General features: G+C 64.7%; 52 protein-coding genes (2 of these 52 running past the window's edge). 21 read left to right on the top strand and 31 right to left on the bottom strand.

From position 1 onward, the window contains the following. From GYA95_RS07475 to GYA95_RS07445, 7 genes are all read right to left on the bottom strand, one after another. Nucleotides 1-472: the 5' portion of a T6SS effector BTH_I2691 family protein gene (locus GYA95_RS07475; protein ID WP_015270009.1), read on the bottom strand. 2,753 nt of this gene lie to the left of the window's left edge; the window shows 472 of its 3,225 coding nt (coding positions 1-472); it begins with the start codon at nt 470-472; its stop codon lies beyond the left edge, outside the window. After that, nucleotides 469-1,392, bottom strand: coding sequence for a hypothetical protein (locus GYA95_RS07470; protein WP_015270008.1), 924 nt, complete (start codon nt 1,390-1,392; stop codon nt 469-471). Before GYA95_RS07470 ends, GYA95_RS07475 begins: the two co-directional genes overlap by 4 nt. Continuing rightward, nucleotides 1,392-3,470, bottom strand: a complete 2,079-nt coding sequence (locus GYA95_RS07465; protein ID WP_015270007.1) for a type VI secretion system Vgr family protein — start codon at nt 3,468-3,470, stop codon at nt 1,392-1,394. Before GYA95_RS07465 ends, GYA95_RS07470 begins: the two co-directional genes overlap by 1 nt. 14 nt (nt 3,471-3,484) lie before the next feature. After that, the gene (gene icmH / locus GYA95_RS07460) at nt 3,485-4,357 is read right to left on the bottom strand and encodes a type IVB secretion system protein IcmH/DotU (protein ID WP_015270006.1); all 873 of its coding nucleotides are present in this window, start codon (nt 4,355-4,357) and stop codon (nt 3,485-3,487) included. A gap of 232 nt (nt 4,358-4,589) precedes the next feature. Beyond that, complete coding sequence (locus GYA95_RS07455; protein ID WP_015270005.1) at nt 4,590-5,561, bottom strand: 5-oxoprolinase subunit C family protein; 972 nt, start codon at nt 5,559-5,561, stop codon at nt 4,590-4,592. Further along, entirely contained in the window at nt 5,558-6,445 is an 888-nt protein-coding gene (locus GYA95_RS07450) for a 5-oxoprolinase subunit B family protein (protein ID WP_013972123.1), read from the bottom strand. The genes GYA95_RS07455 and GYA95_RS07450 overlap by 4 nt, the downstream gene beginning before the upstream one ends. 90 nt (nt 6,446-6,535) lie before the next feature. Continuing rightward, complete coding sequence (locus GYA95_RS07445) at nt 6,536-7,294, bottom strand: 5-oxoprolinase subunit PxpA (protein ID WP_013972122.1); 759 nt, start codon at nt 7,292-7,294, stop codon at nt 6,536-6,538. 119 nt (nt 7,295-7,413) lie between these two features. On the opposite strand from GYA95_RS07445, the gene GYA95_RS07440 reads away from it, so the two are divergent. Next, nucleotides 7,414-8,331 carry a LysR family transcriptional regulator gene (locus tag GYA95_RS07440; protein ID WP_015270004.1) on the top strand — a complete coding sequence of 306 codons (918 nt, stop codon included), beginning with the start codon at nt 7,414-7,416 and terminating at the stop codon, nt 8,329-8,331. A 243-nt stretch (nt 8,332-8,574) separates the two neighbouring features. Then, nucleotides 8,575-10,428 (top strand): ABC transporter ATP-binding protein, encoded by a 1,854-nt coding sequence (locus GYA95_RS07435; protein ID WP_015270003.1) that lies wholly within the window; start codon nt 8,575-8,577, stop codon nt 10,426-10,428. A 228-nt stretch (nt 10,429-10,656) separates the two neighbouring features. Here GYA95_RS07435 and GYA95_RS07430 read toward each other — a convergent pair whose 3' ends face one another. After that, nucleotides 10,657-11,484, bottom strand: coding sequence for an IclR family transcriptional regulator (locus GYA95_RS07430; RefSeq protein ID WP_015270002.1), 828 nt, complete (start codon nt 11,482-11,484; stop codon nt 10,657-10,659). 249 nt (nt 11,485-11,733) lie between these two features. Here GYA95_RS07430 and GYA95_RS07425 point away from each other — a divergent pair, with 249 nt between their 5' ends. Genes GYA95_RS07425 through GYA95_RS07395 form a run of 7 tightly spaced genes read left to right on the top strand, consistent with a single transcriptional unit; the run spans nt 11,734 to nt 18,248 of the window. Further along, a complete protein-coding gene (locus GYA95_RS07425; protein WP_015270001.1) occupies nt 11,734-12,753 on the top strand; it encodes an ABC transporter ATP-binding protein in 1,020 nt (339 codons plus the stop codon). Further along, nucleotides 12,750-13,619, top strand: coding sequence for an ABC transporter permease (locus GYA95_RS07420; protein WP_015270000.1), 870 nt, complete (start codon nt 12,750-12,752; stop codon nt 13,617-13,619). The genes GYA95_RS07425 and GYA95_RS07420 overlap by 4 nt, the downstream gene beginning before the upstream one ends. 4 nt (nt 13,620-13,623) lie before the next feature. Then, complete coding sequence (locus GYA95_RS07415; protein WP_161551363.1) at nt 13,624-14,418, top strand: ABC transporter permease; 795 nt, start codon at nt 13,624-13,626, stop codon at nt 14,416-14,418. A 14-nt stretch (nt 14,419-14,432) separates the two neighbouring features. Continuing rightward, nucleotides 14,433-14,723 carry a (2Fe-2S)-binding protein gene (locus GYA95_RS07410; RefSeq protein WP_013972115.1) on the top strand — a complete coding sequence of 97 codons (291 nt, stop codon included), beginning with the start codon at nt 14,433-14,435 and terminating at the stop codon, nt 14,721-14,723. Next, nucleotides 14,720-16,078, top strand: a complete 1,359-nt coding sequence (locus GYA95_RS07405; protein WP_015269998.1) for an FAD/NAD(P)-dependent oxidoreductase — start codon at nt 14,720-14,722, stop codon at nt 16,076-16,078. The genes GYA95_RS07410 and GYA95_RS07405 overlap by 4 nt, the downstream gene beginning before the upstream one ends. Next, the gene (locus GYA95_RS07400) at nt 16,075-17,208 is read left to right on the top strand and encodes an NAD(P)/FAD-dependent oxidoreductase (protein ID WP_015269997.1); all 1,134 of its coding nucleotides are present in this window, start codon (nt 16,075-16,077) and stop codon (nt 17,206-17,208) included. Before GYA95_RS07405 ends, GYA95_RS07400 begins: the two co-directional genes overlap by 4 nt. After that, complete coding sequence (locus GYA95_RS07395; RefSeq protein WP_015269996.1) at nt 17,205-18,248, top strand: ABC transporter substrate-binding protein; 1,044 nt, start codon at nt 17,205-17,207, stop codon at nt 18,246-18,248. Before GYA95_RS07400 ends, GYA95_RS07395 begins: the two co-directional genes overlap by 4 nt. Nucleotides 18,249-18,487: 239 nt before the next feature. Here the strand turns inward: GYA95_RS07395 and GYA95_RS07390 are convergent, their stop codons facing one another. Continuing rightward, a complete protein-coding gene (locus GYA95_RS07390) occupies nt 18,488-19,258 on the bottom strand; it encodes an IclR family transcriptional regulator (protein WP_015269995.1) in 771 nt (256 codons plus the stop codon). 154 nt (nt 19,259-19,412) lie between these two features. Here GYA95_RS07390 and GYA95_RS07385 point away from each other — a divergent pair, with 154 nt between their 5' ends. The 5 genes from GYA95_RS07385 (at nt 19,413) to GYA95_RS07365 (ending at nt 25,501) form a co-directional block, all read left to right on the top strand. Beyond that, the gene (locus GYA95_RS07385) at nt 19,413-20,222 is read left to right on the top strand and encodes a shikimate dehydrogenase family protein (protein ID WP_015269994.1); all 810 of its coding nucleotides are present in this window, start codon (nt 19,413-19,415) and stop codon (nt 20,220-20,222) included. A gap of 4 nt (nt 20,223-20,226) precedes the next feature. Continuing rightward, a complete protein-coding gene (locus GYA95_RS07380; protein WP_015269993.1) occupies nt 20,227-21,960 on the top strand; it encodes an FAD-dependent oxidoreductase in 1,734 nt (577 codons plus the stop codon). Continuing rightward, nucleotides 21,945-22,265 carry an NIPSNAP family protein gene (locus GYA95_RS07375; RefSeq protein ID WP_013972108.1) on the top strand — a complete coding sequence of 107 codons (321 nt, stop codon included), beginning with the start codon at nt 21,945-21,947 and terminating at the stop codon, nt 22,263-22,265. Before GYA95_RS07380 ends, GYA95_RS07375 begins: the two co-directional genes overlap by 16 nt. Nucleotides 22,266-22,304: 39 nt before the next feature. Next, nucleotides 22,305-23,984, top strand: a complete 1,680-nt coding sequence (locus GYA95_RS07370; RefSeq protein WP_015269992.1) for an FAD-dependent oxidoreductase — start codon at nt 22,305-22,307, stop codon at nt 23,982-23,984. A 191-nt stretch (nt 23,985-24,175) separates the two neighbouring features. Continuing rightward, the gene (locus GYA95_RS07365; RefSeq protein WP_015269991.1) at nt 24,176-25,501 is read left to right on the top strand and encodes an MFS transporter; all 1,326 of its coding nucleotides are present in this window, start codon (nt 24,176-24,178) and stop codon (nt 25,499-25,501) included. Between the two features lie 358 nt (nt 25,502-25,859). Here GYA95_RS07365 and GYA95_RS07360 read toward each other — a convergent pair whose 3' ends face one another. From GYA95_RS07360 to GYA95_RS07350, 3 genes are all read right to left on the bottom strand, one after another. Continuing rightward, the gene (locus GYA95_RS07360; RefSeq protein WP_015269990.1) at nt 25,860-26,675 is read right to left on the bottom strand and encodes a sugar phosphate isomerase/epimerase family protein; all 816 of its coding nucleotides are present in this window, start codon (nt 26,673-26,675) and stop codon (nt 25,860-25,862) included. A 17-nt stretch (nt 26,676-26,692) separates the two neighbouring features. Continuing rightward, a complete protein-coding gene (locus tag GYA95_RS07355) occupies nt 26,693-27,745 on the bottom strand; it encodes a Gfo/Idh/MocA family protein (RefSeq protein WP_015269989.1) in 1,053 nt (350 codons plus the stop codon). A gap of 140 nt (nt 27,746-27,885) precedes the next feature. Then, the gene (locus GYA95_RS07350; RefSeq protein WP_015269988.1) at nt 27,886-28,662 is read right to left on the bottom strand and encodes an IclR family transcriptional regulator; all 777 of its coding nucleotides are present in this window, start codon (nt 28,660-28,662) and stop codon (nt 27,886-27,888) included. A 194-nt stretch (nt 28,663-28,856) separates the two neighbouring features. On the opposite strand from GYA95_RS07350, the gene GYA95_RS07345 reads away from it, so the two are divergent. Beyond that, the gene (locus GYA95_RS07345) at nt 28,857-30,569 is read left to right on the top strand and encodes an FAD-dependent oxidoreductase (RefSeq protein ID WP_015269987.1); all 1,713 of its coding nucleotides are present in this window, start codon (nt 28,857-28,859) and stop codon (nt 30,567-30,569) included. Nucleotides 30,570-30,763: 194 nt separating this feature from the next. Here the strand turns inward: GYA95_RS07345 and GYA95_RS07340 are convergent, their stop codons facing one another. From GYA95_RS07340 to GYA95_RS07320, 5 genes are all read right to left on the bottom strand, one after another. Continuing rightward, nucleotides 30,764-31,027, bottom strand: a complete 264-nt coding sequence (locus tag GYA95_RS07340; RefSeq protein WP_015269986.1) for a DUF3077 domain-containing protein — start codon at nt 31,025-31,027, stop codon at nt 30,764-30,766. 520 nt (nt 31,028-31,547) lie between these two features. Further along, the gene (locus tag GYA95_RS07335; RefSeq protein WP_161551362.1) at nt 31,548-34,433 is read right to left on the bottom strand and encodes an HD domain-containing phosphohydrolase; all 2,886 of its coding nucleotides are present in this window, start codon (nt 34,431-34,433) and stop codon (nt 31,548-31,550) included. Between the two features lie 269 nt (nt 34,434-34,702). Next, entirely contained in the window at nt 34,703-36,196 is a 1,494-nt protein-coding gene (locus GYA95_RS07330; RefSeq protein ID WP_015269984.1) for an aldehyde dehydrogenase, read from the bottom strand. 178 nt (nt 36,197-36,374) lie between these two features. After that, the gene (locus GYA95_RS07325; protein WP_015269983.1) at nt 36,375-37,757 is read right to left on the bottom strand and encodes an aspartate aminotransferase family protein; all 1,383 of its coding nucleotides are present in this window, start codon (nt 37,755-37,757) and stop codon (nt 36,375-36,377) included. Nucleotides 37,758-37,799: 42 nt separating this feature from the next. After that, nucleotides 37,800-38,642 (bottom strand): helix-turn-helix domain-containing protein, encoded by an 843-nt coding sequence (locus tag GYA95_RS07320; RefSeq protein WP_013972098.1) that lies wholly within the window; start codon nt 38,640-38,642, stop codon nt 37,800-37,802. Between the two features lie 281 nt (nt 38,643-38,923). Between GYA95_RS07320 and GYA95_RS07315 the strand changes: the two genes are divergently transcribed. Both GYA95_RS07315 and GYA95_RS07310 read left to right on the top strand, forming a co-directional pair. Then, nucleotides 38,924-40,303 (top strand): APC family permease, encoded by a 1,380-nt coding sequence (locus GYA95_RS07315; RefSeq protein ID WP_054571868.1) that lies wholly within the window; start codon nt 38,924-38,926, stop codon nt 40,301-40,303. 159 nt (nt 40,304-40,462) lie between these two features. Continuing rightward, on the top strand, nt 40,463-41,836 hold the full coding sequence (locus GYA95_RS07310; RefSeq protein ID WP_043935543.1) for an 8-oxoguanine deaminase: 1,374 nt from the start codon (nt 40,463-40,465) through the stop codon (nt 41,834-41,836). Between the two features lie 60 nt (nt 41,837-41,896). Here the strand turns inward: GYA95_RS07310 and GYA95_RS07305 are convergent, their stop codons facing one another. Continuing rightward, nucleotides 41,897-42,388, bottom strand: coding sequence for a GNAT family N-acetyltransferase (locus tag GYA95_RS07305; protein WP_015269979.1), 492 nt, complete (start codon nt 42,386-42,388; stop codon nt 41,897-41,899). A 286-nt stretch (nt 42,389-42,674) separates the two neighbouring features. Between GYA95_RS07305 and GYA95_RS07300 the strand changes: the two genes are divergently transcribed. Continuing rightward, a complete protein-coding gene (locus GYA95_RS07300) occupies nt 42,675-43,043 on the top strand; it encodes a hypothetical protein (RefSeq protein ID WP_015269978.1) in 369 nt (122 codons plus the stop codon). A 157-nt stretch (nt 43,044-43,200) separates the two neighbouring features. On the opposite strand, the gene GYA95_RS07295 is transcribed toward GYA95_RS07300, so the two are convergent. Beyond that, entirely contained in the window at nt 43,201-43,347 is a 147-nt protein-coding gene (locus GYA95_RS07295; protein ID WP_015269977.1) for a DUF2986 domain-containing protein, read from the bottom strand. A gap of 153 nt (nt 43,348-43,500) precedes the next feature. Between GYA95_RS07295 and GYA95_RS07290 the strand changes: the two genes are divergently transcribed. Continuing rightward, on the top strand, nt 43,501-45,279 hold the full coding sequence (locus GYA95_RS07290) for a phosphoethanolamine transferase CptA (protein ID WP_080604859.1): 1,779 nt from the start codon (nt 43,501-43,503) through the stop codon (nt 45,277-45,279). Between the two features lie 138 nt (nt 45,280-45,417). On the opposite strand, the gene GYA95_RS07285 is transcribed toward GYA95_RS07290, so the two are convergent. From GYA95_RS07285 to GYA95_RS07270, 4 genes are read right to left on the bottom strand one after another with little or no spacing between them, the layout of a single operon-like run. Next, nucleotides 45,418-45,951, bottom strand: a complete 534-nt coding sequence (locus GYA95_RS07285; protein WP_015269975.1) for a PqiC family protein — start codon at nt 45,949-45,951, stop codon at nt 45,418-45,420. Between the two features lie 11 nt (nt 45,952-45,962). Next, nucleotides 45,963-47,603 carry a PqiB family protein gene (locus GYA95_RS07280; RefSeq protein ID WP_015269974.1) on the bottom strand — a complete coding sequence of 547 codons (1,641 nt, stop codon included), beginning with the start codon at nt 47,601-47,603 and terminating at the stop codon, nt 45,963-45,965. Continuing rightward, nucleotides 47,587-48,231: a paraquat-inducible protein A gene (locus GYA95_RS07275; protein WP_015269973.1), complete on the bottom strand. Its 645-nt coding sequence runs from the start codon at nt 48,229-48,231 to the stop codon at nt 47,587-47,589. The genes GYA95_RS07280 and GYA95_RS07275 overlap by 17 nt, the downstream gene beginning before the upstream one ends. After that, nucleotides 48,228-48,824, bottom strand: a complete 597-nt coding sequence (locus tag GYA95_RS07270; protein ID WP_015269972.1) for a paraquat-inducible protein A — start codon at nt 48,822-48,824, stop codon at nt 48,228-48,230. The genes GYA95_RS07275 and GYA95_RS07270 overlap by 4 nt, the downstream gene beginning before the upstream one ends. Before the next feature lie 150 nt (nt 48,825-48,974). On the opposite strand from GYA95_RS07270, the gene GYA95_RS07265 reads away from it, so the two are divergent. Further along, nucleotides 48,975-49,448: a YMGG-like glycine zipper-containing protein gene (locus GYA95_RS07265; protein ID WP_003259312.1), complete on the top strand. Its 474-nt coding sequence runs from the start codon at nt 48,975-48,977 to the stop codon at nt 49,446-49,448. A 38-nt stretch (nt 49,449-49,486) separates the two neighbouring features. Here the strand turns inward: GYA95_RS07265 and GYA95_RS07260 are convergent, their stop codons facing one another. After that, the gene (locus GYA95_RS07260; protein WP_013972086.1) at nt 49,487-50,392 is read right to left on the bottom strand and encodes a LysR family transcriptional regulator; all 906 of its coding nucleotides are present in this window, start codon (nt 50,390-50,392) and stop codon (nt 49,487-49,489) included. A 148-nt stretch (nt 50,393-50,540) separates the two neighbouring features. Then, a complete protein-coding gene (locus GYA95_RS07255) occupies nt 50,541-50,726 on the bottom strand; it encodes a hypothetical protein (protein ID WP_015269971.1) in 186 nt (61 codons plus the stop codon). A 205-nt stretch (nt 50,727-50,931) separates the two neighbouring features. On the opposite strand from GYA95_RS07255, the gene GYA95_RS07250 reads away from it, so the two are divergent. Next, nucleotides 50,932-51,318: a VOC family protein gene (locus GYA95_RS07250; protein WP_013972085.1), complete on the top strand. Its 387-nt coding sequence runs from the start codon at nt 50,932-50,934 to the stop codon at nt 51,316-51,318. Nucleotides 51,319-51,325: 7 nt separating this feature from the next. On the opposite strand, the gene GYA95_RS07245 is transcribed toward GYA95_RS07250, so the two are convergent. The 6 genes in view from GYA95_RS07245 to GYA95_RS07220 are tightly spaced (at most 15 nt apart) and all read right to left on the bottom strand, a layout consistent with a single transcriptional unit that may run on beyond the window. Continuing rightward, nucleotides 51,326-52,693: a sensor histidine kinase gene (locus tag GYA95_RS07245; protein ID WP_015269970.1), complete on the bottom strand. Its 1,368-nt coding sequence runs from the start codon at nt 52,691-52,693 to the stop codon at nt 51,326-51,328. After that, nucleotides 52,690-53,352 (bottom strand): response regulator, encoded by a 663-nt coding sequence (locus tag GYA95_RS07240; RefSeq protein ID WP_015269969.1) that lies wholly within the window; start codon nt 53,350-53,352, stop codon nt 52,690-52,692. Before GYA95_RS07240 ends, GYA95_RS07245 begins: the two co-directional genes overlap by 4 nt. A gap of 2 nt (nt 53,353-53,354) precedes the next feature. Continuing rightward, nucleotides 53,355-53,996: a tetratricopeptide repeat protein gene (locus GYA95_RS07235; protein WP_015269968.1), complete on the bottom strand. Its 642-nt coding sequence runs from the start codon at nt 53,994-53,996 to the stop codon at nt 53,355-53,357. Then, complete coding sequence (locus tag GYA95_RS07230) at nt 53,993-54,799, bottom strand: SDR family oxidoreductase (protein WP_013972081.1); 807 nt, start codon at nt 54,797-54,799, stop codon at nt 53,993-53,995. Before GYA95_RS07230 ends, GYA95_RS07235 begins: the two co-directional genes overlap by 4 nt. Continuing rightward, nucleotides 54,786-55,466: a TenA family transcriptional regulator gene (locus tag GYA95_RS07225; RefSeq protein WP_015269967.1), complete on the bottom strand. Its 681-nt coding sequence runs from the start codon at nt 55,464-55,466 to the stop codon at nt 54,786-54,788. Before GYA95_RS07225 ends, GYA95_RS07230 begins: the two co-directional genes overlap by 14 nt. A 15-nt stretch (nt 55,467-55,481) precedes the next feature. After that, nucleotides 55,482-56,665: the 3' portion of an AMP-binding protein gene (locus GYA95_RS07220; protein ID WP_102083887.1), read on the bottom strand. It continues 277 nt past the right edge of the window; the window shows 1,184 of its 1,461 coding nt (coding positions 278-1,461); its start codon lies beyond the right edge, outside the window; it ends in the stop codon at nt 55,482-55,484.

Genomic DNA, 56,665 nt, shown 5'->3' with positions numbered 1-56,665 from the left:
GATGCGCAGGCGACGCGCCGCTCTTGTAGGCGTTCAGCACGCTCACCGGCCAAGGATCGCTGGAGAAGGCCAGCCAGGCGCTGGCGTACCTGCTGGTATCGATGTTGAGAAAGGCCGAAGGAATGTCGTGATCTGCGTTCACGCATTTTTCGGGCAGCGGGGAAGGCGGGCCATCTGGCGGCTCGTAAGGGTTGAAGCGGCGCAGATGACCTTGCTCGCTGACGGCATAGGCATGCCAGACCTGCTGGTCGAGCAGCACATACAGGAAGCCCCTGCGCAAGGTGCGCAAGCCGATCTTTGTCGAGATATGCCGGTTATCCGCCACGGTGGAGACACACTCGGGGCGGGTATCGGGCACCAGGGCGCGGCGCAGCGGCAGGATCGGCAGGCCCTGGCGCTCGCAGAACATGCACTGGTCGTGCGGCAGCCCGGCTTCGGCGATCGCGAGGGCAATACGTTGGCTGATGGTCATGAGCGATTCTCGGATTTCGGCAGGCATTCGATCAGTTGGCGCCATTGCGCCTCGGAGTAGCGGGCGAGCAACGCGGCAAGAGGCGCCTGGCCTCTGGCCGCTGCATCGATCATTTCGCCCACCGCAGGTACGGTATGCAGCCTCGGGTGAATGCACAGGTGATGGAGAGCGAAGGCCACGATGTCCTCCATCTCGCTCAGGCCCAACCTGCGTGCATCATCGATATGGTTCGAAGCACGCACCGCAGCAAACGGTGGAATCTGACACTGATTGATGTGCTGCGAACCCGCCCGCAACACTCTCCAGGTAGCCAGCACACGTTCGATCAGCCCCACGTCATCCTGAATTCGCCGCGCAGGGGTCGGCAAAGGGTGTCGCTGCCCGCTCTGCCCTTTCAGGCTTGCCAACCTCCCACCGCTACTCAGGAACAACCAGTCACTGATCGGCCACCATGGGCCTTGTTCAAGCCGCTCGAACGTCGCCGCAAGCAACTCCAGCCGGACGGGTTCGTAGACCGGGTAGCAGCCAAATTCCCGATTGGAATCGGGTAGCCGACACAAGGCCGTGAGATGGGACGCGACAGTGGCCGAAGGCGCCTCACTGAACAGCCAGCCACACAGGTAACGCCGTTGCTGAAACAACGCCCTCTGCGCCGCTCGGGCGGTCAGTTCCAACAGACGGCGACTGGGGACCATGCCGGGCGAAGCCAGGCAGACCAGTACGGGATGCAGTTGGGGGGCATGGGCCAGGTCGGCCCGGTGCACACGGGTCAATGCCTGCTCACCCAGGGCATTGCGCAGCGGGGCAAGCACGCCGTGGTCGCCATCGTGAGCAGTCGCAAGCGGATCTATAAGCACATGGCAGTACAAGTGCGCCCCATGATGGCTTTCGATGAGCCTCGCCAGGTTGTCAGTGCGCATCAGGCCTTGGCCTCGCACTTGTTGCTGGCGTCAGGCGCAAGCGTAAGTGGCTGGCTGTTTCCAGCCCCTGACGCAGCCGCGCTGGTTTGCCCCAACAGCTCGAGCTTCAGCCCGTTGATAGTGATGCCCTGCCCGTCCAGCACAATGCTGCCGCCCGCGGTTCTGAACTCGATGCGCTCACTGGCGCGCAGCTGATAGATCGTCGTATGTTGCTCCATGCCCTGCCCGACGGTGACCTTTTGCGTACCTTTGACGACCAGCTCGGCGTCTTTCCCGACAAGGGCCCTGTGATTGGCCCCTGTTGATTCGCTACGGTCGTTGCCTATCTTCTCGATCAGGTCCTGCTTGATGTCTACGTGGCAGGTTTGCCCAATGAGCTGGGTATGGTCACCCCCGGTTTCCTGGCGGAAGTCATTGCCGATATTCAAGTGCTCATCATTGCCGACCTGCTCGACACGATTACGCCCCACACGCGTGGTCTCATCATTGCCGACTACATTGTTCTGGTCCCGTTGGGCATGGATGAACACTTCTTCCTTGCCGAGTTCGTCCTCGAAGCGCAGCTCGTTGAAGCCATCGCCCTTGTGGGTCTGGCTCTTGATGGTCATGCGCGTCTTGTGTTCGGGCAGGTCGTACGGCGGCAGCTGGTCGCCGCAATAGGTACGCCCGGTGATCATCGGCTGGTCGGGGTCGGCGTTGACGTACTGGACGATCACGTCCTGGCCAATGCGCGGGATGGCCATCGAACCCCAGCTACCACCGGCCCAGCCTTGCGACACGCGCACCCAGCAGGAGCTGAACTCGTTGTTCTCGCTCTCCCGGTCCCAGGGGAAGCTCACCTTGACCCGGCCCCACTCGTCGCAGTAGATCTCTTCCCCGGGCGGCCCGACGACCGTGGCCATGTGCGGGCCGTCGATGCGTGGCTTGGGCAACGGCGCCGGGCGCCATTCGATTCGGCCGGGCACCAGCACGGCTTCCTGCGAGTAGCGCGTTCCTTGTTCGGCCCCGGCAGCTTCTTCTTGCAGGCTGGTGAACTGGCTGCCCTCGTGATGTACACGCATCACACGCCAATGGGCGTTGAGGTCTTTGCGCGGGTGTTCGATGAGGGTAAAGCTCAGCCCCGGTTGCAGCCGCACATCGTCACCCTCGACTTCGGCAATACGGGCGTCATGGCGCAGAGCCGTCAAGCGCGTGGCGGTGAAGGGTACTCCGACCGCATCACGCTTGTAACGGCCGGGGTAGTCGAAGCGCTCGTAGTCCCGGGACTGATGGGTGATGCCACTGTCACCTGCGCGGTGTTCCTGCCGGTACTGCGGGTTGGTGAAGGTGTAGTCCCGCTGCACCTGACGTGCAGTGCGCACCTGTTCGCTGTAACGCAGGCGGCGCAGGCAAGGCCTGGCCTGGTCGCCACCGCTGTTGGCACGGTACAGCACCTGGTCGGGGCCGATGTCGTCTTCGTCGAAGAAGTCTTCATCCTCGTCGTCGGCCTTGATCGCGCTCCTGCTGATCTGTCCCAGCGCCAGCAATCGGTCGGTGATGACCAGTTGGTGATGTTTCGGCGTGTGCTCGAAGCGATAGACGAAACCCTCTTCCCCCGCCAGGCGGGCGATGAAATCGAGGTCCGTTTCACCGGCCTGTACGCAGAACTCGCGCACCTGATGCTCGCCCATGCTGTTGATTTCGAAACGGGCAATGCCCTGGCGCTTGAGCATCAATTCGAGAATCTGCGGCACGGTTTTCTGCTGGAAGATGCGCCAGTTCGAACGTAAGCCGGCACGGGCCAGCACGGGCTCGACCAATGCGCGGTAACGGGTGCGATAGAACCCCGTCTCACCCTGGCTGAAACTGCTGACCAGGCCGTGCACATAGCGCAGGGGGCGCTCACCGCGCCAGATCGTGAACAGCACTGGTTGGTCGAGCAACTGGCCGAAGTCGACCTCGTCTTCAAAACTGATCAATTCCAGCTTCAGCTGGAACGGTGAGCTGATCATTTCGTCGAGTTCGAACGAAACCACCTCGAAGTCAATCTGGCCAGCGAGCGGCTGGAAGGTGAAGCGCAAGTCGGATTGGCTAGGCATGCGGATCCCCTTTGCTACTGCTGCAAAATGCCGTTGAGCGACTCCAGCACCTCGGCGGTGATCAAGCTCAGGCGGTAGCTGTAGTAGCAGTAGGCGCAGACCATGGCGATGGCGGAGATCACCAACGGGCTCCACCAGGGCCATTCCCGACGCCGCATGCGGTGGGGGCGATGGACCACGTTGGTATAGGGGTCGCCCGGGAATTCCGGCGTGGGGCCGCGCAGTGCACGAATGACCTTGTGCATCCGCGAAATCAGGGCGTTGATGATTTCATCGCACTTCGGGTCCAGGGCGTACTTGCCCTTCAGGCCCAGGCAAAAGCAGAAGTACAGGAACTCCAGCACATCCTGGAACTCCTCCGGAGACTGCATCAACCGCTCCAGCAACACGAAGATCTTCTCGCCACCCTGGGTTTCGCCATGGAAGATGCTGAGCAGCGGTTCGTGGCTCCAGCACGAATTGTTCCCCCAGGGGCGACTCATCACGGCCTCGTCCAGGTAAAGGCACAAGGCATAGGAATAGGCTTCGAGGTGCACAGAGGAATAACCGTGCTGCTGTATTTCCTCGCGGATTGTGCTGACCTGAATCTGCAGGGTCTTGTGCACATGTTCGATGTTGGGCAGGTCATCCAGCGTACGCAGGCGTATGACCAGGCCGAACAGCGGGTTGGCCGCGTCGAGCATCAGGTTGGCGAAGCCGCCGCGTAGCTGGAAGTCCGGGTCGGCCGGATAACCCTCATGATCCGCGCGCCTGCCCTGGCCGGGTGGATAAGGTGAATCGCTGCCCTCCGGGACATCGAGCATGGCATGCAGGCTGCTTTCGGTTACGTCATGGGCAGCGTTGGCGGCCTGGGGTTTTCCAATATGAACAGCAGATGGGCCGGGCATGAAGAGGTCCTTGTCTTCCAGTTAGGCTGAAGACATGAACACTATCGGGGAATCAATTCTTCGAGGAGCGTGGTGCGTCCCAAAGCGCTGTAGGAATTTTCTCCTTTTGGCTTGTCTGGACGCTGTGATGCCGGAATTCCGGGGCCGCTCGGCGGCCCTTTCGCGTCACAAGGCCGCTCCTGCAACGACTGCGCCAGCCCTTGTGTGGGTGGCGCACCGCCGCAAACATCAATCAGCCAAACAATCTGGCCAGGAAACCCAGCTTCTTCTTGTACGAGCGCCGAGCTTCCAGGGCTTCCTCCAGGCTTACCTCGAGGAACCGCGCCTGCTGATTGGGCTGCATCTGCCCGATCAGATCCAGGTCGGCGCTGATCACCGTGCCGATCATGGCGTAGCCGCCACCCGACACCGCGTCACGGTGCAGGATGATCGGCTCCAGCCCCGCGGGCACCTGGATCGAGCCGATCGGGTAGCAGCTGTCAACGATGTTCGACGGGTCCGAGCCGGCCCCGAACGGCTGCTCCCGTGGCTGGAAGCTCAAGGCACTGCCGCCCTTGTAGCGATAGCCGATACGGTCGGCCTCGGAGCCGACCGTCCAGGCTTCGGTGAAAAAGCTTTGCACCGCAGCCTTGGTCAGGCGGTGAAAATACAGCCCCGGCACTACCCGCAGCACCACCTCGCCGCCCAAGGCCTGGCGCAAGGCCATCGGCAGGCTCGCGCCGGCGCGGGTCTTGCCGCTGGGCATGCCGACCGGCAACAGGTCACCCGCCATCAGCTTGCGCCCTTGCAAGCCACCCAATGCACCCAACGCATAGGTGGAGCGGCTGCCGAGCACCTCAGGTACATCGATACCGCCGGCCACCGCCAGGTAGGCCCGGGCACCTGCGGTAGGGAAGCCGAAACGCAACACCTGCCCGGCACGTACGGCAAACGCGGTGTCCGGGCGTTGCTCACGGCCATCGAGCAAGGCCGGCATCTGCGCACCGCAAACCGCCACCAGGGCATCCCGCTGGAACTCCAGCTCCGGCCCCACCAGCGCACACTCAAGGCCGGCGGCGTCGGACGGGTTGCCCACCAGGTGGTTGGCCGCCCTCAGGGCGTACTGGTCGAGGGCGCCGGACGGCGGGATGCCCAGATGGTAGTAGCCTTCGCGGCCCAGGTCCTGCACCGAGGTAGCCAAGCCGGGTTTGAGTACCTTGATCATGCCAGCACCTCCTGCAGAGTCCGTGGATAACCGACCGGGTCGGCAAGGAACGCGTCCAGGGAGAATTCCACCGGGCGAATGCGCAGGTCGAAACGGCCTTCTTCGACATCCGCCACCGCCTGGTCGTAGGTGCGGCGGTCAATGGGTTTGAACTGCACGATGTCTCCCGGGCGGAAGAACACCATGTGCTCCTTCAGGTAGTTCAGCGTCTGCTGCGGGTCGTAGATAGGCGCCGGAGTGACGCCGAACATCTGGTAGCCACCTGCCCCGCGCACTGAATAGATGCAGCCGAAACAGCCGCCATGGCCAAGGGTGAGCTTGGGGGTGTCAGTACGCGGGCGCAGGTACTTGGGCACCTGCAGTTGCCGCTCTCGCTCGACCATCTGGAACATGAACGGCAGGCCGGCAACGAACCCGACCATCGACACGAACCACGGCGCACCGCTGTGCGCGGCAATGAACCCCTCGACATCGGCCAGGCCGTTGATCCGCGCGGCGTACTCCAGGTCGGTGCTGCCCGGGTCCTGATGGCGGTCACGAAAACGCATCAGTGTTTCATGGGTCCAGGGGTCGTTGTACAGCACTGGAATCTCGATGATCCGTGTCTGCAACGAGCGCTCGGCCACCGCCTGCGCTTCGGCACCGCGCACCGCCTCCAGCAGTGCCTGCGGCGCGATACGGTCCGGGTCGAAGCGAATCTGGAACGAGGCGTTGGCCAGGCACACATCCAGCACGCCATCCAGGGCCAGCCGCTCCACCGCGCGGGTGACAGCCATGCCCTTGAAAAAGGCCTCCAGCGACATGCTCTCGCTGACTTCGGCAAACAGGTGCTCGTCGGCGCCGAAGCTGTAGCGGATAGGGGTTGTAGCGAGCGGTTCGGCCATGACTGTTCCTTTTCTTGGAGTCTTTACAGAAAGGCAGGCGAAAGCAAATTGCACGGGCTCCGGCGTATACCTGCCGGATGCCCCACGGATTCAGCGTGGCGCACGCACCACGATACCGGCAGCGTCCAGCGCCTTGCGCGTGGCCTCGACCAGGTCGAGCGCCCCCGGGGTGTCGCTGTGCAGGCAGATGGAATCGAATTCGATGGCCAGGTCCTGGCCCTCGACCGTGCGCACCACGCCTTGCTGACAAGCCCGCAACACCCGTTCAGCGACCGCTCCAGGTTCGTAGCCCCGCACATTGCGGGTGAACACGATCGAACCGCTCAGGTCGTACTCGCGGTCGGCGTAGAACTCGCGAATGACCGGCTGGCCAAGTTCCTGGGCAATGCGGCAGATCACCGAACCCGGCATGCAGTACAGCAGCAGCTCCGGCTCGATCACCCGCAGGTTCTCCACCAGCAGCCGTGCAGCTTCTTCGTCACGTGCCAGATGCATGTACAGGGCACCGTGCGGCTTGATGTGCTGCAGGCGCACGCCCTGGGCGCGGGCAATTTCACGCAGGGCGCCGAGTTGGTAGAGCATGTCGTCGACCAGTTCCTGGGCCGGGGCATTGATGTGTCGGCGGCCGAAGCCGACCAAGTCACGGAACCCAGGGTGCGCCCCCACTGCGACGCCCAGGGCCTTGGCCCGCTCGACGGTACGGCGCATGGTGCCGGGGTCACCAGCATGGAAGCCGGTGGCGATGTTGGCCGTGCTGATGTAGCCCATCAGCTCGTTGTCGACGCCGTCGCCAATCGTCCACGGGCCAAAGCCCTCACCCATGTCCGAGTTGAAATCCACCACCTGCATGACTGTCTCTCCTGGCGCTTGTGACTGCATGCAAGCCACGTTAGATTCTCCGCACCCCCTTGGGAAGATCTATAAACAGATAGGGTGTCTTCTGAAAATCAGATACCCCGGGAGCTATCGTGTCACTGACCCTGCGCCAGGTCCGCTATTTCGTCGCCACCGCCGAGATCGGCCAGATTTCCCAGGCGGCAATCCACCTGAACATTTCCCAGTCTGCAGTGACCACGGCGATCAAGGAGCTGGAGGCGATGCTCGGCGTGCTGCTGTTCCAGCGCTCGGCGCAGGGCATGAGCCTGACCGAGGCCGGCCGGCACTTCCTCAACCGCGCCTACGTGATCCTGCGTAGCGTGGACGATGCGTTGAATAGCCCGCTGCCGGACGTGCGCGCCAGTGGCCTGCTGCGCCTGGCGGCAAGCTACACGGTGATCGGCTACTTCCTGCCCCATCACCTGCAGCGGCTGGAGCACTGGCATCCGGATGTGACCTTGGAGCTGTACGAGCAGGAGCGCAGCGCCATCGAGCAAGGGTTGCTGGAGGGTCGTTTCGACATGGCAGTGGTACTCACCGCCAACCTCACCCACCCGGACATCGTCTCGGAAACCCTGTTCAACTCCGAACGCCGCCTGTGGCTGCCTGGCAACCATCCGCTGTGCGAGCGCTCGGCGGTAAGCCTGGCCGATGTGGCCTGCGAGCCGTTCATCCTGCTGACCGTGGATGAGGCCGAGCAAAGCGCCATGCGCTATTGGGAGCAGGCCGGGCAGCGGCCGAGAGTGCGGGTGCGGACCAGTTCGGTGGAGGCCGTGCGCAGCATGGTTGCCAATGGCAGCGGTGTAGCGATCCTGTCGGACCTGGTGCACCGGCCTTGGTCGCTGGAGGGCAAGCGTATCGAGACGGTTAGCATCAGCGACCCGGTGACACCGATGAGCGTCGGGTTGGCCTGGCACCGGGAACGGGCGTTCAGCCCGGCGATGCAGGCTGTACGCAATTACTTCCATGATGCTTTTTTGGCACCGCAGCAGTTGTCGGCACGGCGCTGACCGTTCCCTGCAGGCCCGATCTCGTCGCGGGTACCCCTACAGCACCAAGGCAAAATGAAATCAGACAGAAATGTAATAATTTGCAAAGTTTTGTTAACAACGACCGTTGGGTCAGTGTCTGTCAGTTAAGGTTGCCGGCTTGACTGGGGCTGCATTGCAGCCCAAGCCTGCCATGGCGACAGCGGACATATCGCTGCGTGTCATGGTCACCGGCAGGCAAGAATTGATTTTCCGGAGACAAGCATGCTTCGCATCTTTGAGCGCTGGCTCGATCCCTTCCCACCTGATGAGGTACCACCGCCACCGGTTGGCCTGTTGCGCTTCATGTGGGCCTGCACCCGGGGCGCACGCGGCTACATCCTGGTGCTTGCGCTGCTCAGTGCCGGGGTATCGATCTACGAAGCCTGGCTGTTCGCCTTTCTCGGCCAGGTCGTGGACCTGCTCTCGGCCTGGCAGGCCGGCGGTGCCGTCGGCCCCGAAGAAACCCGGGTGCTGTGGGGTATTGGCATCGTCCTGCTGGTCAGCATCGGGCTGGTGGCGCTGCGCACCATGGTTCAGCACCAGGTGCTGGCGATCAATTTGCCGCTGCGGCTGCGCTGGGACTTTCACCGGCTGATGCTACGCCAGAGCCTGTCGTTCTTTTCTGACGAGTTTTCTGGTCGGGTCACCACCAAGGTGATGCAGACGGCACTGGCGGTGCGCGATGTGTTGTTCACCATCATCGAGATCCTGCCCGGGATCGGGGTGTACTTCATCGCGATCATTGCCTTGGCCGGTGGCTTTGCCCTGAAACTCATGCTGCCATTCATTGCCTGGGTCGTACTGTTCGGCCTGGCCATGCTGTATTTCGTGCCACGCCTGGGCAAGGTCGGCCAGGAGCAGGCCAATGCGCGATCGTCGATGACCGGGCGGGTGTCCGACGCCTACACCAACATCACCACGGTGAAGCTGTTCTCGCACGCCAACCGCGAAGCGCACTTCGCGCGCGCGGCCATGGAGGATTTCAAGCAGACCGGCTTTCGCCAGATGCGTCTGGTCAGCCAGTTCGAAATCGTCAACCAGGCGCTGGTGGTGGGCTTGATCATCGCTGCCGGTGGCTATGCGCTGTGGCTGTGGCACCAGGGCCAGGTCGGTACCGGGGCGGTGGCGGCGATCACCGCCATGGCCTTGCGTATCAACGGCATGTCGCACTGGATCATGTGGGAGATAACCTCGCTGTTCGAAAACATCGGCACCGTGCAGGACGGCATGGCCACCCTCACCCGCGGCCCCAAGGTAAAGGATGCGCCGGGCGCTGCCGAGCTGGTAACCACGGGTGGCGCGGTGAGTTTCGACAAGGTGGGCTTCAACTACAACGGCGAGCGTCAGGTGCTCGACGACCTGAGCCTGCACATTCGCCCGGGCGAAAAAGTCGGCCTGGTCGGCCGCTCCGGCGCCGGCAAATCCACCTTGATCAACCTGCTGCTGCGCTTCTACGACGTGGACAGAGGGGAAATCCGTATCGACGGGCAGAACGTGGCCAAGGTCACTCAGGACAGCCTGCGCGCGGCGATCGGCATGGTCACCCAGGACACCTCGCTGCTGCACCGCTCGATTCGCGACAACATTGCCTATGGCCGCCCCGATGCCACCGAAGCGCAGATCCGCGCCGCTGCGGCCAATGCCCAGGCCGATGGTTTCATCAGCCAGCTCAGCGACCGCCAGGGCAACACGGGTTACGACACCTTGGTGGGAGAGCGCGGCATCAAGCTGTCAGGTGGCCAGCGCCAGCGCATCGCTATTGCCCGGGTGATGCTTAAGAACGCGCCGATCCTGCTGCTGGACGAAGCCACCAGTGCGCTGGACTCGGAAGTGGAAGTGGCCATTCAGGAGAGCCTGGATGAAATGATGCAAGGCAAGACCGTCATCGCCATCGCGCACCGGTTGTCGACGATTGCCGCCATGGACCGGCTGATCGTGATGGATGAAGGGCGCATCATCGAGCAAGGCACCCATGCGCAACTGCTGGCGGAGAATGGTACTTATGCGCGGTTGTGGCAGCACCAGAGTGGCGGGTTCCTGGGTGAGGACCAGGGTGTGGCCGAGGCGATGGAGTAGGCAGGAGGTGGGAGGTGGGATCAGGTACCGCGTCGCCCGCTTTCGCGGGCACGCCCGCCCTCATAGAACAACACATAACTCATTGATTTAGCGGGGCTCTGTGGGAGCGGGCGCGCCCGCGAACACCGGCGGAGCCGGTGCCAGGCCCCGCGTTGGATTCTTCGCGGGCACGCCCGCTCCCACACGGTACGCGGACCGCTTGCGTACTGAGTTCTCCGGGCCTGCAGCTCAACCAAACACATGCGAAGGCCGGCGCAGCACCGGGTCGAACGGGTTGACCCGCTCGCCAATCGCCGCCGCCTCGCGCTTGAGCAGCGCTACCACGGTCGGCATGCGGTTGGGCCCCAGGCGGTCGCTGATGGTCGCCACGCTCAGGGCCGCCACCGCATGGCCGTTACGATCGAGGATCGGCACCGCCAGGCCGGCCATGCCATCGAGTACTCCAGTATTGCGCCCGGCATAGCCGAGGCTGCGCACATTGTCGATTTCGGCGCGCAGCATGACTTCGTCGTAATGGTGGAAATCCTTCAGCCGCGGCAGGTTGTAGCGGATCACCTCGTCGCGCTCCTCCTCCGGCAGGAAGGCCAAGATTGCCAGGCTGCCCTGCCCCACCCCCAAGGCCACACGGCCGCCGATATCACCGGTGAAGGTACGAATCGGGTATGGCCCTTCGCTGCGGTCCAGGCACACCGCATCGAACCCTGAGCGCGCCAGCAGGAACAGCGAATCGCCCAGCGAGGCCGACAGCCGCAGCAGGCTGGGGCGCACCACATCGCGCAGGTTGCCGGCTTGCCCGGCCTTGGCCGCCAAGGCAAAAAAATCCAGGCTCAGCCGGTAGCGCTTGCTGGTCGCGCACTGGTCGACCATGCCTTCTTCAATCAGGCTGCGCAGCAGGCGGTGGGTCGTGGGTTGCGCCAGGCCAACCCGCAGCGCCAGTTGGCTGACCTTCTCGCCCTCGCCACCGCAATCTCCCAGCGCACGCAACACGGCGAACAAACGCGACACTGCACTGACACCTACTTCCTTGGCCTGCTCATTTCGTTTATCGGAATCCATTTTTCGTCAAACCTTAGAAAATTCCAGTCAGCGGAATAATTTCAAAATAGCTGTCACCCAGTGAAATTACCCTTTGTCGCCATCCTAATCATTGCCCTACTCTCCGGTCCATAGGGCGATATCACAACATCGGCCGCCGCCACAGAAGCGAGCGCCAACGTCCGTAAAAGCATTGCTTTTCGCCGCTGGCGCTCTGCCCACCCTGAAACTGCCGGTTGACCCCGGTTCCGTTTGCGATGGAGCACAGCCATGACCTTTCTGTTGATCGACAAGCTTTGCAAGCGCTATGGCGCCACGGAGGCAGTGGCCAGCTCGTCACTGGCCATCGAGAAAGGCGAGTTCGTCTCCCTGCTTGGCCCTTCGGGCTGCGGCAAGACCACCACCCTGCAAATGATTGCCGGCTTCGTCGAGGTCACCAGCGGCCGCATTGTCCTCGACGGCCGCGACATCACCCACGCCAAGCCGGCCAGCCGAGGCCTGGGCGTGGTATTCCAGAGCTACGCGCTGTTCCCGCACATGACCGTGCGCGACAACGTCGCCTTCGGCCTGCGCATGCGCAAGGTGGCCAACGCCGACATAGCCCGCCGGGTCGACCAGGCCCTGGCGCTGGTGCGCCTGGACAAACATGCCGAGCGCTACCCGCGCGAACTCTCCGGCGGCCAGCGTCAACGGGTGGCCCTGGCCCGTGCACTGGTGATCGAACCGCCGGTGCTGCTGCTGGACGAACCACTGTCCAACCTGGACGCCCATCTGCGTGAAGAAATGCAGTTCGAGATCTGCCGTATCCAGAACGAGGTCGGCATTACCACTTTGATGGTCACCCACGACCAGGCCGAGGCGCTGTCGATCAGCGACCGGGTGGTGGTGATGGAAGCCGGGCGCATTACCCAGGTCGATGCCCCCTACCGCCTGTATGAACACCCGGGCACGCCTTTCATTTCCGACTTTGTCGGCAAGGCCAACCGCCTGCACGGCGTAACCGGCCCCGACGGGCAACCGCGGGCGGATGCCCAGGGCCCGCTGACCCTCAGCCTGCGCCCGGAAAAGATCAGCCTCGGCCCGGCCGGCAGCGGCAAGCTCGCAGGCCGCATCAGCTGCCGTTACTTCCTCGGCAGCCAATGGCTGTATCGGGTCGACACCGCCCTGGGCAACCTGGCCGTGGTGCGTGCCAACGACGGCAACACCCCGCTGGATGAAGGCACACAGGTCGGCCTGGACTGGAACGATGCCCTGCTGCGGGTGCTGAACGCTGGCGAGGTGGCGGCATGAGCGCGGCAAAGCTGCGCAGCAGCGCCTGGGGCTATGGCTTGAGCAGCCCGGCGCTGCTGTTGTTCCTGGCCTTGCTGGTGGTGCCATTGGGGCTGACCGTGCTGCTGTCGTTCAACGCGTTCGACTACAGCAGCGGCATCCAGGCCGGCCAGTACACCCTCGGCCATTACCTGAGCCTGGTGACCGACACCTACTACTACGAGATCTTCTTCCGTACCTTCTGGATCAGCGCCCTGGTCACCCTGCTTTGCGTGCTGATCGGCATCCCCGAGGCCTTGGTGCTCAGCCGCATGGGCGCGCCGTGGCGCTCGATATTCCTGATCCTGGTGCTGACCCCGCTGCTGATTTCGGTAGTGGTGCGAGCCTTCGGCTGGAGCCTGCTGCTAGGCGCCGACGGCCTGGTCAACCAGGGCATCACTGCCCTCGGCGGGCAGCCGGTGAAGCTGCTGTATACGCCGTTTGCAGTGATCATCGGCCTGGTCCACGTGATGCTGCCGTTCATGATCATCCCGGTGTGGACCTCGCTGCAGAAACTCGACCCGACTGCCGAGCAGGCTGCGCTATCGCTGGGTGCCAGCCAGTGGACGGTGTTCCGCCGCATCGTGCTGCCACAGATCATGCCCGGCGTGCTGTCGGGCACGCTGATCGTGTTCGGCCTGGCCGCCAGCTCGTTCGCCATCCCAGGCCTGCTGGGCGGTCGCCGCCTGAAGATGGTCGCCACCATGATCTACGACCAGTACCTGGCCGAACTGAACTGGCCGATGGGTGCAACCATCGCCGTGGCCCTGCTGCTGATCAACCTGCTGGTGATGCTCAGCTGGAACCGATTGGTCGAACACCGCTACAAACGCGCACTTGGAGTCTGAACCGATGACCCGTAACGGCCCGCTGGCCCTGTCCTTTCACGCCCTGGTGATGCTGTTCATGCTCGCCCCGCTGGTGGTGGTGTGCCTGGTGGCATTCACCCCGGAAAACACCCTGAGTCTGCCCACTGCCGGCTTCTCGCTGCGCTGGTTCAGCGCCGTGTTCGAGCGTGCCGATTTCCTCGATGCGTTCTACAACAGCCTGAAACTCGCAGCCCTGGCTGCCACACTGGCCACTCTGATCGCCGTGCCGGCGGGCCTGGCGATCACCCGCTACAGTTTCCCCGGCCAAGGCTTTCTCAACGGCCTGCTGCTATCGCCGATCATCATCCCGCACCTGGTGCTGGGTGTGGCCTTGCTGCGGCTGTTCGCCCTGCTGGGGGTCAATGGCAGCTTCGCCTGGCTGGTGTTCGCCCATGTCGTGGTGATTACCCCCTACGTGCTACGCCTGGTACTGGCTGCAGCCATCGGAATCGATCGCAGTGCCGAGCAGGCTGCGCAAAGCCTGGGCGCTGGCCGGGTCACGCTGTTCTGCAAGGTCACCCTGCCGATGATCCTGCCCGGTGTAGCCGGCGGCTGGCTGCTGGCCTTCATCAACAGCTTCGACGAAGTGACCCTGTCGATCTTCGTCACCTCGCCTGCCACCCAGACCCTGCCAGTGCGCATGTACGTATACGCCACCGAATCCATCGACCCGATGATGGCCGCCGTCTCGGCGCTGGTGATCGCCATCACCGCCCTGACCATGGTCGCCCTGGACCGCGTATATGGCCTGGACCGCGTGCTGGTGGGCAAGCAATGACAAGGAATGCTCCCATGCCCCTGTTCAAGCGCGTGGCCGAACACGACCGCGAGCCTGTGCCTTTCCTGCTCGACGGCCAACCGGCCAAAGGCATGAGCGGCGATACCCTGCTGACTGCCATCCTGACCAATGCCGGGCACCTGCGCGGCAGCGACTTCAACGCCGAACCACGCGCCGGCTTCTGCCTGATGGGCGCCTGCCAGGACTGCTGGGTACGGCTGCAGGATGGCCGCCGGGTACGCGCCTGCTCGACCTTTCTGGAATCGGGCCAGTGCGTGACCCGCGACCCGGGGCGCCAGCCATGAGTGCGATCGTGATCATCGGCGCCGGCCCGGCCGGCATCCGCGCCGCGCAAACCCTCGTAGCCCACGGCCTGCGCCCGGTGCTGCTGGACGAAGCCAGCCGCGGCGGCGGGCAGATCTACCGCCAGCAGCCGGCCAATTTTCGCCGCTCGGCCAAAGCCTTGTACGGCTTCGAGGCCGGCAAGGCCCAAGCCCTGCACAACACCCTCGAGCAACTGCGCGGGCAGGTCGACTACCGCCCGGACACCCTGGTTTGGAACGCCGAGAACCAAGTGCTGGACACCTTGCAACAGGGCTACCTGGCCGACCGCCTGGCGTTCGACCGGGTGATCGTCGCCACCGGTGCCACCGACCGGGTGTTGCCGATACCCGGTTGGACCCTGCCTGGGGTCTATACCTTGGGCGCTGCGCAGATCGCCCTGAAGTTCCAGGGCTGCGCGATCGGGGAACGGGTGGTGCTGGGCGGCAGCGGGCCGCTGCTGTACCTGGTGGCCTACCAGTATGCCAAGGCCGGTGCCAGGGTCAGCGCGGTGCTCGACACCTCACCGTTCAGCGCCCAGGTGCGTGCCCTGCCACGCCTGCTTCTGCAACCGGGCACCTTTGCCAAGGGCCTGTACTACCGAGCCTGGCTGGCCCGCAAGGGGGTGCCGGTGCACCAAGGCGTGACCCTGCTGGGTATCGACGGCGAGCAACGTGCCAGCGGTGTGCGCTGGTCGCACAATGGCCAACAACACGACCTGCCGTGCGACGCCGTGGCATTCGCCCACGCCCTGCGCAGTGAAACCCAACTGGCCGACCTGCTGGGTTGCCAGTTCGCCTGGAGCGCGCTCAACCGCGCCTGGCTACCGGTACGTGACGCCCAGGGCCGGGCCACCAGCCCTGGCGTGTACCTGGCGGGCGATGGTGCCGGCATCCTCGGTGCCGACGGTGCCGAGATGAGCGGTGAACTGGCCGCCCTGACACTGCTGGCCGACCTTGGCAAGCCCGGCAACCCGCAGCGCCAGCAGCAACTGGAAAGGCGCCTGGCCACCTTGCAGCGCTTCCGCCAGGGGCTGGAGCAGGCCTTTCCATTTCCCGAGCAGTGGGCCCGGCAAGCCCCGGACGAGCTCACCGTGTGCCGCTGCGAGCAGATCAGCGCCGGGGAAATTCGCGCCACCGTGCGTGCCGGGCACTGGGAAATCAACCGGGTCAAGGCCATGTGCCGAGTCGGCATGGGCCGCTGCCAGGGCCGCGTGTGCGGTGCAGCTGCCGCCGAGTTGATCGCCTGCGAAAGCGGTCGGGCCATTGACCAGGTCGGGCGCCTGCGTGGCCAGGCTCCGGTCAAGCCCCTGCCCTTTGGCCTGGAGATAAAACCATGAAGCTGATCGAAGTGGACGCCATCGTCGTCGGCGGCGGCATCGTCGGCAGCAGCGCTGCCTTGACCCTGGCCCGCGCTGGTCGGCAAGTGGCATTGCTGGAACGCGACTTCTGCGGCTCGCATTCCAGCGGGGTCAACTACGGCGGTGTGCGCCGTCAGGGCCGCTCGTTGGCGCAGCTGCCATTGTCGATGCGCGCCCATGCCATCTGGGGGAATCTGCGCGAGTGGATCGGCATCGATGGCGAATACGCCCGCAGCGGCCACCTCAAGCTGGCACGCAGCGAAACCGACTTCGATGCCTTGAAGGCCTATGCCCAGCGTACCCAGGCTTTTGACCTGCGCCTGCAACTGCTTGAACGACGCGAACTGCGCCAGCGCTTCCCCTGGGTGGGCGATATCGCCGTCGGCGCCTCGTACTGCCCCGAGGACGGCCATGCCAACCCACGGCTGGTGTCACCGGCCTTCGCCCAGGCAGCCAAGCGCAGCGGCGCCCAGGTGCATGAGCAGTGCAAGGTGCTGGAGGTGGGTCACGACGGCTACCGCTTCAGCCTACACACCAGCAGCGGCCAAGGCTTCAAGGCGCCCTGGCTGTTGAATTGCGCCGGCGCCTGGTCGGCGCAACTGGCCGAGCGGTTCGGCGAGCCGGCGCCGCTGACCGCGGCCCACCCGGCCATGCTGGTCACCGAGCCGCTGCCGCTGTTCATGACCGCCAGCACCGGGGTCGAAGGCGGCGGCATCTACGCCCGCCAGGTGGCGCGTGGCAACTGCGTGCTGGGTGGCGGGCGCGGTTTTGCCCTGACCCCGACCACCGCACGCCCGGGCCAGGCCGCAGTACTCGACATCCTGCGCAACGCCACCGAGCTGTACCCGGCACTGGCGGGCGCCCAGGCCATACGCACCTGGAGCGGCACCGAGGGTTACCTGCCCGATGACGAACCGGTGCTCGGCCCCAGCCTGCACCAGCCTGGCCTGCTGCATGGATTCGGCTTTGCCGGTGCCGGCTTCCAGATAGGCCCGGCTGCCGGTGAAGCGTTGGCGCAATGCATCCTGCACGGCGCGCCGGCACTCAGCCTGGCGGCTTTTTCCATCAACCGCTTTCAGCCCAACCACTACAAGGAAAACCTGTCATGACGCACAAGCAACGTTTGCTCGCCCTGTTCTGCACCGTGCCCGGCCTGTTCGCCTGCCTGCCCGCCATGGCCCAACCCACGCTGTACCTGGGCATGAACGGCGGCACCATGGAGCGGCTGTTCAGCGACAATATCCTGCCAAGGTTCGAGCAGGCCAACGGGGTGAAGGTGGTGATCGTTCCCGGCACCTCGGCCGACATCCTGGCCAAGGTCCAGGCCACGCCGAACAAGCCGTCGATCCATGTGATGGTGCTGGATGACGGCATCATGTACCGCGCCATCGGCATGGGCCTGTGCAGCACGCTCAAACCCAACCCGACCTTGGCCCAGTTGCCGGAAAAGGCTTTGATCAAGGACAAGGCTGCCGCAGTCAGCCTGGGCGTGACCGGGCTTGCCTACAACAGCCGCCTGTTCAAGGCCAATGGCTGGGCAGCGCCTACCTCATGGAACGACCTGGCCGACCCGCGCTTCAAGGACAAGGTGGTGTTCCAGTCGATGGCATCGTCCACCTTCGGCCTGCATGGTTTCCTGATGTACAACCGCCTGCACGGCGGTAGCGATACCGACGTCAACCCGGGCTTCGCCGCCTGGCAGAAGAACGTGGGCCCGAACGTGCTGGAGTACATCCCCAACTCGGCCAAACTCTCGGAAATGGTGCAAACCGACGAAGCCGCGCTGTTCCCGCTCACCCCCACTCAGGTGACGGCGCTGAAGCTCAAAGGCATCCCGGTGGAGTACGCCGCGCCCAAGGAAGGTGCCGTGGTGCTCAACCAGGCCGAATGCGTCACGGCCAACAACGACCAGCCGGAGCTTGCACAGAAGCTCGCCGAGTTCCTGCTCAGCCCCGAGGCGCAGTCGCCGGCACTGGAGCTGGGTGACCAGATCCCGTCCAACCCCAACACGCCCACCAGCGACAAGACCCGTGGCCAGGTCGAAGCCATGCAGACCTACCTGCAGACCGCCGTGACCATCGACTGGGACCAGGTCAATACCCAGCGCCCCGAGTGGAACGCGCGCTGGAACCGCCAGATCGAGCGATAAGCCGAGGACCTGGGCCGTCACGTATAGAACAAATATCGCTCGTTTGAAGCGTCCTTTGTAGGAGCAGCCTTGTGCTGCGAAGAGGCCGGTACAAGCAATAGACAGGCTTTGTCAGTACCGGCCTCTTCGCAGCACAAGGCTGCTCCTACAGACCCTCACTAAACCAATGAGTCATGTGTTGTTCTATGAGAGCGGGTTTACCCGCGAAGACGGCAGCACGATTCCCGAACCATACCGCCTCAATCCAGCACCGGCCGCAATAACGCCTGGGCCTCATACAAGGTCGGCAGATACCGCAAGCGTATTTCATCCACACTCAACCGCGAAGCATGGGTGGTGATGGTCAATGTCGCCTTCAGCCGGCCAGCCCGGTCCAGAAGTGGCACACCCAGCACGCGCATGCCGACTTCATACTCCTGGTCCACGATACAGAACCCTTGCTCCCTCACCCGCAGCAACTCCGCCTCCAGTTGCAACCGGTCCGTCTGTGTATAAGGCGTCAACCCTCGCAGCGGGTTACGCGCAAAGTAGGCATCCCGCTCCCCCTCATCCAGCCAGGCCAGCCAGACACGCCCGCCGGCAGTGCAATACATCGGCACCCGCGAACCCGGCCGGATCGACAACGAGGACACATGGCTGTAGCGGCTGCGTACCAGATGGATGATCTCGTCACCATCACGGGTACCCACCGACACATGCTCCTGCGTCTGCCGCGCCACCTGCTCGACTATCGGCCGCAGCATGCGCGGTAGTTGCGCCGAATCCACATACGCCTGGCCGAGGCGCAGCGCCTTGGGCGTAAGCCAGTACTCACGGCTGTCGGTTTCGGCAAACCCTTCGTGCACCAAGGTCAACAGAAACCGCCGCGCGGCACTGGGGGTAAGGCCGGACAACCTGGCCGCCTGCGGCACGCTAAGGCGCGGCTGCTCGGCGCTGAACAGCTGCATCAGCGCCAGGCCCTTCTGCAAGCCGGCGATCAGGTCACGGGGGTGGATAGCGGGGGTGTTCATCTATTCGACTCGCAAGCAGGGCAAAAACAGCCGATTACCGCGATAACCGGATCAAGGTTGCGATTATCGCATCAAACGCCCGATCAGCGCATTGTTGCCCACGCCCCCTTGCCTCACCCTTGGCCTGCATAACAACGCCAATAAGGAGGTCAGCATGATTCGTGGTTCGACTGAACTGGTCGCCATCGTCGGTTCGCCCATTGCCCAGGTGAAGTCCCCCGAAAACTTCAACACCTGGTTCGCCAACAACAACTGCAACCTCGCCATGCTGCCCATCGATCTGCATGAGGCCGCGCTGGCTACCTTCGCCGGCACCCTGCGCGGCTGGCAGAACCTGCGCGGTTGCGTGGTCACCGTGCCGTACAAGCAGGCCCTGGCCAGCCGCCTTGACGGCCTGAGCGAGCGCGCAGCCGCGCTGGGCTCGGTCAATGTGATTCGCCGAGAGCGTGACGGGCGACTGCTGGGCGACAACGTGGACGGCGCCGGCTTCCTCGGTGCTGCGCGCAAACATGGCTTCGAGCCGGCGGGCAAGCGTGCGTTGGTGATCGGTTGTGGCGGGGTCGGCAGTGCCATTGCCTATGCGCTGGGCGAGGCCGGCATCGCCAGCATCACCCTCAGCGACCCCAGCACCGCGCGCATGGGCGCTGTGTGCGAGCTGCTCGGCAATGCCTTCCCCGCGGTCGAACTCGCCACCCGGGTCGACGGGCTGGAAGGCTTCGACCTGCTGGTCAACGCCTCCCCTGTCGGCATGGGCGGTAGCGCGGAGCTGCCACTGCCTGCCGCCCTGCTCGCCACCTTGCAACCCGAAACCCTGGTCGCCGATGTGGTCACCTCACCCGAGATCACCCCGCTGCTGAAACGGGCACGCCAGGCAGGTTGCTCGGTCCAGACCGGCCCGGAAATGGCCTTCGCCCAACTCGGCCACCTGGGCGCCTTCATGGGCGTCACGCCGCTGGAGATCTGAAGCCATGCCGACACATGAACATACGCAACACAACTTTGACCTGGTCGTGCTGGGCAGCGGCGCCGGTGGCCTTACCGCTGCCGCCACCGCCGCCCGCCGGGGGCTGAAAGTGCTGGTGGTGGAAAAGGCCGAGCACTTTGGCGGTACCTCGGCAATTTCCGGTGGGGCGGTGTGGCTCTATGGTACTGATCAAGCCCGCGCCGCTGGTGCGGTGGATTCCCCCGAGGCCATTCGCACCTACCTCCGGCAGGTCATCGGCGACGGCTATGACCCCGCGCTGGTCGACACCTTCATCGAGCATGGCCACCAGGCGCTGCGCTGGCTGGAGCAGAACACCGAACTGCGCTACGCCCTGCGCCCGCATTCGCCGGACTACTACCCGGACGCCCCCGGTGCCACCCAGTTTGGCCGGGCGCTGGAGATGGTCGAGTACGACGGCAGGCAGCTCGGCTCGCACTTCAAGGACCTGCAGATGCCGCCGCCCGGCATGTTGCTGTTCGGCGGCATGATGGTCAACCGCGTGGATATCCAGCACTTTCTCAGTATTCGCCGCTCGCCCCGGTCGCTGTGGCATTGCCTCAAGCTGATGGCGCGTTACGCGCGGGACCGCCTGCATCATCCGCGCGGCACCCGCCTTACCACCGGCAATGCCTTGATCGCCCGCCTGGCCAGCAGCGCCTTCGCCCATGGCACGCAGCTGTGGTTGCGCAGCGAAGCCCTGGAGCTGATCGTCGAACGCGGCGTGGTCACCGGCGTGGTGGTGCAACGCGAAGGGCGCCGTGAACGGGTGCTGGCCCGGGGCGGTGTGGTGTGCGCCATGGGCGGGTTCGCTGCAGGCGCGCTGGCCGACAGCTACCGGCCGGGCCGGCAAGCGCCGCACCTGACCATGTCACCGCCCACAAATGACGGCGCTGCCCTGCGCCTTGGCCAAGCCGTGGCCGCAGCCCAGGGTGAGGGCCTGGTGGCCAACTTCTTCTGGGCGCCGGTTTCGGAACTGCGCCATGCCAGTGGCGAGCATGAGCGCTTCCCGCACCTGGTCACCGACCGCGCCAAGCCGGGGATGATCGCGGTGGGCCCGGACGGGCGACGCTTCGTCAACGAGTCCGATTCCTACCACCACTTCGTGCAGACCATGTTCGCCAAAGGCATCGCCAGCTGCTGGCTGGTCTGCGATGCCGAAGCGATGAACCGCTACGGCCTGGGCCTGGCGCGGCCAAAGCCGGTGGACAACCAGGCGTTGATCCATGCCGGCTACCTGCACCGCGCCGCAACAGCGCAGGCACTGGCCAAGACCATTGGTGTCGACCCACAGGTATTCATGCAGACCCTGGAGCAGTTCAACGCCGATGCCCGCAACGGCATCGACCGCGCGTTCGGCAAAGGCGGCAACAGCTACAACCGCTACATGGGCGACCCGCAACACACGCCCAACCCATGCCTGGCGCCGCTGACCAGCGGCCCGTTCTACGCCATCCGCATCCACACCGGCGACCTTGGCTCAGCCCGCGGCCTGGTGACCAACGCCCAGGCCAACGTGCTGAACCGCGATGGCCAGCCGATTGCCGGGCTGTATGCAGTCGGCAACGACATGAACTCACTGATGAAAGGCACCTACCCCGGCCCCGGCATCACCCTGGGCCCTGCCCTCACCTTCGGCTGGCTCGCTGCCAACCACATCGCCGTGCGCCTGCAGGCGCCAACCACCCAAATGGAGACCCCAGCATGTACTACGAACTGAGAACCTACACCCTCGACCCACTGAAAATGGCCGACTGGCTGAGCCTGTACCAAAGCCACGCGCTGGAGGTGCAAAGCGAGCATCTCGGTAACCTGGTCGGCTTTTTCACCAGCGAATTCGGCGAGGTCAACCAGGTGGTGCATATCTGGGGCTATGCCAGCCTCGACGAACGCATGGCACGCCGCGCAGCCATGGCAGCGGACCCCCGTTGGGCAGAGTTCTCAAGGCGCAATCGCGAACTGGGCGCGGTGCTGCGCTTGCAGTCGCGAATGCTGCGGCCCACCGGCTTTTCGCCGCTGCAATAAAACTAAAACCTTCCTCCAATGCCTGAGCGGAACCCCACGATGCAACCCCTCGAATGTGACGTACTTGTCATCGGCTCCGGTGCCTCTGGCCTGGCTGCCGCCGTTACTGCCGCCCATCACGGCCAGCAGGTGATCGTCGCGGAAAAAGCCAGCCAACTGGGCGGCACCAGTGCCTGGTCGGGGGGCTGGCTGTGGATACCGCGCAACCCGCTGGCCATTGCCGAAGGCATCGTCGAGACAGACGATGCCCCGGAGCGCTACCTGCGCGGGCAAACCCACGTCAGCGAACTGGACCCGCGCCAGCGCGCCTTCCTGCACCATGGCCCGGAGATGGTGGCGTTCTTCCAGCAACACACCGCCGTGCAGTTCCAGTGCGGCAGCCGCATGCCCGACATGCGCGAGGGCGATGGCAGCACGCGCGGTGGTCGTTCGCTGTGCGCCCTGCCATACGACGGGCGCCTGCTCGGGCCCTGGCTGCACAAGCTGCGCCCACCGCTGGACATCGTCAGCCTGGCCGGCATGGGCATTGCCGGCGGCGCCGACATGGCCGCCTTCTTCAACGCCACACGCTCGCCCACGGCCGCGCTGCATGTGGGCAAACGCCTGCTGCGCCATGGCCGCGACCTGCTGCTGCACCGCCGCAGCCTGCAACTGGTCAATGGCAACGCCCTGGTGGCACGGCTGCTGCGCAGCGCCCTGGACCTGGGCGTGACGCTACTGACCGACAAGCCGGCCAGCCGCCTGCTGGGCGAAGGCCGGGTCAGCGGCGCACAGTTTGCCGACGGCCAGATGATCCACGCCCGCCGCGGTGTGGTGCTGGCCTGCGGTGGCTTTGCACATGATCGCCAGCGCATCGCGCACCTGATGCCACATGCGCCGGACGGTACCCAGCATTACTCCGCAGCCCCCAGGGAAAACAGCGGCGACGGCCTGCGCCTGGGCGAACAGGCCGGTGGCATGGTCCAGGCGACTGCGACCCATGCAGGTGCCTGGGCACCTGTGTCGAGGGTGCCGCGCAGCGATGGCAGTTTCGGCCATTTCCCGCACTTGATCGATCGCGCCAAGCCCGGTTTCATCGCCGTGCGCGGCGATGGCCGGCGCTTCGTCAACGAGGCCGATTGCTACCACGACTTCATGAACGCGCTGTTCGCCGCCACGCCGCAGGGTGAAGCGCCGGAAGCCTGGCTGATCTGCGACCATGCCGCGCAACGTCGCTATGGTATCGGCTGGGCCAAGCCCTTCCCTTTCCCCACTCGTCACTATCAACGCTGCGGTTACCTGCACAGCGGTCGCACGCTGGCGCAACTGGCACAGCGCTGCGGGATCGACGCCGCGCAGTTGCAGCGCACGGTGCACGACTTCAACCGCCATGCAGCCCAGGGTGAAGATCCGCTTTTCCGGCGCGGTGCATCGGCCTACAACCGGGCGCAGGGCGAGCCGTTGCAGGCCCCCAATCCGTCGCTGCGGCCACTGCTGCACGGGCCATTCCACGCAGTGAAACTGTTGCCGGGCAGCCTGGGTACGTTCGCCGGCCTGGGCACGGATGCCTCGGCCCGGGTACTGGACCGCGAGGCGCGGCCGATCCCCGGGTTGTATGCGGTGGGCAACGATATGAACAGTGTGATGGGCGGGTATTACCCGAGTGGCGGTATTACCCTGGGGCCAGGGATGACATTCGGCTATCTGGCCGGTAGAGCGTTGAGTACCTTGACCTCCTGAACTACGCTGCCCTTGGCTACGCCCAAGGGCCCGACGCAACCGTTCGGTAACCGAACACTAGCCCTTCCCTTCAATTGACGCTGCCGCCTTCACTGCTCACCATGCACCGGCCTTGCGTGCCCCCCTGCCTGGGAACCGGTCACGTACTCGTAGCACCGCAGCTGAATACAATTTCAAGAATCGAGCAGTTTATGAACCACTCCAAGATCACCCCCGCCGCCCCCCGGATGCCCCAGGGTTCGATCGGCGACAAGCTTCGCGGCGCCTTCGGCGTCGGCAAGACCCGTTGGGGCATGCTCGCCCTGGTGTTCTTCGCCACCACCCTGAACTACATCGACCGTGCCGCGCTCGGCATCATGCAGCCCGTCCTGGCCAAGGAAATGAGCTGGACGGCGATGGACTACGCCAACATCAACTTCTGGTTTCAGGTCGGCTACGCGGTCGGCTTCCTGCTGCAGGGCCGGCTGATCGACAAGGTCGGGGTGAAGCGCGCGTTCTTCTTCGCCGTGCTGCTGTGGAGCCTGGCCACCGGCGCTCACGGCCTGGCCACCTCGGCCGCTGGCTTCATGGTCTGCCGCTTCATCCTCGGCCTGACCGAGGCCGCCAACTACCCGGCCTGCGTGAAGACCGTGCGCCTGTGGTTCCCGGCTGGCGAGCGGGCCATCGCCACCGGCCTGTTCAATGCCGGCACCAACGTCGGCGCCATGGTCACACCGGCCCTGCTGCCGATGATTCTGGCCGTGTGGGGCTGGCAGGCCGCGTTCATCGCCATGGGCAGCCTGGGCCTGGTGTGGGTGGTGCTGTGGGTGTTGAAGTACTACAACCCTGAAGATCACCCGCGCGTGCGCCAGAGCGAGGTGGAGTACATCCAGCAGGATGACGAGCCCGAGCCGACCCGCGTGCCGTTCAGCCGTATCCTGCGCCTGCGTGGCACCTGGGCCTTCGCGGTGGCCTACGCGATTACCGCACCGGTGTTCTGGTTCTACCTGTACTGGCTGCCACCGTTCCTCAACCAGCAATACAGCCTGGGCATCAACGTGACCCAGATGGGCATCCCGCTGATCATCATCTGGCTGACGGCGGACTTCGGCAGCATCGGCGGCGGCATCCTGTCTTCCTGGCTGATCGGCCGTGGCGTGCGCGCCACCACCGCGCGGCTGGTGTCGATGCTGATCTTCGCCTGCACCATGGTCAGCGTCACCTTTGCCGCCAACGCCAGTGGCCTGTGGGTCGCGGTGGCGGCCATCTCGCTGGCGGTGGGCGCGCATCAGGCATGGACGGCGAATATCTGGAGCCTGGTGATGGACTACACGCCCAAGCACCTGGTGAGTACGGTGTTCGGTTTCGGCAGCATGTGCGCGGCGATTGGCGGGATGTTCATGACGCAGATCGTCGGTAGCGTGCTGACCGCTACCAATAACAACTATGCCGTGTTGTTCACCATGATCCCGGCGATGTACTTCCTGGCGCTGGTGTGGATGTACTTCATGGCGCCGCGCAAGATCGAGAGCGCCTGAACGCGCTGACCATTTTCCTCTACGGGGCCCTTGCGGGCCCTTTTTTTTGGCCAGTCAGCAAACAGCAGTTCTTGCCTGCCCGGCCTCATGGCCGGCAAGCCAGCATTGGTTCGGCGAGGTTCTGTAGGAGCAGCCTTGTGCTGCGAAGAGGCCGGGGCTGCCAAAGCCTGTCTATTGGCTGTACCGGCCTCTTCGCAGCACAAGGCTGCTCCTGCAAAGGACGCGTCAGACGAGCGATATTGGTTCTCTGCGCGACAGCGCAGCCCAAAGGGCTGGGCAATCTCCCACAGTTACCTGTGGGAGCGGGCGTGCCCGCGAACACGGGCGGTAGCCCGTGCCATGCGCCGCGCGCTATCAATCAGACTCTGGCCAGCACTGCCATGGCCTTCTCCAGCGCCATGCGCGCACGCTGTTCGCCGCTCATGCCCTGTTCCAGCAACTGCCGTGTGGGGATCTCCAGGCTCAACGGCACATTTGGCGGCAAACCGCGCAGCAGGCCGACCAGATCGGCATCGCCCTCGCCCGGGAAGCGCCGCTCGTTGCGTGCCTGGCGCAGGATCTCGTCCATCTCGGCCGGCACCGGGCCGGCAACGTCGCACAGCTGGGCATAGCGCATGCGCTGCGGTGCCAGTTGCGCCAGATCGTCCAGCGAAGAACCGGAGCGGTTGAAGTGGAAGGCATCCACCAGCACACAGCCATTGGCGCGGTCGGCGTTGGCCACCACCCGCATGGCCTGGCGCAGGTCACGCACATCAGTCCAGGGCATGAACTCCAGGTGCGGATGAATGCCATACCCCGCCGCCAGGTCACACAACGCAGCAAAGCGCTCGGTCAGCCGCGCTTCATCCGGGTCGTTGCCAGCCACCAGCAGCTCCGTGCCGCCCAGCTCGGCGCCCACCGCCAGGATCGGCTCGAAATCGGCGACACAGGTTTCCGGCTTAAGCCTCAGGATCTCCAGGTCGAGCACCTTGATGCCCGTATCGCGCAGGCGCGCCTGGGTCTGCCGGCGCAGGCCGGCATCGGCCACCAGCGGGAAATGCTGCTCCTGCTCGGTGGCGGGCACCAGGCGCAGGCCAACGTGGCTGTAACCGGCGCGGGCTGCTGCCTCGACCATGTCCGGCGGGGACAGCTCGAGTACCGTCAGGGCCGCCAGGGAGAAAATTCGTTCAGTCATTATCGTCACCCGACAATTCAAGCAATGTGCTCGGGCGCACAGGCCCGGCCAGTTTCCGCGGCCTGGCGGATCGCCTCGATCAGCGCCAGGGTACGGCCACCATCGGCGGCATCGATCAGTGGCGCCTGCTCACCCCGGGCAACCCGCACGAAGTGTTGCAACTGCAAGGTCAATGCCTCGCCGGCGGGGATGCTTTCCTCGCTCTGCAACAACGGCGTGTGCCAGCCCGACCCGACCTCGGCGTAGTGCCAGCGCTTGAGTTGCGGAATGCTCAGGGCCCCCTGGGTGCCGGCCAGCAGGTAGCACGGTTGGCCATCCTGGCGCGGGTAGACCGGGCTTTCGCCGGAGTCCAGCTCCCAGCTCCACGGCGCGGCCACCGCGTCGGAGCCAGTCAGGCTGCCCAATGCTCCATTGGCGAACTGCAGTAGCACCGCGGCGCTGTCCTCGTTGGCAAAACCGCGCACATCGTTGCGGGTGAATGCCTGCACCTGTACCACCTCGCCGCACAGGTGGCGCAGCAGGTCGAGGTCATGGATCAGGTTGGTCAGCAGGAAGCCAGCGCCCGGCTCGCGGCGCCAGGGGGTGTCGAAATAGCTGTCGGGCTTTTGCAACTGCCACAGCGCGGTGACGTTGATCAGTCGGCCCAGCTTGCCGTCGGCAATCACCTGGTGAGCCTTGGCGATCAGCGGGTTATGCCGGCGGTGATGGCCGACCAGCACCGGCACATCGTGGCGGCGCGAGGCTTCCACCAGCGCGCGGACTTCATCCAGGTGCACGCCCACCGGTTTTTCGACCAGCACCGGTACACCGGCCTCGACGCAGCCCAGGGCGGTGGCGACATGCAGGTTGTTCGGGTTGGCGACGATCACTGCCTCGGGGCGCGCGTGCTCCAGCATCTGGCGGTGGTCGGCAAAACAGGGCACGCCGCATTCGGCGGCAAAGGCCTCGGCCTGCGGGCCCGGGTCGGCCACAGCGCACAGCTGGGCCTGCGGCACATTCAGCAAATGCTGGTAATGCTGGCGGCCCATGCTGCCGGCGCCGATCAAGGCAATACGAAGGGGGGCGTTCAACAGCCTGTCCTCTTGTCATTGTTGTCATGCGGATTCCGGAATCTGATTCCACAATCCACATTCGACAATTTAGAACCAGGTTCAGCTTTTAAGAAGAAGCCGCAGGACAGAGTGTGCGGTAATCGACCGGAAATGCACCTTCAAGCGAACAACTCACTGGCCCGGCTGGCCGCCGACAGTTCCTCTGCCGCCGCCAGCAACAGCGGCGCCAGTTCTGCCATGCGGCTTTGCGCCAGGCGCGCACTGGGCCCGGCGATGCTCAGCACACCGATCACCTCGTCACTTTGCGGGCGGCGCACCACCGCAGCCAGGGCCGAGGTGCCAATGGCCGAGGTTTCCTCGACCCAGGCATAACCGCGCTCGCGAGCGCGGCGCAGGTAGGTGAGCAACTCGTCGGTGGAGCGTGGTGCATTCGGGCCGAACTGCGCCGGGTCGGCAATGCCCTGGCGCAATACCATCTGCAGCGCCTGCTCATCGTCCAGGCTGGCCAGCCAGGCATGCCCGGACGCGGTGTAGAACAGCGGCGCGTCGCGGCCCATGTCCGGGTCATAGCGCAGCCCGGAGCGGGCACCCTGGGATTTGGCGATCCAGGTCTGGCGGGCGCCGTCGATCACGCCAAGGCGCACCAGTTCGCCGCTGTCCTGGGCCAGGCGGTCGAGAATCGGCTGAATGATGTCGGCACCGCTGCTGGCCAGGTAGCGGAAGCCCAGCGCCACCAGCTTGGCCGACAGCTGGTAGCGGCTGTTATCCCGGTTCTGCCGCACATAGCCCAGCCGCACCAGTTCGGTGAGCATGCGATGGGTGGCGCTTTTGGGGATATCCAGGCGCTCGGCCAGGGTTTGCAACGGCAGCCCTTGCGGCTCACCGGTAAGGCTTTCTACAAGACTGAAGGCGCGTTCGATCTGACTACCAGCCATGACACAGGTCCCTGAAATTTCTGCGAATTCTAGAAGATGATTCCACACTGCCGATAGCCGCCGCAGCCAGGGCGGCACGAACCGTCCGGTTATCGCCCATTACTTGCCCGACATGGCCGCGACACACTTGCGGGCCGATTCGCTGCCAATAAGAATATGGAACCTTGTTCCAATAACAATACAGGAATCCCGCAATGCCTTCCGCTCCCTACGAAACCGAATGCGATGTGCTGGTCATAGGTTCTGGTGCCGCCGGGCTGGCTGCGGCCGTGACGGCGGCCTGGCATGGGCAGAAGGTGATCGTGGTGGAGAAGGAGCCAGTGTTCGGCGGCGCCACCGCCTGGTCCGGTGGTTGGGCCTGGGTGCCGCGCAACCCGCTGGCACGCCGGGCCGGCATCGAGGAAGACATCGAGCAGCCGCGTACCTACCTGCGCAATGAACTGGGGGCGTATTACAACGCCGAACGCGTCGACGCCTTCCTCGAAGCCTGCCCGCACATGGTGGCGTTTTTCGAAAAGCACACGGCGCTGCAGTTTGCCGACGGCAACGGCATCCCCGACATGCATGGCGACACACCGGGCGCGGCCCAGGGCGGGCACCAAGTGATTGCCGCGCCCTATGATGCCCGCGAGGTGGGTGCGCTGCTGCCACGCCTGCGCAAAACCATGCGCGAAACCTCGTTCATGGGCATGCCGATCATGGCGGGTGCCGACCTTGCCGCGTTCCTCAACATGACCCGCTCGCCCAAGGCCTTGCTGCACGTGTGCAAACGCTTTGGCCGCCACCTGTATCACCTGGCCCGGTATGGCCGGGCGATGCACCTGGTCAACGGCGTGGCGCTGGTGGCCCGCCTGGCCAGGTCGGCACAAGACCTGGGCGTGCGCCTGCAGGAATCGGCGCCGGCCAAACGCCTGCTGGTCGAGGATGGCCAGGTGCGGGGCGCGCTGGTGGCTACACCGCAGGGCGAGCAACTGATCCGTGCCAAGGCCGTGGTGCTTGCGGCGGGTGGCTTCCCCAACGACAACGCCCGCCGCCAGCAACTGTTCCCGCGCGATGCCAGTGGCCATGACAACCTGGCCCTGCCCCCCAAGGGTTGTTCGGGTGACGGCCTGCGCCTGGGCGAGTCGGCCGGCGGTGTGGTCGCTACCGACCTGAAGTCGCCGGTGGCCTGGGCGCCGGTTTCGCGCGTGCCGCACCGCGACGGCAGCGTCGGCCATTTCCCGCACATCATCGAACGCGGCAAACCGGGCATCATCGGCGTGCTGGCCAACGGCAAGCGTTTCGTCAACGAAGCGCATGGCTACTACGACTACGTGTCAGCGATGGTCGCGGCGGTGCCACAGGGCGAAGAGGTGTGTTCGTGGCTGGTCTGCGACCACCGTTTCCTGCGCCGCTATGGCCTGGGCCACGCCCGCCCGGCGCCACTGCCGGTGTGGCCGCACGTGCGTAGCGGCTATCTCAAGCGGGCTGCCACCCTCGAGCAGTTGGCCCAGGCCTGCGGCATCGACCCGGTAGGGTTGCGCGCCACGGTCAGCGACTTCAACAACCATGCCCGCAACGGCCAGGACCCGGCGTTCGGCCGTGGTTCCACACCGTTCAACCGCAAGCAGGGTGACCCGCAGCACAAGGGGCCAAACCCTTGCGTGGCGCCTATCGAACATGGGCCGTTCTATGCGGTGAAGGTGCAGCCCGGCTGCTTTGGCACCTTTGCCGGGCTGCGCACCGACGGGAATGCCCGAGTGCTGGATGAAGCTGGGCAGCCGATTGCTGGCCTGTATGCGGCGGGTACCGACATGGCCAGCGTGTTTGGCGGCTGGTATCCGTCGGGTGGTATCAACCTGGGCCCGGCGCTGACCTTTGGCTATGTGGCCGGGCGGCATATTGCTGGGGTGCGGGAGTATGAATGAGGTGAGCGATCACTGATGGCCATGCCCTGTACCTCATGGACGGCGCGATTCCTGTAGGAGCGGCCTTGTGTCGCGAAAGGGCCGCAAAGCGGCCCCGGCGTTTTTGCGGTGATGCACAGATCGTTGGGGGCGCTTCGCACCCCTTTCGCGACACAAGGCCGCTCCTACAGGAAACCGCGCCTGCCTGCGATACCTCAGTGCTTCATGCCCAGTTCGGCATCATCCATCAGCGCCTTGGCCATCGCGCTCAGGTAATGGGCGGCCCAGATCATCATCGGTTTCTCATCCATCAGGCCGGTAATGGTCAGTTCGCGGACATAGCCCATCAATTCCGAGGACTGCTCGCGGGCATCGCGGCAGGGGATGCCGGGCTCGATGCGGAACAGTGGATGGGTGCCGTTTTCGCCTTGGTAGAAGGTGGTCTTGCCGACGGTAAATTGGGTCTCTTCTGTGGTCATTGGTGAATCCCCTGAAATTTCTCGACTGCTTGCACTGGCCCTTTCGCGGGCACGCCCGCTCCCACAGGTACTGTGCAACTCTTGAGTACGGTGAAGATCCTGTGGGAGCGGGCGTGCCCGCGAAGAGGCCAGAACAGGCAACACATTACTTATGCCCTGGTGCAAAGTGTCTTCGAAGGAATCGGGGGATGTGGGGTGGATCGGGGACAACTTTCAGCATGCTTTGGTATCCATTTGTTGGGCCACTACCGGCCTGCTGTCAAACAAGTAGGTGGCAGCTGTACATAGGTTGACAGACCGGCGGATACCAGAACCGGCGCACGCGAACGTGCCCCATGCACAGCCACCATGAAGCGCAAAGCCATGCGAAGTATCTCGTCGCGGCCTGTCAAAGCCGATCGCTGATGTGCAGCGACCCGCCGAGACTAGAGCGCTGCCAAAGCGGCCGCAACGGGAAACAGGCGGCGTGAGTATCTTTGGGAAATGGCCTACAAGGAAGGGGCTAAATCTGATTTTTCGCTCAAGCCGGGCAACGCATCTGCCCCAGCCAGTACGCCACGTCCACCTCGTCGATCTGCTCGGCACGCAGGAACCGCTCGGCATACTGGCGGTACACCCCGCTGCTGAGGAACAGCTCCAGCAACTGGCCGTCGATGTGCCCGCCGCGGGCCATGCCCACCAGGATCTTCACCGACTCGGACAAGGTCTTCGGCGCCTTGTAGGGCCGGTCGGCCGCGGTCAGCGCCTCGAAGATGTCGGCAATCGCCATCACCCGCTCGGCAATGCCCAGGTCCTGCTCGCCCAGCCTGCGCGGGTAGCCGCTGCCGTCCATTTTCTCGTGGTGGTTGCCAGCGATGTCCGGAACCCGCTTGAGCTGGCGGGGGAACGGCAAGGAACTGAGCATGATGATGGTCTGCACGATGTGTTCGTTGATCTTGAAGCGTTCCTCGTCATTCAGCGTGCCGCGGCGGATCGCCAGGTTGTACAGCTCGCCGTAATTGCTGGCACAGGCCGGCAGGCGCATGTCGAAGCCCCAGCGGTTGCGCGGGTCGTCCTTCGCCACCGGCGGCTTGCGGGGGCCCCAGGGCACGCAATGCTCGGGGCGGTCGGCCAGCAGTGGCTCGTAAACCGGTAGCGCAGGTGAAGGCACGTCGGCAAAGCGCTCCAGCTCATCACGGGAGATGCCCAGGCGGTTGTCGAAATGGCGCTGCCAAAGGCGCTGGCCAATCTGCTGCAGGCGCTCGATGTCGGCGTCCTGCATGAACTCGCCGCCGATGTTGGCCTGGGCGACGAAGGCGAAGTCGTCCTGCAGCTGCGCCTGGCTGCGCACCAGGGTGGCTTGCAGCGCCTGCTGGTCGCCAGCGCTGGCCAGGCCTTGCCAATAAGCCAGCTCGGCATCCCGCCAGAGCACCTCGAAACGCATGCGTACCTCGTGGATACGGTTGTACAAGGTTTCCAGCTTGGTCGCCTTGTCCACCACATACTCGGGGCTGGTGACCTTGCCACAGTCGTGCAGCCAGGCCGCGACGTGGAATTCGTAGCGTTCAGCCGCGGTCATGTTGAAACTGGCGTACGGGCCGGTTTCGGCCGCCACCGCCTGGTCCAGCAGCATCTGCGCCAGTTGTGGCACCCGCTCGCAATGGCCACCGGTATAGGGGCTCTTGGCATCGATGGCATCGGCCAGCAACTTGATCATGGCATCCAGCAGGCGTTGCTGGGCTTCGGCCAGCTGGCGCGTCTCGATGGCCACCGCCGCCACCCCGGACAGTTCCGCGACAAAGCTGCGCAACGGCTGGCCTGCCTGCTCGTGTACATGTCCATCGCCCAGTTGCAGGATCAATATGCCCAGCAGCGCCTGGCTGCGGTCATTCAGCACCAAGGCCAGGGTGCCCTCATGCAGGCCGAGGGCCTGGCTCACTGCCGTGGCCAGGTGCTGCTGGGCAGTCTCGTCCACGGCCAGCTCGCCAGGGTACTGCTCGCCATGGCAGGCAGCGGCCAGGCGCAGCAAGGCGTTTTCGGCATCGAACAGGTAAACCACGCCGGCACTGCCCCCGGCGGCTTCCACCAGATGGGTCAACACACCGTCGAGCATGCGTTCCAGGTCGCGCTCACTGCTGAGTGTGAGGGTAATCGCCTGAAAGCTGCGGATGGTGCCGGACATGCGGCTAAGCACGCGGCTCAGCTCGCGCACTTCGGATACCCGCGAGCGCACCCCGACTTCGCGGCTGAAATCAAAGCCAGCCAGGCCTTGTACCTGTTCAGCCAGCAACCGCAACGGGCGGCCGATACGCCGGCCAAGCACACCACCGAGCACCAGCAGCACGCTTATCAGGGCAGCGGTCCAGAGCAACTGTTCGAGCAGTACCTTGCGTGCACCGGCCAGCAACTCATGGCCTGGCACGGCAATCAGCACCTGCAGGTCCTGCCCGGCCAGGTTGGTCAGTTGCACACGCATGCCATACCAGGTCTGCCCGTCCACCTGATAAGGCTGCGGCCGGGGGCCTTGCGGCAGGTCGGCGTAAAGGTGCTCCAGGCTGGGGATGCCCAGTTCGGCGATGCGCGACAAGCGCACGGCCTGCCCTTCGTGCACGATTACCCGCTGCAGGTCCGGGTAGGCCACCACGCTGCCCTGGTCGTCGATCACGACGATCTCGGTGCCGGGGGTCATGCGCAGGCCCTGAGTCTCACTGGCCAGGTCGTCGACCGAAACGTCCATGCCGATCACCGCCCCGCCGTCGAGGCTGCGCTGGGCCATGGTCAGGCCGATCTCGCGGGTGGTGAAGAACACATAGGGGTGGGTCAGCACGGTGGTGGGCTGGGCACTGGCTTCGACAAACCATGGGCGCGTGCGCGGATCGTAGCGGTATTCAGGCTTGGCCTGGGCCTGCAGCAGGTTCAGCGAGCGGTCGTAGAAGCGCCATTCACCCTGCACCTCCCCGCCCTCACGGCTGACGCTCTGCACCAGAAATACCGTGCCCGGCGGCGCAGCGAAACGCTGCAGCAACTGCGGGTCACGCAAGCGGCGCACCAGCAGGAACTCACCACTGGGGTAACCCATGTAGGCAGCACTTAGCATGCGGTTGGCGTCCAGCGTCTCGACCAGTTGCGGCAAGCGTTCCAGGCGCTGAGCCGGGGTTTGCGCGGCCGGGTTGTGGGCCAGCAGGCGGATACTGCTGTGCACGGGGTCGATCAGGCGCCGGGCGCGCTCGTCGATGGTCTTGCCTATTTGCTGGGCAGAATCACCCGCTGCGGCCACCAAGGTCTGACGAATGCCGTGATAGCCCTGCCAGGCCAGGGCGGCGCCGAGCAGCAACATGCCCAGCACGATGGCGAGTGCCACCAGCCACTGCAGTGAAATGCCACGTCCGGCGTTGCCAGCAGCACGACCATTCGACACGCAGCCCATCCCAGGTACTCCATGTATGGCACATTGCCTTGGCTGATACCCGCAGCAGTGTAGAGGGCGGACGGGCTTTTTGCCGGGCTAGAGAAGAAATTTAGTCTTGCATGGCTCTTCTAGCCAGTACCGGCCCTTGTAGGAGCGGCCTTGTGTCGCGATAGGGCTGCAAAGCAGCCCCGGCAATTTGTGCATCTGTGCTGAAACCCTGGGGCTGCTTTGCAGCCCTATCGCGACACAAGGCCGCTCCTACAGGTCCTGGGTATGCCTTCAGGGTATCAGGCGCGCAACTGGTACCAGGTGGTCTTGAGCTGCGAATACTTGTCGAACGAGTGCAGCGACAGGTCGCGGCCAAACCCGGACTGCCTGCCGCCGCCGAACGGCACCGTCACATCCAGCGCATCGACCGTGTTCACCGATACGGTGCCGGCCTTCAACGCCCGTGCCACGCGGTGCACCTGGTTGAAGTCATCGCTCCACACCGACGCCGCCAGCCCATAGATGCTGTCGTTGGCCAGGCGCACGGCCTGCTCTTCACTGTCGAAGGCACTGACCGCCAGCACCGGCCCGAATACCTCTTCCCGCGCCAGGCTCATACGGCCATCGACACCGGCAAAAATGGTCGGCTCGATGTAATTGTCCGAGCCGTCGATGGTCAGGCGCCGACCACCACACACCAACCGCGCGCCATCCTGCCCGGCGCGGGCGATGGCGGCTTCGATCCGGCCAGCCTGACCGGCGTCGACAATTGCACCGGCACGGCTCGCCGGGTCCAGCGGGTTGCCTGGCAGCCACTGGCGGGCCTTGGCCTGCAAGCGCTCGATGAACTCGTCATGGATGGAGCGCTGCACGTACAGCCGCGAGTTGGCCGAGCACACTTCGCCCTGGTTGAAGAAGATGCCGAATGCCGCCTTTTCCGCAGCCAGGTCCAGGTCCTGGCAGTTTTCGAACACCAGGTTGGGGCTCTTGCCGCCGCACTCCAGCCATACCTGCTTGAGGTTGGACTGGGCCGAATACTGCATGAAGTACTTGCCCACCTGGGTGGAGCCGGTGAACACCAGGCAGTCCACGTCCGGGTGCAGGCCCAGTGCCTGCCCGGCCTGCTCGCCCAGGCCCGGCACCACGTTCAGCACGCCTTCCGGCACACCGGCCTGCAGCGCCAGCTGGGCCAGGCGCAGGGCCGAGAACGGTGATTGCTCGGCGGGCTTGAGCACCACGCTGTTGCCGGCAGCCAGCGCCGGGGCGAGCTTCCAGGCGGCCATGTCGAGCGGGAAGTTCCACGGCACCACGGCGGCGACCACGCCGAGGGCTTCGCGGGTGATGGTGGCCAACGCGTTGGGCGCGGTGGGTGCCACCTGGTCGTACAGCTTGTCCAGCGCCTCGCCATACCAGGCGAACACCTGCGCCGAGCCCGGCACGTCGATGTTGTAGGCGTCCATGACCGGCTTGCCCATGTTCAGCGAGTCCAGCAACGCCAGTTCTTCGCGATGGGCCAAGATCAGCTCGGCCAGGCGCTGCAGCACTTTCTTGCGCTCACCCGGGGCCATGCGCGGCCATGGGCCTTGTTCGAAAGCCCTGCGGGCGCTGGCGACGGCCAGGTCGACCTCGGCCTGACCGCAGGCGGTGACCTGGGCCAATACCTTGTTGGTGGCGGGGTTGATGGCGGCGAAGGTAGCGCCGTCCTGTGCGTTGACGGGCTTGCCGTCGATCAGTGCATTGGCCGGGAGGTAGAGGTCCGAGGCACGTTGTTGCCAGAATCCGAGAGTGTACATTTGTACTCCAGGCGACCGTCATGCGGTCGTCTTGCGCAAGTAACAGGTACCACACAGTCCGCAAGCACGCCGCACTCCCTCTGTGGGAGCGGGCATGCCCGCGAACCAGGCGACACGGTGGATGGCACCGGCTTCGCCGGTGTTCGCGGGCTTGCCCGCTCCCACAGGGATCAGCGGTCTAGAGCTTGCCGACCAGGCGCGCCGTGCGGTCCACGGCAATGCGGGTCTTCTCTACCAGCTCATCCAGCTCGCTGTGGTTGGCGATCAGTGCCGGCGCCATGATCATCCGGCCCAGGGTCGAGCGAATGATCACCCCTTCCTCGAAACCGAAGGTACGGCACTGCCAGGCCAGGTCGTTCTCGTTGGCAAAGCGCTTGCGCGTCGGCTTGTGCTCGGCGAACTGCAGCGCCGCCACCAACCCGGCACCCTGAACCTGGCCGATCAACGGGTGGTCGGCGAACACCTCGCGCAGGATGCGTTGCAGGTACGGCCCGGTGTCGTCCTTCACCTGGCGCACGATGCCTTCGTCACGCAGCGCCTTCAGGTTGGCGATGGCCACCGCCGCCGCCACCGGGTGGCCCGAATAGGTCAGGCCGTGGGCGAACACCCCGCCCCGCTCCACCAGCGCCTCGGCAATGCGCTTGCTCAGCACCAGGCCACCCATGGGCACGTAGCCGCTGGTCAGGCCCTTGGCGATGGACAGGGTGTCGGGCTCGAAGCCGAAGTACTCGTGGGCAAACCATTCACCAGTGCGGCCAAAGCCGCCGATCACTTCATCGGCGCACAGCAGCACGTCGTACTGGCGGCAGATGCGCTGGATCTCGGGCCAGTAGCTTTCCGGCGGGAAGATCATGCCGCCCGCGCCCTGGAACGGCTCGGCGATAAAGCCGGCGACGTTCTCGGCCCCCAGTTCGAGGATCTTCTCCTCCAGCTGCAGGGCGCAGCGGCGGCCGAACTCGGCCGGGGTCAGCTCGCCGCCCTCGGCGTACCAGTACGGTTCATCGATGTGCGCCACATCCGGGATCAACCCGCCCATTTCGTGCATGAACTTCATGCCACCCAGCGCCGTGGCCGCCAGGGTCGAGCCGTGGTAACCGTTCCAGCGGCCGATCATGATCTTCTTGTCCGGCTGGCCGACCACCTGCCAGTAGCGGCGCACGGTACGGATCAGCACCTCGTTGGCCTCGGAGCCGGAGTTGGTGTAGATCGCGTGGCTGTAGTGCCCAGGCAACAGGCTGAACAGCAGCTCGGACAGTTCGATCACCGCCGGGTGAGTGGTGTGGAAGAACATGTTGTAGTAAGCCAACTGGTCCATCTGCGTGGCCGCGGCGGCTGTCAGGTCGCGGCGGCCGTAGCCGAGCTGGGTGCACCACAGGCCGGACATGCCGTCCAGGTAGCGCTTGCCCTCGCTGTCCCACAGGTGCAGGCGTTCGCCACCGACGATCACCCGCGGCCCTTCGGCGTTCAGCGCCTTCTGGTCGAGGAAGGCATGGATGTGGTGCGCGGCATCGGCTGCCTGGTAGTCGCGGGTCTGGCGTTGCGGGGCGAAAGGCGCATTCATTGTTGGTTTTCCTTTGCGGTGGGGTTGCAGGGTGGCTTGCGCTCAGCGCAGCTTGCCCATGTAGCTTTCCAGCGGGTCCTTGCCCAGCACGCCCTGGGCATTGGCCAGCGCGTCGATGAACAGGGAGAACAGCTCGGACTGGGTGCCGATGTCGAGCTTGGCGTAGACGTTCTTGCGGTGTGACTTGATGGTGTCCTCCGACACCCCCAGGCGCTCGGCCAGCGACTTGGTCGAGTGGCCCCGCAGGATCAGCTGGGCGATACGGCATTCACGCTCGGTCAGCAGCGAGCTGCCGAAGTTGTTCAGCGCCGCGTGGATGCGCTGCTCGAGGATGTTCTCGAAGCGCCCGGCGCGGCTGTCCAGCCCGGCGAAATGCTTGCTGAGCACCGCCAGCACCCAGGGCGTGATACGCGCGAACAACGCACGGGTTTGCCCATCGAGCTTGTCGGTGAACGCCAGCGATACTGCCAGGCTCTGCCCGGGCGCGACCTGCAGGATGTAGTTGAGCTCATCCTCCAGATGCGAGTGCCGGTAGAACGACTGGTAGTACTCGCTGACCTCGAAATGGTCGGGCGCCACTTCGAACAGGCCGTAGCAGCCGGACTCGACCTGCTCCACACAGGCGCCGTAGAACGGGTCGAGCAGATAGAAGCCGGACAGGTAGCGGCTGACATTGCCCTCGGGCTGCCAGGGCGCCTTGTCGTCCTGCTCGAACAGCGCGCAGGGCATGCCGTCGTGCGGGTACAGGTACACCGTGGTCGCCTGGATCGGCCGGATCACGCCAAGTGCAGCAAACAAGGTGGCGGCAAAGCCCGGTCGGCCGATCGCCTCGGTGACCTTGGCCTGGTGCTCGAACCACTGTTGCGAAAGCAATTGATCAGTCACTGTGGGCCTGCCGTCTCAAGTAAAGGCACCGCCGCCAGTGCGGTGCGTCGTTGGCCAGATACTCCCATGACACTGCAAACACCGAAATCACCCTTTGGGGTGAGCCGGCAAAGCCCCCTCCCGGCTCACCCCAAAGGGTGATTCCGGGTACCGGCGGGGTGTGGGAGCATCAACCCGCCCCAGCGCTGCGAGCCACCCGCTCGACCTCCTTGCACAACACCCTCCGGTATCGAGCCCGCTCGCATACCGCGGCGTCCTGCATCCCTTTCCAGGAGTTAGCAATGCATACAACAACAAGTACAGCCCATAGCCCTGCACATAGCCCGTCGCAACCCACCGCCAGCAACGGCCGTTTCCGCAAGTCCATGGGGCTGCCCGCCCTGGTGCTGTTCGGCCTGGCCTACATGGTCCCCCTTGCAGTATTCACCACCTACGGGCTGGTCACCCAGATGACCAAGGGGCACCTGCCCATCGCCTACCTGCTGACCCTCGCCGCCATGCTGCTGACCGCCTACAGCTATGGCCGCATGGTCCAGGCCCACCCCTACTCCGGCTCGGTCTACACCTACACCCGCAAGGCCTTCGGCAGCCACATCGGTTTCATCACCGGCTGGACCCTGCTGCTCGACTACATCTTCCTGCCGCTGCTCAGCTACCTGCTGATCGGCATTTACATGTCGGAGTACTTCCCGGCCATCCACGCCTGGGTGTGGGTGGCGGGCTCCATTGCCCTGGTCACCTTCCTCAACCTGATCGGCATCGAGTCGATCACCCGGGTGAACTGGATCCTGGTGGTGGTGCAACTGGTGTTCATCATCGTGTTCGTCGCCCTGTCCATCCACAACCTCAGCGGGCAGGCGCAGCCGGTGTCGCTGCTGGCGCCGTTCCACCACGAAGGCTTCAGCGTGCCGTTGATCATGACCGGCGCCGCCGTGCTGTGCCTGTCGTTCCTGGGCTTCGATGCGGTCTCGACCATGGCCGAGGAAACCAGCAACCCCACCTACCGCATCCCCGTGGCGATCCTCGCCGTGTCGCTGATCGGCGGCATGTTGTTCCTGGTGGTGTCGTACTGCGCACAGATGGTGTTCCCTGACTGGGGCAGCTTCGCCGACCCGGACTCGGCGTCGGTGGACGTGATGCGCCGGGTTGGCGGCGAGCTGCTGGTGACCGCCTTCACCGCCACCTACGTGGCCGGCTGCTTCGCCTCGGCCATGGTGTCCCAGGCCAGCGTGTCGCGGGTGCTGTTCGCCATGGGCCGCGACGGTGCGTTGCCCCGCGCGTTCGGCCAGCTGGTGACGAAAAAGCGCGTACCGGCCACGGCCATCCTGCTGGTCAGCCTGCTGTCGCTGATTGCCTTGGTGATCACCCTCGACACGGTGGCAAACATGATCAGCTTTGGCGCGCTGTTCGCCTTTTCGGCGGTGAACCTGGCCGTGGTCAAGCACTACCTCATCGACCAGAAGCTGCGTGGTGGTCGCAACTACTTGCTGTATGGCGCCATTCCCGGCCTGGGCTTCCTCAGCACGTTGTGGCTGTGGAGCAGCCTTACCAGCCTGTCGTTCACCATCGGTTTGTGCTGGATGGGCATGGGCCTTGTGGTGCTGCTGGGGCTGACCCGCGCGTTTCGGGTGAAGCTGCCTGAGTTGCAGATGGCCGAGTGACCCCGCTGTCGAGCATTTGCGCGGTCCCACAGGGGGCCGCGCATACAAAGGCCAGCACAGGACCATCAGCCCTGTATACAATCCGCAAAAACCTTGCTTACAATGCCCTGCGCCTATGACATCGGTAATCGCCGATGCGTATTGCGACAGGCTTAAGCCATGTCATCTACAAATGCTCCAAGAACGCTACTGGTCAAAAACGCCGAACTTCTGGTCACCATGGACGGCGAACGCCGCGAGATCAAGAACGGCGGAATGTTCATCGAAGGCAACCTGATCCGCAAGGTCGGCCCCAGCGATACCCTGCCACAGCATGCCGACGTGGTGCTGGACATGGGCGGCAAGGTGGTCATCCCGGGCCTGGTAAACACCCACCACCACATGTACCAGAGCCTCACCCGCGTGGTGCCGGCGGCCCAGGACGGCGAGCTGTTCAACTGGTTGACCAACCTCTACCCGATCTGGGCACGCCTGACACCCGAGATGATCGCGGTGTCGACCCAGACCGCCATGGCCGAACTGATCCTGTCCGGCTGCACCACCTCCAGCGACCACCTGTACATCTACCCCAATGGCTGCAAGCTCGACGACAGCATCCATGCCGCCGAGGAAATCGGCATGCGCTTTCACGCCGCGCGCGGCAGCATGAGCGTGGGCCGCAGCCAGGGCGGACTGCCGCCTGATTCGGTGGTGGAAAAGGAAGCCGACATCCTCAAGGAATCCCAGCGCCTGATCGAGGACTATCACGACGCCAGCCACGGCTCGATGCGCCGCATCGTGGTGGCGCCCTGCTCGCCGTTCTCGGTCAGCCGCGACCTGATGCGCGAAGCAGCCGTGCTGGCGCGCCAGTACGGGGTGTCGTTGCACACCCACCTGGCCGAGAACGTCAACGACATCGCCTACAGCCGCGAGAAGTTCGGCATGACCCCCGCCGAATATGCCGAAGACCTCGGCTGGGTCGGCCACGACGTTTGGCACGCCCATTGCGTGCAACTCGACCAGCATGGCATCGAGCTGTTCGCCCGCACCGGCACGGGTGTCGCCCACTGCCCATGCTCGAACATGCGCCTGGCCTCGGGCATCGCGCCGGTGCGCAAGATGCGCGACCATGGGGTGCCGGTGGGCCTTGGGGTCGACGGTTCGGCATCCAACGACGGCGCCAGCATGATCGGTGAAGTGCGCCAGGCCTTGCTGCTGCAACGGGTTGGTTTCGGCCCCGACGCGATGACTGCGCGCGAGGCGCTGGAAATTGCAACGCTCGGCGGCGCCAAGGTGCTCAACCGCAATGACATCGGCGCACTGGCGCCAGGCATGGTGGCCGATTTCGTCGCCTTCGACCTTGGCCACGTGGCCTATGCCGGTGGCCACCACGACCCGTTGGCGGCGCTGGTGTTCTGCACCCCGACCCAGGTGCACACCAGTGTCATCAATGGCCGTGTGGTGGTGAAGGACGGCCAGCTGGCCACGGTCGACCTGCCACGGGTGCTGGAGCGCCACAACCAGTTGGCACGCCAGTTGGTCAGCGGCGAATAAGCAACCATTCGGGGCCGCCTTGGCGGCCCATCGCCGGCAACGCTGCCGTGTCTTGCGAAATCAGAGGACCATGAGCATCTCATGCCAGGCCATGCCGCCGTGGTCCGACGGCGACGGTTTCACGTACTGATAGCCCAGCTTCCGGTACAACGCCACATGCTGTTCCTTGCACATCAGGTGAATGGTCAGCTTGCCCGCCGCCTTCATGCGTGCGATGAATTCATCCATCAACTGCTTGGCGTAGCCTTTGCCCTGGTACGCCGGGTCAACCACCACCGACATGATCACCACGTTTGGCGCCGCCGGGTCGTGCCCGACCAACTCCTTGAATGCCTCATCGGACATCACCACTTCGTGGGCACAGCCGCTATTGATGAAACCGACGATCTCGCCCGCGTTTTCCAGCACCAGGAAGCCCTGCGGATACTGCGCGATGCGGGTGCGGATCTTCTCCAGCGTGGCCGCCTCGTCGCCTTCGTAGGCACCGATTTCGATGGCATAGCAGCGTTCGGCGTCGGCGACTGTGGGGGTGCGAAACTGGGGGGCGCTCATGGCGGGTTTCCTTGGTAATGGTCAAAAACGGCCGCCATGGTAAATGAGCTCCGCTGCCACAGGTACAGCTTGTTTTGTGTCGCCATAGGCGCAAGGTGCCCTTTTTTGAAGCGCTGAAGTTCTACAAGTTGTTGCCGCTGCGAACTTTTTCCCGTTTACCGGTCTATGTGGGAGGCACAGAAAGGAAACGGAACGCGAGACTAGGTTCGCCCGACACCTGCTGGCCTGATGGCTCAATTGTTATCAGAGGTTGGCTTCGCTCATGAAAATACATGTCGCAAGGTTGATGCTGCTCGGCCTGTTCTCGTTCGCGGCGATGGGCACGGCATCGGCAACACAGATGAAGGCGCCCGCAGTGGCTGCCCCGGCGGTTCAATCACCGTTGCAGCCTGCCGGCAACCCCTGGTCCAGGGTGGCCAGTGTGGCCGATGAACAGCCAGCCACGTTGCTGGCCCACGATGACGACCGCTGGCATGACCACCGCAGCGACTGGCGCCGCGAGCAGTGGCGCCGCGAGCAGGCCCGCCGTGATTGGGAGCGCCGGCGAGACTGGGAACGCCGACGCGACTGGGAACGGCGCCGCGACTGGGAGCACCGCCATGAGCGGGCCATGCACCACCGCTACAATGATGACCACCGCTACTATCGCCGCTGACCGCAAGCCGCCAACGCGCTCCCTGTAGGAGCGGCCTTGTGTCGCGATCGGGCCGCAAAGCGGCCCCGGCGATATCTGCTTCAATGCTGATATCGTGGGGCCGCTCTGCGGCCCGATCGCAACACAAGGCCGCTCCTACAAGGTCCGCGCCAGTCAGTCAGGTGGGGGTATCCGCTGCCGCCTCGGCCTCCATCTTCAAACGGTCGGCCTTGCAAATGTACTTGGGCTTGCGCGGCGCCAGCTTGGCACTGGCCTTCTTGGCGTGCGCCTGCAGTAGCTGCTTGATCTTCTTGCGACGGTTCATTCTCACTCGACCTGTCAGTCCGGTTTGGCTGAATACATCATACCTTGCCTGGGCCAGCGTCTCGTTGACGTTATTTTCACGCTCGGCAGATTAGCGTCACGCCCTTTCCGGCCACGAGCACATCGGCTGGCCGCCAAGTACGACGAGGCATACGTGTCACACACTCCATCCCCCTCCTCGCCCAAGCGCGTGGATTGGGCCGGCCTGGGCTGGCTTTTGCTGTTCTTCTGGTACTTCTCGGGGGTGACCCAGGCGTTGCTGCTGTTCAGCGGTACCACCGGGTTCGCCGGCTTTCGCGATGCATTCTTCCTCAGCAGTCTGTGGCTGGCACCGGTACTGCTGCTGCCGCGCTTCACCCGCGCCACGGCCGCAGGTATAGGCCTGGTGCTGTGGGCCGCTTCACTGGTGGGTCTGAGCTACTTCGGCATCTATCGCCAGGAGTTCTCGCAAAGCGTCATTTTCGTGATGTTCGAGTCCAACACTGCCGAGGCCGGTGAGTACTTCAGCCAGTACTTCAGCGCCTGGCTGGGCCTGGCATTGCTGTTTTACACGCTGGGGGCGGTGCTGCTGTGGAAGCGCATACGCCCGGTCAGCCTGCCACTGCGCAGCCGCCTGCCGGTGGTCGCCCTGTTGCTGTTGGCCAACCTGGTGTACCCGTTCTACAAGCAGATGGTCACCCAGGAGCGCAGCTTCGCCGACGCGGCGGAGAAAGTGCAGCAACGCATGGAGCCCGCCGTGCCCTGGCAACTGCTGGTCGGCTACCGCCAGTACCGCCAGCAACTGGACAACATGCAGCAGCTGCTGGCCCAGAACGCCGCGCTGCCGCCCCTGCAGAACCTGCGTGACAGCAGCGGTGCAGCGCCGCGCACGCTGGTGCTGGTGCTGGGCGAATCCACCACTCGCGAACACATGCACCTGTACGGCTACAACCGCGACACCACGCCCAACCTCGATGCGCTGGCCGCCAGCGACAAGGGCCTGACGGTGTTCCGCAACGTGGTGTCGCCACGCCCGTATACCATCGAAGTAATGCAGCAGATCCTCACCTTCGGCGACGAGCAGAACCCGGACCGTTTCCTCACCGACCCGTCGCTGATCAACCTGATGAAACAGGCCGGCTACAAGACCTTCTGGATCACCAACCAGCAGACCATGACCAAGCGCAACACCATGCTGACTACCTTCTCGCAGCAGACGGACGCGCCGGTCTACCTGAACAACCAGCGCAACCAGAATGCCAGCCAATACGACGACGTGGTGCTGTCGCCGTTCGAGAAGGCCCTGCAGGACCCGGCGCCAAACAAATTCATCATTGTGCACCTGCTGGGTACGCACATGGACTATCGCTACCGCTACCCGGACGATTACGCGCACTTCAACGACCGTCAGGGGGTGCCCGGCAAGCTGACGGACGACCAGGTGCAAACCTACAACTTCTACGACAACGCGGTGCGCTACAACGACTACGTGGTGTCTAGCCTGATCAAGCGTTACTCGGCCAGTTCCCCCAATGGTTTCCTGCTGTACCTGTCCGACCATGGCGAAGATGTGTACAGCTCTGGCAACCACGACCGCCTGGGGCGCAACGAAGGCGCGCCGACCCGGCCGATGTACACCATCCCGTTCTTGCTGTGGACTTCGCCAAGCTGGCAGGCCGAGCACCCGCGCGACTTGCAGGCGATGGCCGATCGCCCCTACAGCAGCTCGCACCTGATCCATACCCTGTCCGACCTGGCCGGGCTGAGCTATGACCGTTACGAGCCGGCCAAGAGCCTGGTGAGCCCGCAGTTTGTGGTGGCGCCGCGCTGGATCGGCGACCCGTACCGCAAGGATGGCCTGCGCGACTTCGACCAGTTGCCAATGGACAAAACCGAGCGGGGACAAGAAATGGTCAGCAGTGGCAAGAAACAGAATGCTGGACGCCTGAACTGATTGCTTGTAGGAGCGGCCTTGTGTCGCGATAGGGCCGCGAAGCGGCCCCCGGCTTTCAGCGTTACAACAACGATTGCTGGGGCTGCCATGCGGCCCTATCGCGACACAAGGCCGCTCCTACAACGGTCCGCGAGACGCTCAGGATGCAGAACAGCTGCCCTGACGGGCACTCACCCGCACCGCCTCGGCCAGTTTGCGCAGGTTGGCCTGGTGGGCATTGACCAGGCTGGCGATGCTGCTGTCTGCGGGCGTCTGTAGCGAGGTACGGCAGGTCAGTTCGGCCTCCCCCGAGCGCGTCAGGCGCCATACCGCCTCCAGCGAGGCGTAGCGCCCCGGCACGGTATCGAAGCGCTGTACGTCCACGCGCAACAACACCTTGCCGCCACCCACCGGCCCGCCCAACTGGTCCTGCAAGGCGCTGCGAAACTCATCCACCAGGTTGGCACCCCACCACTCCGTCTCGAGGATGGCCAGGCCGCTCTGCCCTTGTCGCACCACCAACTGCGGGCGGTCCACCTGCGGCGGCACGACCACCCTCGCCACCTGGATGCGCTGGCCACCGTCGCGTACAGGCTCGCTCGGTACCAGCGTGTGATAGTTGTTCGGGGTACTGCTGCAGCCCAACAGCACTGCCAGCAGGCCGGCGCCACATACATTGCGCAGTCGAAGCATCGGCTGTCTCCTCAGGGTTCCAGCTCGGCGGCAGTGGCCGCTTTCGGCCGGCCGCGTATCAGTGATTCGGGGTGCCGCCCCAGGTAATCGGCAAGGTCACGCAGCGAACGCGACATGCGCTCCAGTTCGTCCAGGGTTTCCCCCATCCGCTCGCGCTGCGGCGAGTCCTCGGAAATGGCCGAATTGGCCGTGCGCAGGGTCTTGTGCACTTCGTCCAGTGCCACTTTCACCTCCGGCAGCGTCTGGCCATTGAACTGCTTGAGGCTGGCACGCAGCTCTCGCAGGCTGCCGTCCAGGTTGCTGGCGATGCTCTCCAGTGGCAGTTTGCTGATGCGCTCCACTACCCGCTGCAGCTGTTCCTGGAGCTGCTCCAGGCTGCCGGGCAATGTGGGGATGGTGATAGGGTCTGCGGTCTTGTCGAAGGCCACCTTGGGGGCATCCGGGTAGAAGTCCAGGGAGATGAACATCTGCCCGGTGATCAGGTTGCCGCTGCGCGCCTGGGCCCGCAGGCCGTGCTCGACGAAGGTGCCGATCAGCCGCCGCGCACCGTCCATGTCACCTTCGGAATGCTTGAACACAGACAGCATCTTGCGGTGTACCGGCCCCAGCCGCTGCGGGTAGATCACCGCTTTGACCACCACCGGGAAGGTCTGGCGGGTGGCATCATAGTCGAGCTGCACCGATGTGACTCGGCCAAACTCGACCCCCTTGAACTCCACTGGGGCGCCTACCGACAAGCCGCGCATGGCCTGGTCGAAGCGCAACTGCAGGTACTGGGCCTGGCCACTGGGCGGTGCCAGGGCGGTATCGCGGTCGGCAAACAGCTGGAAGTGCGCCTGGTCGGCAGCAGCCTCGGCTTGCGGGGCGAAGTCGGGCGAGCCAAAGGCCAACCCGCCCACCAGGATCGATGACAGTGATTCGGTATCGATCTTCAGGCCGTTGGCACCGATCTGCATGTCGACGCCACTGGCGTTCCAGAAGCGGGTATCGGCGGTGACGAAGCTGTCGTAAGGGGCCTGCACGAACACGCCGATCTCCACGCCCTTGCCATCGCCCTGCAGGGCAAAGGACACCACTTCGCCCACCGGGATCTTGCGGTAGTAGATCGACGAGCCAATATCCAGCGAGCCCAGGTCACTTGCGGTCAGGACAAAGCGCTTGCCCTTCTCGTCGTAGGTGATCGGCGGTGGCAGCTCCAGGCCGACAAAGGACTTTTCCGGCACTTTCGATTCGCCGGAATCCGCCCCGATGAAACTGCCCGACAGCAGCGTGTCCACGCCGGACACGCCGCCCACGCCAATGCGTGGCCGTACCACCCAGAAGCGCGCCCCCTGGGTGGCGAACGCACGGGCGTCGTTGGACAGCTGGACCTTGGCGACCACGCTCTTCTTGTCGTCGGCCAGGTCCACCGTGGTGACTTCGCCGATCACCACGCTGCGGTACTTGACCTGGGTCTTGTGCGCCACCAGCCCCTCCCCGGTGTGGAAGGAAATGGCGATGACCGGGCCCTGCTGCATCCAGTTGCGCACCACCAGCGAAGCGCCGATCAGGATCGCCAGTATCGGCACGATCCATACCAGCGACACGCTCCAGCGCCGGGTGCGCACTTCAACCTGCCCCGCGCCCTCGCGCTTGTCAGTCTGTTGCACCATCAATGCGGCCTCCCTCGTTGGTACGGCTATCCCAGATCAGGCGTGGATCGAAGCTCATCGCAGAAAACATGGTCAGTACCACCACCATGCCGAAAAACAGGATGCCTACCCGCGGCTCGATGGTGCCCAGCCCGCGCAGTTGCACCAGCGCCGCCACCAGCGCCACCACCATCACATCGAGCATCGACCAGTAGCCGATAAGCTCGACGAAACGGTACAGCTGCGAGCGCTGCCGGCAGGCCCAGGTAGAACCGCGCTGGGCGGTGAGCAGCAACAGGCCGAGCGAGAAGAACTTGATGGCCGGCACACCCACGCTGGCAATGAAGATGATCAGCGCGATGTCCCAGGCCCCTGCCTCCCAGAACTCCAGCACGCCGCCACCGATGGTGCTTTCGCTGCCACTGCCGAGCATTTCGGTGTGCATCACCGGCAGCAGGTTGGCGGGAATGTAGAAAACCAGCGCCGCCAGCAGAAACGCCCAGCCACGGCTGATTGCATTGGCCTTGCGCCGGTGGATGGCGGCACCACAGCGCTCGCAGGTGTGCTTGTCGCTGCCCAGTTCGCAGGCCTGACCGCAGCCATGGCACAGGCACAGGCCCAGGTCGTCGGCGTTGGCCGGGGTATTCATACCTGCTCCCAAAGGCCGCGGATGTCCTTGCCGGCGATATGGATGATCAGCATGCTCAGCGCTGCCAGCGCCAGCAGGCCGATGCCAGGTATCACGTCGAGAAACCCCGCCAGCTTGATCACCGCCACCATCGCCCCCAGCAGGCACACCTCCAGCATGCTCCAAGGCCGCAGGCCCTCCAGGCTGCGCATGCACAGGGCAAAACCGGGGGCGCGCTGGCCGGCCAGGGCGAAACCCAACACCCAGCACAAGAGGGTAATCTGCAGCACCGGCGCAAAGATGATCGACAGGGCCATGACCAGGGCGATGAAGGTGATGCTGCCGTGGCTGAGGATCTGTACCGAGTCCCATAATGTCGCGGAATGGGTGAGCCCTTGCATGCCGATGGTCATCACCGGGTAGGCGTTGGCGAACACCAGCAGGATGCCACCCGTCACACTCAGGGCCAGGCGTTGCTGCACCGTCAGCGAGGTATGCCGGTACAGTACGCCGCCACAGCGCTGGCAAACGGCGCGCTGGTGCTTGAGCAGCGGCGCACGGTTGTAAACCGTGTCACAGTACTCACAGATGATCAGTTGCTGGCTCTGGCTCATGGGGTTTCCACAGGTAGCCCGGATTCACGCCGTGATACGCAGGCGAACCACGTTTGTTATCCGGTTTAGACCATCCCGGCAAAACTGCCATCATCGGCAGCAAAGAGAACTATCCTGTGAAACGGGATCCCCACCCGCTGGAGGTTTGCCATGCGTACGTTCACGTGGAGTTGCCTGCTGGTGCTGCTGTGCGCGGCATCGGCAGCCCAGGCGCAGTCGGTGGTGCCGCTCAAGGGCCAGAGCAGCCAGCAGATGCAACTGGATATCAATGATTGCAATACTGTCGCGACCAATGCCGCGAACAGTGCCGCGACCTCCAGCGACCCCCATGTCGGTGGCCGGGTACGCGGTGCCGCCGCCGGCGCGGTTGCCGGTGCGGCAGGCGCGCAGGTGCGCGGCAACCAGCACGACGAGCTGTATGACCGGGTCGGTGACGATGCCAAGGAGCAATACCGACAGAACCGCGCCGGCGAAGTGGCCGCCGCCGGTGCTGCGGTCGGTGGCATGCGCCAGCGTCAGGACCGCCGTCAGGACCGGCGCGGCCAGGACGAAGCGAAAGCCCAGGCTCATGCCAGTGCCTATGCCGGCTGCCTGCAAGGGCGCGGCTATCAGGTCAACCCCTGACCAACGGGCACGCCATGCTCCTGCATGGCGTGCCCGTTTCAGAACTTGGCCAGTTCTTCCCGGCAAAACTCGACGAACAACTGCGCCGGCTTGGTCAGTTGCACCCGCTTCAACCACGCCGCTGCCAGCCCTGACAGCGCCACTGGCTCGGCTATATCCAGCATGGCCAGGCGTTGCCCGTCGTAGGTGTACTCCGAATGCGGCCGCGTCACCAGCAACGAAAAGCCAAAGCCCTGCCCGACCATGCCGCGTACCATCTCGATCGACGGCGAACTGAAGACGATATTGGGCGTCAGGCCCATTTCGTTGAACAGGCTGACGAAGTAGGTACGGCTGGGGGCAACGTCCAGCAGGATCATCGGCTCCGGGCACAGATCGCGCAGCGACACCTGGGCCTGCCCGGCAAAGCGGTGGTTCTCGGGGAGCAGCACATAGGGCTTCTGCGGCGGCATGAGCGGCTCGGCCTCGATGGTGCCGTCCAGGTCATGGTCGTAGAGGAACGCCAGGTCGAAGGTACCGGCAGTCAGGCCCTGGATCAGGTCCTGCTGCTCGCCGTCGCGCAGGCGGATATCCACCCCCGGGTAACGCTGGCGAAAGCCGGCGATCAGGCGCGGCAGGTACAGCGGTGCCACGGTTTCGAAGCAGCCGATGTCGATTTGCCCGGCCACGGTGTCGTTGTCGGCCAGGGCGTTCTGCTCGAATTCGTGGGCCATCTGCAGCAGCGACTTGGTCTTGGCATAGAAGCGCTTGCCGCTGGGCGTCAGAGACACACCCTGGGCGTGGTGGCGGATGAACAGCTGCACGCCGAAGCTTTCTTCCAGGCTCTTGATGGCCGTGGAGATGGACGGCTGGGCAATGTACAGCTGGCGTGAAGCCTCGGCCACGCTGCCGGCCTCGACGGTGGTGACGAAGTACTTGAGTTGTCGCAATGTGTAGGCCGCCACGGGCACCTCTCTGACGCCGGTCTGGGCGCGCTGGGATCATGCCTGTCACTTTACCCTCGGCAGCGGCTGGGTGGGGGCCGGGTGATGAAGGATTTACCTATGGCTTGAGCAGGTTTTTACGAGGGGCGCGATGCGCCCCCCCTTTGCTTCACTCGAAATCGATATTGGCGATTACACAGTCATCACCAATCAGCTTGTACCCTGGCCTGCAGGGCATGCCGACTACTGGCCCTATACCGCGCTTGCGCCTGGACAACGTTGCCTGCGGTTCTGCATTTTCCAGCTGTTCGTGGTCGAGCGTGTCGTCTGGCTCGTTAACGGGTTCTTCTTGCATGGGGTTCACTCCTTGGTTTGGGTGGTATCGCCCGATCAACGCTACAACCCCCATTGCCACCAACCCATCTGGAACTTTGACCGTGAAGAGAAGAGAAATGCTGTCGGATCGCGTTGCAGGGTTCGCGGTGAACCCGGTGCCCTGGCCAAATGCCGCTGATTGTCTTTACTGGTACTCAACGACTCCAGGCATACGGTGTGCGTTCATGAAGATCATAGTCACCAGCATCCTCGTCGACGACCAGGCCAAGGCCCTGGCTTTCTACCACTACGTACTCGGTTTCGAGCCCAAGCACGACATCCCCATGGGCCGACACCGCTGGCTGACCCTCACCTCCCCCAACGACCCCAACGGCGTCGAGCTGCTGCTCGAGCCCGACGCGCACCCGGCCGCCAAGGTCTACAAGGCCGCGCTCAAGCAGGACGGCATCCCCGCCACCTCGTTCGGCGTGCGGGACATCCAGGCCGAATATACCCGGCTGTGCGCAGCGGGCGTGCAGTTCACCCAACCGCCTACTGCCATGGGGCCGGTCACCGTAGCGGTGTTCGATGACACTTGCGGCAACCTGATCCAGATCGCCCAGAAACACTAGCAAGCGTTCAGGGCTCCACGGGCAGGCGCAAGGTCGCGCGCAGTCCGTGTGGCGTCTGGTTGCGCAACTGCACGCTGCCACCCAGGCGGGTCATGATGGTGCTGACGATCGACAACCCCAGCCCGGCGCCATTGGTCGAGCCCTTGCTGTAGAAGCGCTCGAATACCCGCTGCTGGTCGACTTCGGCGATGCCCGGCCCTTCGTCGTCGACACTGACCAGCAAGGCCTGCCCTTCGCACTGCAGTGTCACGGTGACCCGACCGCCTGCCGGCGAATGGTCCACGGCATTGGCCACCAGGTTCTGCAGCGCAATACCCAACGCGCCAGCGTCGGTGTGCAAGTGGTAGTCGCCGGCCGCGATGTCCAGCGAAGGCTCCAGCCCGCGCTCCAGTATCCAGGGGGTAAGCTCTGCCAGGGTCTCGGCCACCACGCCCTCCAGGTCCACCCGCGGCCAGTCACGCCGGCCTGGTCGCGGCTCCAGGCGGGCCAGGGTCAACAGCTGGTTGACCACCCGGGCAAGGCGGTCGACACCGCCCATCAGAAACTGCAGGGCCTTGTCCCGCTCGGCAGCGCTGTCTGCATTCAGGGCGTTCTGCGCGTGCAGGCGCAGGATGGCCAAGGGCGTGCGCATCTCGTGGGCAGCATCGGCGATGAAACGGTGTTCGCGGCGCAGCAGGTCGTCGATCTGCCCGAGCAGGCGGTTGATCGCCGCCTGCATCGGCTCCAGCTCCTTAGGCAACGGCACCAGCTGCAACGGCTCGAGCGACTCGGCGTGGCGGGCGCGGATCACCCTGGCCATGTTCTGCAGCGGCCGCAGCCCCCAGCCTATGGCCGCCCACACCAGCAAGGCCAGGGCCAGGCTGCCGAACAGGAATGGCAACAGCGTGTGCTGCACGATGCGTTCGATCAGGTCGTCACGCACGTCGTTGCGCTCGCCCACCCAGATCACCCAGTGTTTTTCCGGCACCGGCAAGACAAAGCTGCGCCAACGCCGCCCATCCACCACCACGTCGGCGAAACCCGGCACCCGCGGCGCCTGCCCCAGCTGCGGGGCGCTGGGCGTGTGTACCAGCAGCCCGCCGTCGTCGGCCCATACCTGGAAGGCCAGCTTGCTCTCGTAGCGGTGCCCCACCTTGTGGTGCCCGGCCTTGCTCAAGGCCTCGTCGAATGCGCGGTACAACTCGTCACGGCTCTGCTCTTGCACCGGCAGGCTCATGATCCCCTGCAGCAGCCGGGCGTCCTGTGCCAGGTGGGCGTCGTACACTTCGTTAATTTCGTGGCGGCTGTCGTGATAGTTGTACAGCGCCAGCAACCCGCTGCCGACCAGCAACAGCAGCATCACCCGCCACAAGGTGCGTTGGCGCAACGAGCTCATGACTTGCGTTCCACCAGGTAGCCGATCCCGCGCACGGTGCGGATCAGGCCGTTGAACAGCTTCTTGCGCAGGTGGTAGATGTTCACTTCCAGGGTGTTGCTCTCCGGCTCTTCATCCCAGCCATACAGCAACTGGGTCAAGCGTTCGCGGGTGAACACCTTGCCCGGCTGGGCCAGCAGCTCGTGCAGCAGCAGGTATTCCTTGGGCGTGAGTACCACCGGCTGGCCCAGGTAGTGCACCTGCTGGCTGACCGGATCCAGGCATACCCCGGCATGCTCTATCAGCACGCGGGCGCGGCCACTACTGCGCCGCAGCAAGGCCCGCAAGCGGGCCTTGAGTTCGTTGAGGTCGAAGGGTTTGACCAGGTAGTCGTCGGCGCCGGCATCCAGCCCGGCAATGCGGTCATCGGTGGCGTCGCGGGCGGTCAGCACCAGCACTGGCAGGCTCTTCCCGGCCGCACGCAGGCGCCGCAGCAACTCGATGCCATCCAGGCGCGGCAAGCCCAGGTCGAGGATGGCCAGGTCGAACTCTTCGTGGCACAGGGCATGCAAGGCACTGGCGCCATCCTGCAACCAGTCGAGGGTATAGCCCTCGCGGCGCATGCCGTCACAAATCCCCTCCCCCAACGCGACGTCATCTTCTACCAGCAGCAGGCGCATGCTTAATCCTGTTTGTCCTTGATCGCTTTGAGTAAAGCATCGATTTCACCACGCCGGCCCTGGTCGGCCAACTCTCTCCCGGGCCGGGGCGGTGCCTGCAACGCCTTTTGCAGGGCGGCGCGGGCTTCGTCATAGCGGTTCTGCCGGTACAGGTGGTCGGCCCAGAAATAGTTGCTGTCGATACCGTCGGGGTTGATCGCCAGCGCCTGGCGCAGCATGGCCTCGGCCTTGGCCTGGTCGCCGAAGCTCAATGGCCAGCCGGGCACCTGGTCGTACAGCGCGCCCAGGCTGGTGTAGGCCGAGCCTTGCAGCGCCTTGGGGTCCATGGCCAGGGCCTTTTCCAGGCTGGCGCGGGCGGCCTTGACCTTGCCCAACGCGCCCAGCCCACCGGTGGCGCCGGCCCAGCTGCTGTTGACGATGCCGTCCCAGATCAGCGGCTCGGCCGAGCCCGGATGCTGGCGCACCAACGCCGCCGACTGTGCCGCCAGGGCCTCGAATGCCCCGGCACGCTGGGCTTCGGGCAGGTTATAGCGAACCACCGCCCAGCGCTGCTGGATGGCGTTGAGTTGCTGGGTACCGGTCTGGTCGAGGGCCCAGGTGAACGGGGCGATGGCCAGCAGGCTGGCCAGTATCAGACGTTTCATTTGCTCGACTCCTTGCTGTGCCAGTTGCTGTAGCGACGGATCAGCGGCAATTGCTTGCGCAGGGCGCGGTCGACCACGCCTGGCAGCATGCCGTTAAGGCGCACGAAGAGTTTCTCCGGCCAACCCAGGTACAGTTCGCTGCGCTCGGCCTGTACCGCGTCGAGCACTGCCCGGGCGACATCCTGCGGGTCATCGACGCCTACCTTCAACGCCTGGTTCAGCGCCTGCGCGGCGCTACTGTTCATCGTCGTGCGGGTAGTGCGCGGTGCGGCATACAACACGTTCACCGAGGTGTCGGCAAGCTCGCGGCGCAATGCCTCGGAGAACCCGCGCAAGGCAAACTTGCTGGCGCAGTAGGTGGCATAGCCTGGGTAGCCGATGGAGCCATAGATCGACCCCACGTTCACCACCAGCGCACTGGGCTGGGCGCGCAGTAGCGGCAGGCACAGGCGGGTGAGCTGCACGGCGGCCTTGATGTTGAGGTCGAACAACTCGTCGAGGGCGGCCTCGTCCATCTGTTCGAGCAAGGCGAAGCGGTTGACCCCGGCGGCGTTGATCAACAGGTTGCAACTACCCATCGCCCGCGCTGCCTCCAGCACGTCACGGCGGCCTTCGGCGCAGCGCAGGTCGGCCTGCTGCCAGCGCAATTGCCCGGGGTAGCGCGCCATCAGTTCGGTCAGCTTGCCCTGCTGCCGGCTGACCGCCAGTACGCGAGCACCGGCACTGCATAGCTGGGCCGCCAACTCCAGGCCGATGCCACCGCTGGCACCGGTGAGCACCGCCACGCAATCAGGCAAGCGCATGCTTTACCTCCTGCTGCCCGGTACGCGGCAGCCCTTCGAACATGGCGGTATACAGGCGATACACCACTTTGGCAGCGTGGATTACCGCCTGCTGGTCTTCGGGCTGGTCCAGACGGTTCATCAGGCCACGGTAGGTGGCCATGTGGTCCTGGTCCAGGGCGCCGTGGGAACTCAGGTAGCTGAACGCCTTGTCCGGCAGGCCGAGGCTGCTCTGCAGGGTACCGGCTGCCTGGGTGGCGAGGGCAATGCTGGTGCCTTCGAGCACGTTGACCATACCGAACAGCCCGACCGGGTTGCCACGGGCAATCTGGTCGTAGAGAAATGCCACCATCAGCTCGATGGGCAATGCCGGCCGGCCGCCGGCCACCTGGTGCGGGTCGCCACCGCAGGCGGCGATGTCATCGAGAATCCAGCGCTCATGGCCGTACTCCTCGTCGATGTACTCGCACACTGCGCCGCGCAGCCACTCCAGCCGCGCCGGCAAACGGGCCCCGCAGGCCATCATCAATGGCACGGTGTGCCGCACGTGGTGGTAGGCCTGGGTGAGAAAGGCCACATAGGCCTCGAGGCTGGCCTTGCCGGCCAGCGCGTCGCGGATGACCGGGACACTGAACAATGCCGTACGCTCGTCGGCGGTTTCCTGCTGCAGCATGTCGAAGAAAAGCATGGCAAACCTCGTAGATCATTGAAGGTCGGATAACAGGGACTGGTAACACCGCAGGATCTGTTCGCGGCGTGGCCGGCCGTTGGCGGTCAGGGTTTGCCCGGCGGCACTCAAAGGTTCGGGCAGACGCCGCCAGGCATGCACCCGGGCATAGTCCGGCAGGCCGGCATTGGCCTGGCGGATGGCCTGTTCCAGGGTGTGGTCGTCAGCCTGCGGGTCCAGCGGCCAGATCAACGCCAGGTTGTATGCCAGGCCTTCGCCGTGGACGAACGCCTGGGCGATCACCCCGCCCTGGGTCAGTTCGGCCTCGACCCATTCGGGGTTGACGTTGCGCCCGAAGCTGGTGCTGTACTGGTGCTTCTTGCGCCCGGCCAGGTACAGGAAGCCGTCGCTGTCGAAGTGGCCCAGGTCACCGGTCGACAACCACGGCTCGCTGAAGGGTGGTTCGCCCAGGTAGCCGAGCAACGCCGAACCGGCCACCTGCACTTCGCCATCTTCGGCAATGCGCACCTGCACATGCGGCAGCGGCCGCCCGACACTGCCCGCACGATGCGCCCCGGGGCGGTTGAGGCATACCACCGAAGCGCATTCGGACAAGCCATAGCCCTCGAACACCGGTAGCCCGATGGCCTGGGCCCGGGCCAGCAGGCTCGGCGCCACCCGCGCGCCGCCCACCGCCACGAAGCGCAACGGGCCGACCCGCATCAGGCCGCGCTCGATGGCAGTGACCAGCCCAAGCAGCAGTTGCGGCACCAGGATCAGGCTTTCGGCACCACTCAAGGCGATGGCGCCCAGCAATTGCTTGAAGTCGACCTGACTGGCACCGCGAAAACCCAGTTGCGCCTGCGGATACAGGGCAATGCTCGCCCCGGCCAGCAGGGCCGCGTACAGGCCCAGGTTTTCCAGCAGCACCGCCAGAGGCAATACCGCCAGGTACTTGCCTGGCGCCGTGGGCCGGCTGGCAGCCTCCAGCTCATGCGCTACCCGCAGCATGGCCTCGGCGCTCAGGCATACGCCCTTGGGTGCACCGGTACTGCCGGAGGTGTAGGTAATCTTCGCGGTACCCGGTGGCAAGGGTGCGGCCGCTGGCGGCTGCCGGCTCCAGAAGCGCTCACCGGCAGAGAAGCCGCTGGCGTGCAAGTCGTCAGCGAAGGCCTCGTCGGCCAGCGCCAGCACAGCCCCGCTCTGTGCCAGGCAGTGGC

It is taken from the genome of Pseudomonas asiatica (assembly GCF_009932335.1).
Lineage (GTDB): Bacteria > Pseudomonadota > Gammaproteobacteria > Pseudomonadales > Pseudomonadaceae > Aquipseudomonas > Aquipseudomonas asiatica.
The sequence above is the reverse complement of the archived record's forward strand: the minus strand, read 5'-3'. Positions and strand labels throughout refer to the sequence as shown.

Bases quoted from the DNA above. Each gene is read 5' to 3' on its own strand.
- GYA95_RS07470 (WP_015270008.1), bottom strand. From the start codon at position 1,392: ATGCGCACTGACAACCTGGCGAGGCTCATCGAAAGCCATCATGGGGCG.
- GYA95_RS07465 (WP_015270007.1), bottom strand. From the start codon at position 3,470: ATGCCTAGCCAATCCGACTTGCGCTTCACCTTCCAGCCGCTCGCTGGC.
- icmH (WP_015270006.1), bottom strand. From the start codon at position 4,357: ATGCCCGGCCCATCTGCTGTTCATATTGGAAAACCCCAGGCCGCCAAC.
- GYA95_RS07455 (WP_015270005.1), bottom strand. From the start codon at position 5,561: ATGATCAAGGTACTCAAACCCGGCTTGGCTACCTCGGTGCAGGACCTG.
- GYA95_RS07450 (WP_013972123.1), bottom strand. From the start codon at position 6,445: ATGGCCGAACCGCTCGCTACAACCCCTATCCGCTACAGCTTCGGCGCC.
- GYA95_RS07445 (WP_013972122.1), bottom strand. From the start codon at position 7,294: ATGCAGGTGGTGGATTTCAACTCGGACATGGGTGAGGGCTTTGGCCCG.
- GYA95_RS07435 (WP_015270003.1), top strand. From the start codon at position 8,575: ATGCTTCGCATCTTTGAGCGCTGGCTCGATCCCTTCCCACCTGATGAG.
- GYA95_RS07430 (WP_015270002.1), bottom strand. From the start codon at position 11,484: ATGGATTCCGATAAACGAAATGAGCAGGCCAAGGAAGTAGGTGTCAGT.
- GYA95_RS07425 (WP_015270001.1), top strand. From the start codon at position 11,734: ATGACCTTTCTGTTGATCGACAAGCTTTGCAAGCGCTATGGCGCCACG.
- GYA95_RS07420 (WP_015270000.1), top strand. From the start codon at position 12,750: ATGAGCGCGGCAAAGCTGCGCAGCAGCGCCTGGGGCTATGGCTTGAGC.
- GYA95_RS07415 (WP_161551363.1), top strand. From the start codon at position 13,624: ATGACCCGTAACGGCCCGCTGGCCCTGTCCTTTCACGCCCTGGTGATG.
- GYA95_RS07410 (WP_013972115.1), top strand. From the start codon at position 14,433: ATGCCCCTGTTCAAGCGCGTGGCCGAACACGACCGCGAGCCTGTGCCT.
- GYA95_RS07405 (WP_015269998.1), top strand. From the start codon at position 14,720: ATGAGTGCGATCGTGATCATCGGCGCCGGCCCGGCCGGCATCCGCGCC.
- GYA95_RS07400 (WP_015269997.1), top strand. From the start codon at position 16,075: ATGAAGCTGATCGAAGTGGACGCCATCGTCGTCGGCGGCGGCATCGTC.
- GYA95_RS07395 (WP_015269996.1), top strand. From the start codon at position 17,205: ATGACGCACAAGCAACGTTTGCTCGCCCTGTTCTGCACCGTGCCCGGC.
- GYA95_RS07390 (WP_015269995.1), bottom strand. From the start codon at position 19,258: ATGAACACCCCCGCTATCCACCCCCGTGACCTGATCGCCGGCTTGCAG.
- GYA95_RS07385 (WP_015269994.1), top strand. From the start codon at position 19,413: ATGATTCGTGGTTCGACTGAACTGGTCGCCATCGTCGGTTCGCCCATT.
- GYA95_RS07380 (WP_015269993.1), top strand. From the start codon at position 20,227: ATGCCGACACATGAACATACGCAACACAACTTTGACCTGGTCGTGCTG.
- GYA95_RS07375 (WP_013972108.1), top strand. From the start codon at position 21,945: ATGTACTACGAACTGAGAACCTACACCCTCGACCCACTGAAAATGGCC.
- GYA95_RS07370 (WP_015269992.1), top strand. From the start codon at position 22,305: ATGCAACCCCTCGAATGTGACGTACTTGTCATCGGCTCCGGTGCCTCT.
- GYA95_RS07365 (WP_015269991.1), top strand. From the start codon at position 24,176: ATGAACCACTCCAAGATCACCCCCGCCGCCCCCCGGATGCCCCAGGGT.
- GYA95_RS07360 (WP_015269990.1), bottom strand. From the start codon at position 26,675: ATGACTGAACGAATTTTCTCCCTGGCGGCCCTGACGGTACTCGAGCTG.
- GYA95_RS07350 (WP_015269988.1), bottom strand. From the start codon at position 28,662: ATGGCTGGTAGTCAGATCGAACGCGCCTTCAGTCTTGTAGAAAGCCTT.
- GYA95_RS07345 (WP_015269987.1), top strand. From the start codon at position 28,857: ATGCCTTCCGCTCCCTACGAAACCGAATGCGATGTGCTGGTCATAGGT.
- GYA95_RS07340 (WP_015269986.1), bottom strand. From the start codon at position 31,027: ATGACCACAGAAGAGACCCAATTTACCGTCGGCAAGACCACCTTCTAC.
- GYA95_RS07335 (WP_161551362.1), bottom strand. From the start codon at position 34,433: ATGGGCTGCGTGTCGAATGGTCGTGCTGCTGGCAACGCCGGACGTGGC.
- GYA95_RS07330 (WP_015269984.1), bottom strand. From the start codon at position 36,196: ATGTACACTCTCGGATTCTGGCAACAACGTGCCTCGGACCTCTACCTC.
- GYA95_RS07325 (WP_015269983.1), bottom strand. From the start codon at position 37,757: ATGAATGCGCCTTTCGCCCCGCAACGCCAGACCCGCGACTACCAGGCA.
- GYA95_RS07315 (WP_054571868.1), top strand. From the start codon at position 38,924: ATGCATACAACAACAAGTACAGCCCATAGCCCTGCACATAGCCCGTCG.
- GYA95_RS07310 (WP_043935543.1), top strand. From the start codon at position 40,463: ATGTCATCTACAAATGCTCCAAGAACGCTACTGGTCAAAAACGCCGAA.
- GYA95_RS07305 (WP_015269979.1), bottom strand. From the start codon at position 42,388: ATGAGCGCCCCCCAGTTTCGCACCCCCACAGTCGCCGACGCCGAACGC.
- GYA95_RS07300 (WP_015269978.1), top strand. From the start codon at position 42,675: ATGCTGCTCGGCCTGTTCTCGTTCGCGGCGATGGGCACGGCATCGGCA.
- GYA95_RS07295 (WP_015269977.1), bottom strand. From the start codon at position 43,347: ATGAACCGTCGCAAGAAGATCAAGCAGCTACTGCAGGCGCACGCCAAG.
- GYA95_RS07285 (WP_015269975.1), bottom strand. From the start codon at position 45,951: ATGCTTCGACTGCGCAATGTATGTGGCGCCGGCCTGCTGGCAGTGCTG.
- GYA95_RS07280 (WP_015269974.1), bottom strand. From the start codon at position 47,603: ATGGTGCAACAGACTGACAAGCGCGAGGGCGCGGGGCAGGTTGAAGTG.
- GYA95_RS07275 (WP_015269973.1), bottom strand. From the start codon at position 48,231: ATGAATACCCCGGCCAACGCCGACGACCTGGGCCTGTGCCTGTGCCAT.
- GYA95_RS07270 (WP_015269972.1), bottom strand. From the start codon at position 48,824: ATGAGCCAGAGCCAGCAACTGATCATCTGTGAGTACTGTGACACGGTT.
- GYA95_RS07265 (WP_003259312.1), top strand. From the start codon at position 48,975: ATGCGTACGTTCACGTGGAGTTGCCTGCTGGTGCTGCTGTGCGCGGCA.
- GYA95_RS07255 (WP_015269971.1), bottom strand. From the start codon at position 50,726: ATGCAAGAAGAACCCGTTAACGAGCCAGACGACACGCTCGACCACGAA.
- GYA95_RS07250 (WP_013972085.1), top strand. From the start codon at position 50,932: ATGAAGATCATAGTCACCAGCATCCTCGTCGACGACCAGGCCAAGGCC.
- GYA95_RS07245 (WP_015269970.1), bottom strand. From the start codon at position 52,693: ATGAGCTCGTTGCGCCAACGCACCTTGTGGCGGGTGATGCTGCTGTTG.
- GYA95_RS07240 (WP_015269969.1), bottom strand. From the start codon at position 53,352: ATGCGCCTGCTGCTGGTAGAAGATGACGTCGCGTTGGGGGAGGGGATT.
- GYA95_RS07235 (WP_015269968.1), bottom strand. From the start codon at position 53,996: ATGAAACGTCTGATACTGGCCAGCCTGCTGGCCATCGCCCCGTTCACC.
- GYA95_RS07230 (WP_013972081.1), bottom strand. From the start codon at position 54,799: ATGCGCTTGCCTGATTGCGTGGCGGTGCTCACCGGTGCCAGCGGTGGC.
- GYA95_RS07225 (WP_015269967.1), bottom strand. From the start codon at position 55,466: ATGCTTTTCTTCGACATGCTGCAGCAGGAAACCGCCGACGAGCGTACG.